Annotated in this window: 55 protein-coding genes, 7 tRNA genes, 1 rRNA gene and 1 riboswitch (1 of these 64 cut by a window edge); of the genes, 50 read left to right on the forward strand and 13 right to left on the reverse strand. The window is 49.4% G+C overall.

What is annotated here, in order from left to right:
- The 16 genes from DSM465_RS0110125 to DSM465_RS0110205 all read left to right on the forward strand — a co-directional run.
- Positions 1-61: the end of a glutathione peroxidase gene (locus DSM465_RS0110125; RefSeq protein WP_029761291.1), read on the forward strand. The gene continues 416 nt to the left of window position 1, outside the view; 61 of the gene's 477 nt are visible here — the last part of the coding sequence; the start codon falls outside the window, past its left edge; the stop codon is at positions 59-61.
- Positions 62-86: 25 nt separating this feature from the next.
- Positions 87-1,238: a conserved virulence factor C family protein gene (locus tag DSM465_RS0110130; RefSeq protein ID WP_029761292.1), complete on the forward strand. Its 1,152-nt coding sequence runs from the start codon at positions 87-89 to the stop codon at positions 1,236-1,238.
- A 45-nt stretch (positions 1,239-1,283) separates the two neighbouring features.
- Positions 1,284-1,412 carry a hypothetical protein gene (locus DSM465_RS20100; protein WP_255350171.1) on the forward strand — a complete coding sequence of 43 codons (129 nt, stop codon included), beginning with the start codon at positions 1,284-1,286 and terminating at the stop codon, positions 1,410-1,412.
- Positions 1,413-1,817: 405 nt separating this feature from the next.
- A complete protein-coding gene (locus tag DSM465_RS0110140) occupies positions 1,818-2,255 on the forward strand; it encodes a BrxA/BrxB family bacilliredoxin (protein WP_011887464.1) in 438 nt (145 codons plus the stop codon).
- A gap of 147 nt (positions 2,256-2,402) precedes the next feature.
- On the forward strand, positions 2,403-2,534 hold the full coding sequence (locus DSM465_RS18955) for a YuzL family protein (protein WP_008880175.1): 132 nt from the start codon (positions 2,403-2,405) through the stop codon (positions 2,532-2,534).
- A gap of 248 nt (positions 2,535-2,782) precedes the next feature.
- A complete protein-coding gene (locus DSM465_RS0110150) occupies positions 2,783-3,967 on the forward strand; it encodes an LL-diaminopimelate aminotransferase (protein WP_008880176.1) in 1,185 nt (394 codons plus the stop codon).
- A 15-nt stretch (positions 3,968-3,982) separates the two neighbouring features.
- Positions 3,983-4,567 carry a YpjP family protein gene (locus DSM465_RS0110155; RefSeq protein ID WP_008880177.1) on the forward strand — a complete coding sequence of 195 codons (585 nt, stop codon included), beginning with the start codon at positions 3,983-3,985 and terminating at the stop codon, positions 4,565-4,567.
- A gap of 101 nt (positions 4,568-4,668) precedes the next feature.
- On the forward strand, positions 4,669-5,373 hold the full coding sequence (locus tag DSM465_RS0110160; protein ID WP_008880178.1) for an anthrax toxin lethal factor-related metalloendopeptidase: 705 nt from the start codon (positions 4,669-4,671) through the stop codon (positions 5,371-5,373).
- Between the two features lie 76 nt (positions 5,374-5,449).
- Complete coding sequence (thyA, locus tag DSM465_RS0110165) at positions 5,450-6,244, forward strand: thymidylate synthase (RefSeq protein ID WP_011887460.1); 795 nt, start codon at positions 5,450-5,452, stop codon at positions 6,242-6,244.
- Positions 6,245-6,257: 13 nt separating this feature from the next.
- On the forward strand, positions 6,258-6,743 hold the full coding sequence (locus DSM465_RS0110170; RefSeq protein ID WP_008880180.1) for a dihydrofolate reductase: 486 nt from the start codon (positions 6,258-6,260) through the stop codon (positions 6,741-6,743).
- 174 nt (positions 6,744-6,917) lie between these two features.
- On the forward strand, positions 6,918-7,361 hold the full coding sequence (locus tag DSM465_RS0110175) for a YndM family protein (RefSeq protein ID WP_008880181.1): 444 nt from the start codon (positions 6,918-6,920) through the stop codon (positions 7,359-7,361).
- A gap of 118 nt (positions 7,362-7,479) precedes the next feature.
- Complete coding sequence (gene ilvA, locus DSM465_RS0110180) at positions 7,480-8,751, forward strand: threonine ammonia-lyase IlvA (protein WP_008880182.1); 1,272 nt, start codon at positions 7,480-7,482, stop codon at positions 8,749-8,751.
- 107 nt (positions 8,752-8,858) lie between these two features.
- Entirely contained in the window at positions 8,859-9,110 is a 252-nt protein-coding gene (locus DSM465_RS0110185) for a YpmP family protein (protein WP_008880183.1), read from the forward strand.
- 260 nt (positions 9,111-9,370) lie between these two features.
- The gene (locus tag DSM465_RS0110195) at positions 9,371-9,943 is read left to right on the forward strand and encodes an SCO family protein (RefSeq protein WP_029761293.1); all 573 of its coding nucleotides are present in this window, start codon (positions 9,371-9,373) and stop codon (positions 9,941-9,943) included.
- Between the two features lie 73 nt (positions 9,944-10,016).
- Positions 10,017-10,790 carry an SGNH/GDSL hydrolase family protein gene (locus tag DSM465_RS0110200; RefSeq protein WP_008880185.1) on the forward strand — a complete coding sequence of 258 codons (774 nt, stop codon included), beginning with the start codon at positions 10,017-10,019 and terminating at the stop codon, positions 10,788-10,790.
- Between the two features lie 37 nt (positions 10,791-10,827).
- Positions 10,828-11,400, forward strand: a complete 573-nt coding sequence (locus DSM465_RS0110205) for a YpmS family protein (RefSeq protein ID WP_008880186.1) — start codon at positions 10,828-10,830, stop codon at positions 11,398-11,400.
- Between the two features lie 142 nt (positions 11,401-11,542).
- On the opposite strand, the gene DSM465_RS0110210 is transcribed toward DSM465_RS0110205, so the two are convergent.
- Together DSM465_RS0110210 and plsY are read right to left on the reverse strand one after the other, a co-directional pair.
- Complete coding sequence (locus DSM465_RS0110210; protein ID WP_029761294.1) at positions 11,543-12,907, reverse strand: RsmF rRNA methyltransferase first C-terminal domain-containing protein; 1,365 nt, start codon at positions 12,905-12,907, stop codon at positions 11,543-11,545.
- 29 nt (positions 12,908-12,936) lie between these two features.
- Positions 12,937-13,530, reverse strand: a complete 594-nt coding sequence (gene plsY / locus DSM465_RS0110215) for a glycerol-3-phosphate 1-O-acyltransferase PlsY (RefSeq protein WP_008880188.1) — start codon at positions 13,528-13,530, stop codon at positions 12,937-12,939.
- A gap of 189 nt (positions 13,531-13,719) precedes the next feature.
- Between plsY and DSM465_RS0110220 the strand changes: the two genes are divergently transcribed.
- The gene (locus DSM465_RS0110220) at positions 13,720-14,145 is read left to right on the forward strand and encodes an OsmC family protein (RefSeq protein WP_029761295.1); all 426 of its coding nucleotides are present in this window, start codon (positions 13,720-13,722) and stop codon (positions 14,143-14,145) included.
- 88 nt (positions 14,146-14,233) lie between these two features.
- On the opposite strand, the gene DSM465_RS0110225 is transcribed toward DSM465_RS0110220, so the two are convergent.
- Both DSM465_RS0110225 and pepT read right to left on the reverse strand, forming a co-directional pair.
- On the reverse strand, positions 14,234-14,533 hold the full coding sequence (locus tag DSM465_RS0110225; RefSeq protein ID WP_152524568.1) for a hypothetical protein: 300 nt from the start codon (positions 14,531-14,533) through the stop codon (positions 14,234-14,236).
- Positions 14,534-15,071: 538 nt separating this feature from the next.
- A complete protein-coding gene (gene pepT / locus DSM465_RS0110230) occupies positions 15,072-16,307 on the reverse strand; it encodes a peptidase T (protein ID WP_029761297.1) in 1,236 nt (411 codons plus the stop codon).
- Between the two features lie 405 nt (positions 16,308-16,712).
- On the opposite strand from pepT, the gene DSM465_RS0110235 reads away from it, so the two are divergent.
- Together DSM465_RS0110235 and DSM465_RS0110240 are read left to right on the forward strand one after the other, a co-directional pair.
- A complete protein-coding gene (locus DSM465_RS0110235) occupies positions 16,713-17,924 on the forward strand; it encodes a threonine synthase (protein WP_029761298.1) in 1,212 nt (403 codons plus the stop codon).
- Positions 17,925-18,070: 146 nt separating this feature from the next.
- Positions 18,071-18,202: riboswitch (FMN riboswitch) on the forward strand.
- A gap of 152 nt (positions 18,203-18,354) precedes the next feature.
- Positions 18,355-18,939 carry an ECF transporter S component gene (locus tag DSM465_RS0110240; protein WP_008880192.1) on the forward strand — a complete coding sequence of 195 codons (585 nt, stop codon included), beginning with the start codon at positions 18,355-18,357 and terminating at the stop codon, positions 18,937-18,939.
- Between the two features lie 74 nt (positions 18,940-19,013).
- On the opposite strand, the gene DSM465_RS0110245 is transcribed toward DSM465_RS0110240, so the two are convergent.
- Positions 19,014-19,631, reverse strand: a complete 618-nt coding sequence (locus tag DSM465_RS0110245) for a sulfite oxidase-like oxidoreductase (protein ID WP_029761299.1) — start codon at positions 19,629-19,631, stop codon at positions 19,014-19,016.
- A gap of 223 nt (positions 19,632-19,854) precedes the next feature.
- Between DSM465_RS0110245 and DSM465_RS0110250 the strand changes: the two genes are divergently transcribed.
- Positions 19,855-21,525, forward strand: coding sequence for a DUF6044 family protein (locus tag DSM465_RS0110250; protein WP_029761300.1), 1,671 nt, complete (start codon positions 19,855-19,857; stop codon positions 21,523-21,525).
- Positions 21,526-21,569: 44 nt separating this feature from the next.
- Here DSM465_RS0110250 and DSM465_RS0110255 read toward each other — a convergent pair whose 3' ends face one another.
- On the reverse strand, positions 21,570-22,202 hold the full coding sequence (locus DSM465_RS0110255) for a DUF2238 domain-containing protein (protein WP_008880195.1): 633 nt from the start codon (positions 22,200-22,202) through the stop codon (positions 21,570-21,572).
- 496 nt (positions 22,203-22,698) lie between these two features.
- Here DSM465_RS0110255 and DSM465_RS19875 point away from each other — a divergent pair, with 496 nt between their 5' ends.
- From DSM465_RS19875 to DSM465_RS0110300, 9 genes are all read left to right on the forward strand, one after another.
- Positions 22,699-22,785, forward strand: coding sequence for a putative holin-like toxin (locus DSM465_RS19875; protein WP_223812931.1), 87 nt, complete (start codon positions 22,699-22,701; stop codon positions 22,783-22,785).
- 745 nt (positions 22,786-23,530) lie between these two features.
- Positions 23,531-23,647 (forward strand): 5S ribosomal RNA (rrf, locus tag DSM465_RS0110265).
- Between the two features lie 9 nt (positions 23,648-23,656).
- A tRNA-Val gene (locus tag DSM465_RS0110270) sits at positions 23,657-23,731 on the forward strand.
- A 4-nt stretch (positions 23,732-23,735) separates the two neighbouring features.
- A tRNA-Ala gene (locus tag DSM465_RS0110275) sits at positions 23,736-23,807 on the forward strand.
- Between the two features lie 8 nt (positions 23,808-23,815).
- Positions 23,816-23,898, forward strand: a tRNA-Leu gene (locus tag DSM465_RS0110280).
- Positions 23,899-23,915: 17 nt separating this feature from the next.
- Positions 23,916-24,008, forward strand: a tRNA-Ser gene (locus tag DSM465_RS0110285).
- A gap of 37 nt (positions 24,009-24,045) precedes the next feature.
- Positions 24,046-24,118 (forward strand) — tRNA-Thr (locus tag DSM465_RS0110290).
- Positions 24,119-24,129: 11 nt separating this feature from the next.
- Positions 24,130-24,211: transfer RNA gene (locus DSM465_RS0110295), tRNA-Tyr, on the forward strand.
- Positions 24,212-24,229: 18 nt separating this feature from the next.
- A tRNA-Ile gene (locus DSM465_RS0110300) sits at positions 24,230-24,303 on the forward strand.
- A 286-nt stretch (positions 24,304-24,589) separates the two neighbouring features.
- Here the strand turns inward: DSM465_RS0110300 and DSM465_RS0110305 are convergent.
- Complete coding sequence (locus DSM465_RS0110305; protein WP_029761301.1) at positions 24,590-25,438, reverse strand: MBL fold metallo-hydrolase; 849 nt, start codon at positions 25,436-25,438, stop codon at positions 24,590-24,592.
- Positions 25,439-25,604: 166 nt separating this feature from the next.
- On the opposite strand from DSM465_RS0110305, the gene DSM465_RS0110310 reads away from it, so the two are divergent.
- Together DSM465_RS0110310 and DSM465_RS0110315 are read left to right on the forward strand one after the other, a co-directional pair.
- Positions 25,605-25,904 (forward strand): phasin family protein, encoded by a 300-nt coding sequence (locus tag DSM465_RS0110310; protein ID WP_008881832.1) that lies wholly within the window; start codon positions 25,605-25,607, stop codon positions 25,902-25,904.
- Between the two features lie 51 nt (positions 25,905-25,955).
- On the forward strand, positions 25,956-27,632 hold the full coding sequence (locus tag DSM465_RS0110315) for an ABC1 kinase family protein (protein ID WP_029761302.1): 1,677 nt from the start codon (positions 25,956-25,958) through the stop codon (positions 27,630-27,632).
- A gap of 146 nt (positions 27,633-27,778) precedes the next feature.
- Here the strand turns inward: DSM465_RS0110315 and DSM465_RS19880 are convergent, their stop codons facing one another.
- Positions 27,779-28,093: a hypothetical protein gene (locus DSM465_RS19880; protein ID WP_230459224.1), complete on the reverse strand. Its 315-nt coding sequence runs from the start codon at positions 28,091-28,093 to the stop codon at positions 27,779-27,781.
- A 550-nt stretch (positions 28,094-28,643) separates the two neighbouring features.
- Here DSM465_RS19880 and DSM465_RS0110325 point away from each other — a divergent pair.
- The 3 genes from DSM465_RS0110325 to parC all read left to right on the forward strand — a co-directional run bounded on the left by DSM465_RS0110325 (position 28,644) and on the right by parC (position 33,665).
- Entirely contained in the window at positions 28,644-29,063 is a 420-nt protein-coding gene (locus tag DSM465_RS0110325) for a CoA-binding protein (RefSeq protein WP_008881835.1), read from the forward strand.
- A 159-nt stretch (positions 29,064-29,222) separates the two neighbouring features.
- Positions 29,223-31,160 carry a DNA topoisomerase IV subunit B gene (gene parE / locus DSM465_RS0110330; protein ID WP_008881836.1) on the forward strand — a complete coding sequence of 646 codons (1,938 nt, stop codon included), beginning with the start codon at positions 29,223-29,225 and terminating at the stop codon, positions 31,158-31,160.
- Between the two features lie 60 nt (positions 31,161-31,220).
- A complete protein-coding gene (gene parC, locus DSM465_RS0110335) occupies positions 31,221-33,665 on the forward strand; it encodes a DNA topoisomerase IV subunit A (RefSeq protein WP_029761303.1) in 2,445 nt (814 codons plus the stop codon).
- A 391-nt stretch (positions 33,666-34,056) separates the two neighbouring features.
- On the opposite strand, the gene DSM465_RS0110340 is transcribed toward parC, so the two are convergent.
- Entirely contained in the window at positions 34,057-34,764 is a 708-nt protein-coding gene (locus DSM465_RS0110340; protein WP_029761304.1) for a MerR family transcriptional regulator, read from the reverse strand.
- A 291-nt stretch (positions 34,765-35,055) separates the two neighbouring features.
- Here DSM465_RS0110340 and treP point away from each other — a divergent pair, with 291 nt between their 5' ends.
- The 7 genes from treP to DSM465_RS0110375 all read left to right on the forward strand — a co-directional run bounded on the left by treP (position 35,056) and on the right by DSM465_RS0110375 (position 44,424).
- Complete coding sequence (gene treP, locus DSM465_RS0110345) at positions 35,056-36,471, forward strand: PTS system trehalose-specific EIIBC component (protein WP_008881839.1); 1,416 nt, start codon at positions 35,056-35,058, stop codon at positions 36,469-36,471.
- A 110-nt stretch (positions 36,472-36,581) separates the two neighbouring features.
- On the forward strand, positions 36,582-38,273 hold the full coding sequence (gene treC / locus DSM465_RS0110350; protein ID WP_029761305.1) for an alpha,alpha-phosphotrehalase: 1,692 nt from the start codon (positions 36,582-36,584) through the stop codon (positions 38,271-38,273).
- Between the two features lie 22 nt (positions 38,274-38,295).
- Positions 38,296-39,009 carry a trehalose operon repressor gene (treR, locus tag DSM465_RS0110355; protein ID WP_011887441.1) on the forward strand — a complete coding sequence of 238 codons (714 nt, stop codon included), beginning with the start codon at positions 38,296-38,298 and terminating at the stop codon, positions 39,007-39,009.
- Between the two features lie 198 nt (positions 39,010-39,207).
- Positions 39,208-40,620 (forward strand): Na+/H+ antiporter NhaC family protein, encoded by a 1,413-nt coding sequence (locus tag DSM465_RS0110360; RefSeq protein WP_011887440.1) that lies wholly within the window; start codon positions 39,208-39,210, stop codon positions 40,618-40,620.
- 362 nt (positions 40,621-40,982) lie between these two features.
- Positions 40,983-41,438 (forward strand): acyl-CoA thioesterase, encoded by a 456-nt coding sequence (locus DSM465_RS0110365; RefSeq protein WP_008881843.1) that lies wholly within the window; start codon positions 40,983-40,985, stop codon positions 41,436-41,438.
- A gap of 117 nt (positions 41,439-41,555) precedes the next feature.
- Positions 41,556-43,055, forward strand: coding sequence for an aminotransferase class V-fold PLP-dependent enzyme (locus tag DSM465_RS0110370; protein ID WP_029761306.1), 1,500 nt, complete (start codon positions 41,556-41,558; stop codon positions 43,053-43,055).
- A gap of 175 nt (positions 43,056-43,230) precedes the next feature.
- A complete protein-coding gene (locus DSM465_RS0110375; RefSeq protein ID WP_029761307.1) occupies positions 43,231-44,424 on the forward strand; it encodes an acyl-CoA dehydrogenase family protein in 1,194 nt (397 codons plus the stop codon).
- Between the two features lie 161 nt (positions 44,425-44,585).
- On the opposite strand, the gene speE is transcribed toward DSM465_RS0110375, so the two are convergent.
- The 3 genes from speE to nsrR all read right to left on the reverse strand — a co-directional run bounded on the left by speE (position 44,586) and on the right by nsrR (position 46,650).
- Complete coding sequence (speE, locus tag DSM465_RS0110380; protein ID WP_008881848.1) at positions 44,586-45,458, reverse strand: polyamine aminopropyltransferase; 873 nt, start codon at positions 45,456-45,458, stop codon at positions 44,586-44,588.
- Between the two features lie 80 nt (positions 45,459-45,538).
- On the reverse strand, positions 45,539-45,691 hold the full coding sequence (locus DSM465_RS19605) for a hypothetical protein (protein ID WP_169817287.1): 153 nt from the start codon (positions 45,689-45,691) through the stop codon (positions 45,539-45,541).
- Between the two features lie 512 nt (positions 45,692-46,203).
- Complete coding sequence (nsrR, locus tag DSM465_RS0110395; RefSeq protein ID WP_008881851.1) at positions 46,204-46,650, reverse strand: nitric oxide-sensing transcriptional repressor NsrR; 447 nt, start codon at positions 46,648-46,650, stop codon at positions 46,204-46,206.
- Positions 46,651-46,820: 170 nt separating this feature from the next.
- On the opposite strand from nsrR, the gene hmpA reads away from it, so the two are divergent.
- The 9 genes from hmpA to DSM465_RS0110445 all read left to right on the forward strand — a co-directional run bounded on the left by hmpA (position 46,821) and on the right by DSM465_RS0110445 (position 56,160).
- Entirely contained in the window at positions 46,821-48,056 is a 1,236-nt protein-coding gene (gene hmpA, locus DSM465_RS0110400) for an NO-inducible flavohemoprotein (protein WP_029761308.1), read from the forward strand.
- A 161-nt stretch (positions 48,057-48,217) separates the two neighbouring features.
- Entirely contained in the window at positions 48,218-49,120 is a 903-nt protein-coding gene (purU, locus tag DSM465_RS0110405) for a formyltetrahydrofolate deformylase (RefSeq protein WP_029761309.1), read from the forward strand.
- 119 nt (positions 49,121-49,239) lie between these two features.
- On the forward strand, positions 49,240-49,614 hold the full coding sequence (locus DSM465_RS0110410) for a helix-turn-helix transcriptional regulator (RefSeq protein ID WP_008881855.1): 375 nt from the start codon (positions 49,240-49,242) through the stop codon (positions 49,612-49,614).
- A gap of 131 nt (positions 49,615-49,745) precedes the next feature.
- The gene (locus tag DSM465_RS0110415; protein WP_029761310.1) at positions 49,746-50,621 is read left to right on the forward strand and encodes an ATP-binding protein; all 876 of its coding nucleotides are present in this window, start codon (positions 49,746-49,748) and stop codon (positions 50,619-50,621) included.
- A gap of 10 nt (positions 50,622-50,631) precedes the next feature.
- Positions 50,632-52,542 (forward strand): vWA domain-containing protein, encoded by a 1,911-nt coding sequence (locus DSM465_RS0110420; protein ID WP_029761311.1) that lies wholly within the window; start codon positions 50,632-50,634, stop codon positions 52,540-52,542.
- A gap of 19 nt (positions 52,543-52,561) precedes the next feature.
- Positions 52,562-53,803, forward strand: coding sequence for a DHH family phosphoesterase (locus DSM465_RS0110425; RefSeq protein WP_029761312.1), 1,242 nt, complete (start codon positions 52,562-52,564; stop codon positions 53,801-53,803).
- A gap of 268 nt (positions 53,804-54,071) precedes the next feature.
- Positions 54,072-54,266, forward strand: a complete 195-nt coding sequence (locus DSM465_RS0110430) for a hypothetical protein (protein ID WP_029761313.1) — start codon at positions 54,072-54,074, stop codon at positions 54,264-54,266.
- Between the two features lie 174 nt (positions 54,267-54,440).
- Positions 54,441-54,623, forward strand: coding sequence for a hypothetical protein (locus tag DSM465_RS19885; RefSeq protein ID WP_029761314.1), 183 nt, complete (start codon positions 54,441-54,443; stop codon positions 54,621-54,623).
- Between the two features lie 631 nt (positions 54,624-55,254).
- Positions 55,255-56,160: a tyrosine-type recombinase/integrase gene (locus tag DSM465_RS0110445; protein ID WP_029761315.1), complete on the forward strand. Its 906-nt coding sequence runs from the start codon at positions 55,255-55,257 to the stop codon at positions 56,158-56,160.
- 39 nt (positions 56,161-56,199) lie between these two features.
- Here the strand turns inward: DSM465_RS0110445 and DSM465_RS0110450 are convergent, their stop codons facing one another.
- On the reverse strand, positions 56,200-57,654 hold the full coding sequence (locus DSM465_RS0110450) for a tyrosine-type recombinase/integrase (RefSeq protein WP_029761316.1): 1,455 nt from the start codon (positions 57,652-57,654) through the stop codon (positions 56,200-56,202).
- Positions 57,655-57,671: the final 17 nt, after the last annotated feature.

A 57,671-nucleotide genomic window follows, 5' to 3' on the forward strand; every position in this document is an offset into this window, starting at 1 on the left:
CCGCTTCGCTCCGCAAACGAAGCCGAGCGAGTTGAAAAAGGAAATTGAAAAATTGTTGTAGTCTTTTTGTGAAGGAGGGATGACGGTTGCGCATTAAAGCGATTGAGCCGACACCAAGTCCGAACACGATGAAAATATTACTTGATGAAGAACTGCCTTCCGGCATGCGCCATAACTACAAACCCGACAACATCGGCGAAGCACCGCCGCTCATTCAAACGTTGATGCGCATTAATGGAGTAAAAGGCATTTACCATGTCGCCGACTTTTTGGCCATTGAGCGCCATCCGAAGTACGATTGGCGCGACATATTGGCGAACGTGCGTGAAGTGTTCGGCGAAGAAGCAGACGACGGAGCCGAGGCAAAGCCGAAGGTGAATGAACATTTCGGTGAAGTGAAAGTATTTGTGCAAATGTTGTATGGTTTGCCGATGCAAGTGAAACTGATCGATGGTGAGCGCGAGCATCGCGTCGGGCTGCCGCAGCCGTTTATCGATGCGGTCATCGAAGCGCAAAAGTATGCCGACAACATTGTCCTTGAGCGCAAATGGGTGGAAAAAGGGGTGCGCTACGGCACGTTCGACGAAATTGGACGCGAAGTGGTCGATGAGCTGTCGGCTGCCTATCCGCCAGAGCGACTGGAGCGGATCGTCAACATGTTCCGCCACGGAGAGCAGGAAAAAACGGCGCAGAAGCGGCCAGGTATCAAAGTGACAAGCGAGATGCTCGACGATCCAGACTGGCGGAAACGGTACGCCGCGCTTGAGCAAATGGCGGAGCCGACCGAAGACGACATCCCCGTGTTAGCCAAAGCCCTGAAAGATGAGAAAATGGCCATTCGCCGCCTAGCGACTGCGTATCTAGGCATGATCGGCGGCAAACAGGTGCTGCCGTATTTGTATGAAGCGTTGAAAGACCCGGCGGTTGCTGTCCGTCGCACGGCCGGCGACTGTTTGTCCGACATCGGCGACCCAGAAGCGATTCCAGCGATGACGGAAGTGTTAAAAGATGAAAGCAAGCTCGTCCGCTGGCGCGCGGCTATGTTTTTGTATGAAGTCGGCGATGAATCGGCGCTCCCAGCGTTAAAAGCGGCGGAAAACGATCCGGAATTTGAGGTCAGCTTGCAAGTAAAAATGGCCATCGAACGGATCGAAGGCGGCGAAGAGGCGAAAGGCTCGGTTTGGAAACAAATGACTGAAAGCCGAAAAAAAGAAAACAAGACAGAAGAGGAAAAATAGGCGCGCGGATGGGCGCGCCTATATTCTTTGGGGCACTGAAAGCAAATGATGACGTGGCCACAGTGGAGCTGGCTGTCGGAGAGATTCAGTGATTTCCAAGACAATAGGTGTGTTGGCGTGTCAGCCGGAACAGTAATGGCCAACGACCCAACGCCGGCTAAAATGACCGGCTAGGTCCCGACGATGTTTCGCAGTTTTTCAATGTATTCCATGTACTATGCTTCTCTCGTTTTCTCTTTCCATCCGATTGCTTATTCCATTCCGATGGTGATCGGCGGCTGCAGTGGCTCTAGAAGGCGGAAAGCAACTGATGGATGTAGAAAATCTCTATTTTCCTTCTATCGGTCATTTTTATGTGTTCGACAATCAAGCTTTCTCCATTGGAGAAATGCATAGTTGCACCACATTTGCGATAGGTTTGTCGAGCCTTTAGACGAGCAAAAGCTTTATTTCGCTGTCGGCGTCGAAAAAAGAAGGATCACCGTTTTCACCATGGTTGGCGGTTGTCTTCGTTGATTTTTCTGTTCGAAGTATAGTATGCTGATAGCACAACGATGATCATATGGAGGGATGCTAGCCATGTCGATGGCGTACGAAGAATATATGCGCCAGCTCGTGCAGCCGATGCGTGATGAGCTCGTCCGCGCCGGTTTCCGCGAACTGCGCACGAGCGAGGAAGTTGAGCAGTTTATGGAACAAGCAGAAGGAACGATATTTGTCTTTGTCAACTCGGTGTGCGGCTGCGCTGCTGGATTGGCGCGCCCGGCGGCGACACAGGCAGTGTTGCGAAGCGAGAAAAAGCCGGATCATTTGGTGACCGTGTTTGCTGGCCAAGATAGAGAGGCGACGGCAAAAATGCGCGAGTACTTTGTCGGCTATGAGCCATCTTCGCCGTCGATGGCGCTCTTGAAAGGAAAGGAAGTTGTTCATTTCATTCCGCGTGAAGACATCGAGTTTCATTCGATGGAAGAGGTTATGGAAAACGTTTTAGCTGCCTTTGAAAAATATTGTGGCTGATTGAATACGGACTTTGCCATCGTGAGTTGTCCGATTGGCTAACAGCTAGGTATCACTGCTTTTTTATCTTGGGTGAGCAGGGGATGCTCAGATGAATTTACATACAATGGCACGCCGGTGGGAACGATAAAGGCGGAGGTGATCGGCGTGTCGAAACGAAAAAAAGACCGTTCGAAAACGGGTGTCAGCGCCCCGAATGTCAGAGGACAAGGGACGACGGAAACAGAGACAGGGGCGTTCGCGCTTGACTCCGCCCGCAAAAAAACGAAAATCGATTAAAAAGGAGCTCCCGGTGCGGAGCTCCTTTTCCTTTAGTCGTTGTTAGGCGTTAGCGATACAGCTGTAAATAAAATACAGCAACGTAATGAGGCTGGCCGCAAAAAAGATAGTAGTCATGTTCATTTCCCCGCCTTTCTGTCTATGTTTTCTCCTTGAACATATGGTACACTATTCATATAACCATAGTATATACCAAGAAAAACAAAAAGGAAAAGCGGTTTTTGTCTTGGCAAGGGAGAGGAAGAATAATGAAAAAAGCGAAACGGATGAATGCGTTTTCTTCGTCTATTTTTGCTGAATTGTCGGCATATTGCCAAAAGCGGCGCCATCTTCATGACGAATGGATCGACTTAAGCGTCGGCAGCCCGGATTTGCCGCCGGCGCCGTTTGTGCGTGAGGCGATTGCCCGCTACGCCGAGGAGCCGAACGCCTACGGATATACATTAAAAGGCATTCGTGAATTTCATGAAGCGGTCGCTGATTATTACCGGACGACGCACGGTGTCGTGTTGAATCCGGAGACGGAAGTGACGTATGTCATCGGGTCACAAGATGGTCTTGTCCATTTGCCGATGGTGTTTGCTGATCCGGGTGATGTCATTTTAGTGCCGGATCCTGGATATCCAGCGTATGCCACCGGCGTAGCGATGGCCGAAGCGGAGCCATACTTTATGCCCTTAAAGGAAGAAAACGGCTTTTTGCCCGATTTGCGTGCGATTCCAGAGGAGATCGCCAAACGGGCGGCGATTATGTTTCTTAACTTTCCGGGCAATCCAGTGCCCGCCCTCGCGACTGAATCGTTTTATCGTGAAGTCGTCGAGTTTGCGAAGCGGTACGACGTGCTTGTCGTCTCTGATTTTGCCTATGGTGAGCTGTATTATGATGGAAACAAACCAGTGAGCTTCCTTTCCGTTCCCGGGGCGAAAGACGTCGGGGTGGAAATGAACTCGCTGTCAAAAAGCTATAACATGGCTGGTTGTCGAATCGGCTATTTGTGCGGCAACGCTGACGTGATTCGCGAGTTTGCCGCGTTTAAATCGAATTTAGATTACGGCATTTTTTGGCCAATTCAAAAAGCAGCCGCGGAAGTGCTTCGCTATGGAGGGGACTTTTGCGCCGAAAGCCGCGCCATTTACCAATCGCGCCGCAACGCGCTTGTCAGTGGGTTGGCCGACATCGGCTGGACGGTCGACTGTCCGCCGGCTGGCATGTTCGTATGGGCGAAGATTCCCGTTGGGTTTACATCGCTCTCGTTCACAAAGGAACTCATCGACCGTGCTGGAGTCGTTGTGACGCCTGGGCATGCGTTTGGACCGAGCGGTGAAGGTTATGTGCGCATCGCTCTCGTTCAGCCGGAAGATACGTTGCGCCGTGCCGTTGAGAAACTGCGGACGAGCGGTTTGTTCGAGCGGTTGGCTGCTGACCAACGATAACGGAGGTGGGACGCGATGAAGCTACCGGCATGGCTTCGAAAAACGCTTGTTGCCGCGATTACTGTCTGCACATTTGGCCTTGTGACACCACCTGCCTCGCTTCTTGCGGCTGAGGAACCGACGGCCGATGATGTACCATCTTCCGATTGGCAACATGGCGCCGTTGGTTCTGCAGCGGAAGCGGCTTCGCTCACCCGCGCTCAATTTGTCGAACAGACGGTGGAAAAAGCGATGGCTCAGTCGCAAGAAAAGTTTGGCCGCAAAATTGCTCCCGTTATTGAGGACGAGTTTCGCGCCGTCATTTTGCCGCGCATGGAGGAAGTGATCGCCGAACTCGCCGGGCGCTATCCGGAAGAAGAGCTTCATTATTTAGCCGTATCGGAAAATCCGTCCGGTGGGCAAGGCGAACGCATTTTCCATATTTATCGCGCCGATACGGGGGAAGATGTCATTCGCTTCCATGTCCGACGTGAACATCCGCCGCAGGATGGGTATTGGTTTCAGTTTCATTACCATACGCGTGATGACGGATTTCAAGCTCACTATGAATTAGGAAAAATTTATTGGTCGAAAAATACACCACCGAACTGGCGAACGTAGCCATCTGTCGTTCTTTCCTTATTTTGCGCGTTTTTCCCCGCTTCTTCGTATGTTATCATTGATTTAGTAGAATACGAGATTGAAAGAAGCGGGGGACCATGATGAGACGGTTACTCACTAGTTTATTAGCGGCACTGCTTGCCGTTCCGCTTCTGTCGCTTTCGCCGTACCCGGCTGCGCACGGCGTGCTGCTCGAAGAAAGCGGCCTTGATGTTCAGACGATCCCGTCGCACGATGTGCTTGGCCGCATCGTCATCGTCCCGGAAACGGACTTTTCGTTCGATGAGGCAAACGAGACGATTCGAACGCTTGCCCGTATTGACCGCCGCATTTTAGAACAAGCGGCGAATCATCATATTTATATTCAATTGTTGACAAATCCCATTACCGATGAACCGATTGCTCGCCATTTGCGCGGGAAAACACCGCGCGGCTATGTGCCGGGATCCAAAACGTGGGATGAGGTGCCGGGCATAGGCGGGGCGCATTTAGTGCTTGTCCGTCTTGGCCATAGCGAAAAAGGAAAGGGGCACGGCTCGATCAACTTAGAGCTTCATGAGTTTGCCCATTCGTTAGATTACATCGTATTCGACCACATTCACGAAACAGACGAATTTCAAGCGCTTTGGAGGGAAGAAGCACCGCAGTTGTTTCCTCGCGAATACTATTTTTTAACGTATCCGGAAGAGTATTTTGCTGAGTCGTTCGCCTATTACTATGTGAGCGAAAAAACGCAGGAAACGCTGAGGATGGCGGCTCCGCGTACGTACACGTTCATCCGTCAACTGGCGGAACGAGCCTCATAAGAAGGCTCTTTTTTTTGTGATGAGGGCGGTGCTTTATGAGGTGCTTTATGATATGATAAAGCGTGAGGTGAGGACATTGCGGCAATATTTACAGTTATTAGAAGACATTTTGGAAAACGGTGTCGAAAAGGAGGATCGAACCGGTGTCGGCACGTTGTCGGTGTTCGGTCGCCAGCTCCGTTTTAACTTGCAGGACGGGTTTCCGCTCGTGACGACGAAAAAATTACATATTCGTTCGATTATTTATGAATTGCTCTGGTTTTTAAAAGGTGACACCAATGTCCGCTATTTGCAGGAGAATGGCGTGACGATTTGGGACGAATGGGCCGACGAAAACGGCGATCTAGGGCCTGTCTATGGAGCACAATGGCGGTCATGGAAAGGGGCGGACGGGAAAACGGTCGACCAAATCGCTTCGGTCGTTGAGGAGATCAAGAGAAATCCGAACTCGCGTCGACTGCTCGTGAACGCCTGGAATGTGGCGGAGTTAGACAAGATGAAGTTGCCGCCGTGCCATTATGCGTTTCAGTTTTACGTCGCTAACGGCCGGTTGTCATGCATGTGGCAGCAGCGCTCCGTCGATACATTTTTAGGGCTGCCGTTTAACATCGCCAGCTACGCGCTCTTGACGCATATGATTGCCGAGCAGTGCGGGCTGGATGTTGGTGAATTGATTTTCACCGGTGGGGATGTTCACTTGTATAAAAACCATATTGAGCAAGCTAAACTGCAGCTGACGCGCGAGCCGCGACCGCTGCCGAAGCTTGTGCTGAAACGGAAGCCGTCGTCCATTTTTGACTATGAATATGACGATTTTGAAATCGTCGGTTATGACCCTCATCCGACGATTAAAGCGCCAGTGGCGGTGTAAAGGAGAGAAGACGATGATTTCGCACATTGTGGCGATGGATGAAAACCGGGTGATCGGCAAAGATAATCAGTTGCCGTGGCATTTGCCGGCCGATTTAGCGTATTTCAAGCGGGTAACGATGGGGCATGCCATCGTGATGGGGCGCAAAACGTTTGAAGCGATCGGTCGGCCGCTCCCCGGCCGAGACAACGTCGTCGTGACACGCAATCCCCAATTTCGCCCGGAAGGCTGCCTTGTGCTCCATTCGCTTGAGGAAGTCAAGCAATGGATCGCAGCGCGTGGTGAAGAAGTGTTTATTATCGGTGGAGCTGAATTGTTTAAAGCAACAATGCCGATCGCCGATCGACTATACGTGACGAACATTTTCGCCTCATTCCCTGGCGATACGTTTTATCCACCTATTTCCGAAAAAGAGTGGAAAGTCGTTTCCTATACGCCAGGAGTAAAAGACGAAAAAAATCCGTATGAGCACGCGTTTCTCATTTACGAGCGGAAATGAGTGTGCGGAGGTCAGTTACCAAGTGAAAAATGACCGAATGAACACACCCTGAATGCTTACCAACGGAAAACAGGGCGCGTTTTGCGAAACAGCAAGGCGCGCCTTTTTTGCATAGAAGCGGGGCGAAAAAGGAACGATAACCATATAGAACATCGATGGAAATGGAGGAAGATTATGAAGCATATCGTTCCGTTTATCGTCAAGCTTGCTGCTTGGAGTGTCGTTTTATTTTCGATGTTTACGATTTTTAATGCCCCGCTTTCTTTGATCTCACTCATGACGCTCATGACGGCAATCGTTTCCTACGTCATCGGCGATTTGGTTGTTTTGCCGCGCGTCGGACACTTTGTCGCCGCCGCTTTGGATGTGCCGCTCTCCTTTTTGCTTGTATGGCCTGCCAGTTTTGCGTTGCTTTCCCCGACCGTCAATATGGCATACGCTGCCTTTTTCAGCTCACTAGCTATTGGTGCGGTTGAAGCGTTTTTCCATTTGTATATGGAAAACCATGTACTCGAAGAAGCGAGACGGGAAGAAGCGTATCGCTGGTATGATGAAGGAAGATGGGCAACGGAATTCGCTGAGGAACAGGAGTTTAAAAAAGAAGACGACCGGACGTAGCACCGGTCGTTTTCTTATGAAAGAACAGAAAACTTTTCGAAAATTCCCTTTTCTTTTTGCAAATTTGTGATATAATCTACAAATCAAAGACAACTTAGAAAAGAAAGGGAAAGAGAGCATGGCACAACAACTAAAACGGAAACAAGGGGCGGTATACGTCGAGGACATTTTGATCGCGTATCATACGCTGAAAGATGTTGTTTTCCATACACCGCTACAAAAAAACCCGCTTCTGTCCGAGCGTTACGAGTGCAATGTGTACTTGAAGCGCGAAGACTTGCAAGTTGTGCGCTCATTTAAGTTGCGCGGAGCGTACAACCGGATGAAACATTTAACTGATGAGGAGCGAAGAAACGGGGTCGTATGCGCCAGCGCCGGCAACCATGCCCAAGGAGTCGCCTATTCGTGCCGGGCACTCGGGGTGCACGGAAAAATTTATATGCCGGCGACAACACCTCGACAAAAAGTGTCGCAAGTCCAGTTGTTTGGCAAAGACAAGGTCGAGATCGTCCTTGTGGGCGACACGTTTGACGACTCGTACAGCGAAGCGGTAAAATGTGCGGAAGCGGAAGGGCGCACGTTTATCCACCCGTTTGATGACGAATACGTCATCGCCGGGCAAGGAACAATCGGTGTTGAGGTATTAAACGACTGTGATGAACCGATCGATTTTTTGTTTGCCAGCATCGGCGGCGGCGGACTGATGGCCGGGTTGGGAACATATGTAAAAAGCATCTCGCCGGCGACCAAGGTGATCGGCGTCGAACCAGGCGGCGCTCCGTCGATGAAAGCGGCGCTTGAGCAAGGGCATGTTGTGACGCTTGGGGAGATTGATAAGTTTGTTGATGGTGCCGCGGTCAAAACGGTCGGGGAAAAAACGTTTGCTCTATGCCGTGAGGTGCTCGATGATATCATTGTCGTTCCGGAAGGGAAAGTATGCACAACGATTTTAGAGCTGTACAACGAAAACGCGATTGTCGCTGAACCGGCGGGAGCGCTGCCGATCGCTGCTCTTGAGTTTTACAAAGAGCAAATTCGCGGCAAAACAGTGGTTTGCGTTGTGAGCGGCGGTAATAACGACATCGACCGGATGCAGGAAATTAAGGAGCGCTCGATGATTTATGAAGGGTTGCAACACTATTTCATCGTTAATTTCCCGCAGCGGGCCGGGGCGCTGCGCGAATTTTTAGATGAAGTGCTCGGTCCAACTGATGACATCACCCGCTTTGAATATACGAAGAAAAACAATAAAGAAAGCGGACCGGCACTCGTCGGCATCGAGCTAAAACGGCGTGAAGACTACGCACCGCTCATTGAACGGATGAAGAAAAAAGGGTTTCCGTTCCAGGAAGTAAATAAAGACCCGAACTTATTCCATTTGCTGATTTGAGCAAAAAAGCGCGAAAAAAGTCGGAAAGTTTTCGGTGTATTCCGACATACTTTTTCACCGGTTTGGTGTATAATATAAATAAATCGGTGAAAAAGAGGATTGATATTTTGCTATTCAAAAGCCTCGAGTTTAAAAACGCGTATGGGCAGAAAGTGAAGATTATCGAAATTCCTGTATTGGAGGAAGATAACACGTACCGATTTATGATCCAACTTCGCTTGGAGACGTTTATTGCCAAGGTGTATCGATCAAGAACGACCCGTTCTGTTTACTCGTTCCGAGAACACTTGAAGAAAGTGTTGAAATGGCCGATATATGAACAAATCTTTAAAGAAACCATTTTGAAACATAACGCGTAACTGTTGTTTTGCCTTGAACGGCAAAACAACTTTTTTTTGGTGGGATTTTGGTCGATTTCATTATATAATGGAAACGAGATGACGCTAAGCATAAAAGGGGACGGGCGAACATGTGCCGGTTGAGATCATCGAAACGCCCCTTGTTATTTCGATCCATACCACCTCTGGGGTGTTGGCGTTCATGTACGATATGGAAAAAGAGCCAACGGGGAGTAAAGCGAGTTTGAATGCAAAACGATGAAGAAAAGGATGAGCCATCGATGTGGAAACGGATCATGATGATCGCAGCAGTTTGTTTGCTTGCTGCATGCGGAAAAACAATTCCAGATGCAAAAAACTGGCCGGTCGCTGATTTTACGTTCGTTGATCAGTCGGGTGAGCCGTTTGGACTTCGCGATCTAAAAGGGAAGATATGGGTTGCTGACTTTGTTTTTACGAATTGTGAAACGGTTTGTCCACCAATGACCGCCAATATGGCTAAGCTGAAGAAGAAGGCGGAAGAAAAGGGACTGGATGTCGAATTTGTTTCGTTCAGTGTCGACCCGGAAGTAGACACGCCAGAAAAACTGACCGCCTATGCGAAACAGTTTACGGACGACCTAGCAAACTGGCATTTTTTGACCGGGTACAGTCAAACCGAAATTAATGAGCTGGCGCAAAAAAGCTTTAAAACGATCGTGCAAAAGCCGGCCAATGACGATCAAGTCATTCATGGCACGAACTTTTATCTAGTTGGCCCGGATGGAAATATTGTCCAAACATACAACGGTGTGCAGGACGTGCCGTACGACACGATTTTAGAGCATATCGAGATTTTGCAATCGTCGCGATAAGGCAAAAACGGCTACAACCGTTTTGCCTTCTTTTCGTCTTTTCCCCTGTTGCGTGAGAAGGCAGGTGTCAAACATGAAACGATGGGGATTAATGATAATAGTGAGTTTGTTTCTCGCCGGCTGCACCGCCTTTTCAGCCGTTGGACAGCCGGAGCAACCACAGGAAGCTGTCGTCAAACAGACAGAGGCAAAGCCGCTGCCAAAAGACATCCATCTCGTCGCCTTAGGCGACTCGTTGACCGAAGGGGTTGGGGACGGCGAAGGGAAAGGAGGGTATGTCGGCCGTCTTGTTCCGCTTCTTGCAGCAGAGGACCGAGTGCGGACCGTAACGGTGACAAATTTGGGCAAGCGCGGCCGGCGCAGTGGGGAACTCGAGCCAGTTGTTGACGCCCACCAAGGAGAGCTTAAGCGGGCGGATTTGATTTTGTTGACGATTGGCGGTAACGATGTGATGAATGTAGTCCGCTCGCATTTTTTTGATTTGTCGTACGAGCGGTTTGCGAAAGAAAGCAAGTTGTTTGCTGACCGGCTCGACCATTTGTTGATTTCACTGCGCATCGCCAATCCGGATGCGGTCATCGTGCTTGTCGGTTTATACAACCCGTTTTCAACGACGCTACCGAACATCCCGGAAATCGATGACGTCATCGCCGAATGGAACAAGGCAAGTCAGGTGGTGCTTTCCCGTTATGACCGGACGATCTTCGTTGATATTCAAGACATCTTTACTGATCGCGATGAGCTTCTTCACCGTGATGAATTTCATCCGAACGCCGCGGGGTATGAACAAATCGCCACACGCGTATATCATGCGTTAAACGAGCAAAAAGAGTGGTGGGTGAACTGATTGAAGAAAAACGGGTGAGAATAAGGAGTATGTCGTGATGAATTGGAAACGAGCGTTTTGGATATTGGCGGCCGTCAACGCCGCTATCCTCATCTTTGTGGCTGTTTGGTTGTTTCAGCCGTCTCCACAGGTTAAACGTCCGATGCGCCCACACGTGGAAGGGGCCTCGTTTACCGTGTACTCAAAAAAGGCACATTTGAACGCTGTCATTAACGATTATTTGGCGGAAAAAATGAAAGACCATCCGCTACAATACGATGTTTGGCTTGCCGATCGCGTCTATGTCTCGAGCGAAATCCCCATTTTCGGTCGCGATGTGGAGTTGGTCGTCTCGTTTATGCCGAAGGTCGTCAAGGGGGGGAATGTTGAGCTTGCGGAACCAACGATTTCACTTGACGATTGGAAGCTGCCGGTGACGTACGTGCTTCGCTATTTGCAAAAGCACGCCCCGTTGCCGGATGAAGTGGTCGTTGATCCGGATCGGGCTCGCGTCTATGTGGCGCTCGATGATATTCGATTTGGCAACGGTTATCAAGTGGCAGCGAAAAAAATCGACCTAGCTGCTGATGAAATTGTGTTTACGTTAACGATCCCAACTCGGCATCGATGACAGAAATGAGAGGCTGTTTCAAAAGGTTGTAGTCCCCTTTTGAGACAGCCTCTGTTTTTTTCAAAACGGTCTAGTCTTTGCCGTTCGTTGTAACATCGTTTCGAAAGAATCCTCTTACTTCAGGAAAAGAAAGGGGAGTCGCTCACACAAGACGCAGCCCTTTCGGGTAAAAGTTTTTTACCGTTCCTTTCACTTCTTTCCCCCAAGCGAATGGATAACCGTCGACGGTAACAAGCAACCAGCCACGGTCGCCGCCGGTCGGAAGCGTCTCTCCATGCCAATATCGGATGATCTCATGGCCTGTGCTTGGGAGATCAAGCACATGGTTCACTTCATCCGTCCGCAGCGCCAAAGCGAGGGCGTGGTTTGGCTCAAACCGCTCTTTTTTCACCTCGCCAAGATGAAGTCCGGCGCGAACCACTTTCAAACCTGACCAATCGGGGCATTGCTCCGGCAGCATGACCAAATGAGAGCCAAAAGATACGACCGTTCCGTGCCGTTCTGTCCGCAGTGTCGCTTGTTCGAATTGACGGTACAACCGAATCGCGGCTTTCGGTGCGTTCGTCTTTGCCCGCCGCCCGTTCCAAGGTGCAGTCGGTCGCTGTTTTTGCAGTTTGGCGATAAAATGACCTTCGCCTTTGACACGGTGCGGCCAAAGACGTGCGGCATGTTCAAGTTCAGCCCGGTTCGTTTTCGTCCACTCAGGCCGCCCGGGCTCTATGCCGCCGGTTTTCTCAATCGGCACCAGCCGCAAGTCGTCATACGTCTGAAGCAGCCATTCGATCGTCTGCTCGTTTTCTTCTGGAGAGAACGTGCACGTCGAGTAGACGAGAATGCCCCCTTCCTTCAGCATCGCATAGGCGCTTTGCAAAATGCGCCGCTGACGGGCCGCGCGCTCTTCTACGTACGCCTGACTCCAAAATGAAGCGGCCTCTTCCTCTTTGCGAAACATCCCTTCACCCGAGCACGGGGCATCGACTAAAATTTTGTCAAAAAAGCCAGGGAACCGCTCTGCGAGCGCTTCCGGCGTTTCGTTGACGACCACGGTGTTGGTCAAGCCGAGCCGTTCGACGTTTTCCGCGAGCGCTTTAACCCGTTTCGGGTGAATTTCGTTAGCGACAAGCAGTCCTTTGTTTTCCATCATGGCACCAAGCTGGGTCGTTTTCCCGCCCGGAGCGGCGCACAAATCAAGCACCGTCTCCCCGGGTGCGGGACGGAGCGCTTCGGCGACTGCCATTGCGCTCGGTTCTTGAATGTAGTACAGCCCGGCTGCATGGTATGGATGTTTTCCTGGCTGTTCGCTTCGGTCGTAATAAAACCCGGTTGGGCAAAATGGCACCGGGGTGAGGGAAAATGGCGCCATTTTTGCCCATGAATCCGGGCTAGTTTTCAACGGATTGACGCGCAAACCGTTCGTTTTTTCATTTTCGTAGACGGCGAAAAATTCGTCTGCTTCTTCATGAAGCAGCTTTTTCATTTTCGCGACAAATGCTTCCGGCAATCTCAAGGACAGCAAACTCCTTTCTCCATCTGTCGTTATTTACGCTTTCTTGGCCATTTCACTTTTGGCTCCGTTTTATTCAAGATGCGTCGAATATTGGCATGGTGACGATAAAAAATAAACGAAGCCAACAATACCACCGCTACCGTCAATGGAATGTCATCCGTGAAGAAGACAGTGTACACGACCGCATACAGTGCTGCGGCCATTGATGACAGGGAGACGTAGCGCGAAACGGCCAACACGACAAGAAATACGGCGATCAGTGACAAAAAGAACAGCGGAGAATAAAACAGCATCACTCCGCCTGATGTCGCCACTGCCTTGCCGCCGCGAAATTTAGCAAATATCGGGTACATATGGCCGACAACAGCGACCGCTCCAGCCAAGAGCGGGTGAACGGGAACAGAAAAAAGCATTGGCAAGCTCGCTGCCAACGTCCCTTTCAACATATCGCCCAAAATGACGATCGTTCCCGCTTTCGCTCCGAGCACGCGGAACGTGTTCGTTCCTCCGAGATTGCCACTCCCGTGCTCGCGAATGTCGATTCCGTAGCCGATTTTCCCGACAAGAAGACCAAACGGAATCGAACCGAGAAGATAAGCGATAAGTAAAATTAGTGCAGTCATCTCGTTAAACACCCTTTACTGAACAAGTTTGTACATGTTTCTATTTTATCATGCACGTGCAAAAACGCTAGACAGGAATTTTGCATTTCAAACCGGCAACCGGTAAACTGAAAAGCAGATGGAAACGAACGGCCAGGCGGCGGTTGTTCGTTCCGTAGCCAAAGCAAATAGAGAGGGGCGACGATGATGATGAAAACGACCGTTACGTGGAATGGAAACATGTCGTTCAGCGGCCAAAGCGCTTCCGGTGTGACGATCCCGATGGATGCAGCGAAGGATGTCGGTGGCAACGATTCGGGTGCCCGTCCGATGGAGCTATTGCTTCATGCGTTGGCAGGTTGCACCGGCATTGATATCATTTTGATCTTGCAGAAAATGCGGCTTGATGTCCGCTCGTTTTCAATGGAGGTGGAAGGAACGCGCGCCGATGACCACCCAAAACGATTTACCGACATACATATTCATTACGCGCTCGAAGGCGATTTGCCGGAAGAAAAAGTCATTCGCGCCATTCGGCTGTCAAAAGAAAAGTATTGTTCCGTCTCCCATTCGTTAAATGCCGCTGTTACGGCGAGCTATTCCATTAACGGTATTCGCGGAAAGGAGACCATCTAACGAAGCGCGGCTTTGCGATGTTGCTGTTTGGGCCGCTAGTGTGAACATGTCCTTGCTTATCGCACCGGCCCTTACAGTGGGGGATGAGCTACTCATTCCTGTAAGCGAGGAAAAGGTGTTTCGTCGACACGAGCGAAGCACCTTTTCTTATTCGAACGCATAGTGACGATGGATCGTTTGGATGGACATTCATTTCTTCAACGAGCCGGATCGGCAAGACGAGCTCCTCATGCGATTTACTGATGCTTCCGCCCGTTTCGTGGGCAATGAGGTCGACGGCTTTCATCGCGGTGGGTGCGCAAGTCGTCTGTCGCTTTGTGCGGGCACTTCTTTTTTTCATTTCCACCGATGTCTTTATCCATTCCTTTTGCGCTTGTTTAGTTGTCAAAACGTCACCAGCTGCTCTTTTGGCGCCAGGCGAATAGAGGCGATAAGCGTTTTCCCTTCTGCCCATTCTTTGTTTATCAAACGTCGGTTCCATTGTTCAAACGATGCGCTGCCTTCATCTTCGTCGTAAGTGCGATACTTGATCAGCGAATGGTCAGCTAAACAGGCGATAACACAAGCTTGGTTTTGATGCCGATACTTTTTGCTGACATCCAGCTGCCAAGACGGTATACCGCTTCATCTAGACGACGAATACACAGTGACAGTCAACAGCTTCCTTGCTAATGGCTTCGCTATGTTGACCGAAAGGACCACACGCCAAGTAGGTTAATTTGATTATTCTTGTCGTGTGTATTCGGAGGAGGAGTCTTTTTCGGTGCGGATTGAGGAGCAAACCACCCTGCTTTCATAACAGAACGAAAAGGGGAGGACAGATTGCTTGTAATAATGAAGAAAACGGTATCCCCAATGAGCGGGGACACCGTTTCTTTCATCATGGCGTAAAACGGCTTTTGGACGATAGGCAAACGAACCATAGATTAGGATGTTTTTTGTTCGAACAGCTTGATGATCTCCACGATCACTTCGGCGGCTTTCACCATCGTATCGACGGAAATGTATTCATAACGGCCATGGAAATTTTCACCGCCGGCAAAAATGTTCGGTGTTGGCAGCCCCATATATGACAATTGGGACCCGTCTGTGCCACCGCGGATCGGTTTCACTTTCGGTTCGATGCCCAAGTTTGTCATGGCCTCATGGGCGATGTCGACGATATGGTGCACCGGTTCAATTTTTTCGCGCATGTTGTAATATTGGTCATTGATTTCAATAGAAATCCGGTCATTGCCGTATTTTTGCGCGAGCGCGGCGGCGATGTCTTTCATTTTTGCCTTGCGTGCCTCAAATTGCTCGCGGTCAAAATCGCGGATAATGTAATACAGCTTTGTTTCCTCCACATTGCCTTGGAACGAAAGCAAATGGTAAAACCCTTCATATCCGTCCGTATGTTCAGGCGCTTCGTTTGCTGGCAGCTGTTGCTGGAACTCCAAGGCGATTTTGATCGAGTTGATCATTTTTCCTTTTGCCGTGCCCGGATGGACGTTTTTTCCTTTAATGGTGATTTTGGCTTCCGCTGCGTTAAAGCTTTCGTACTCCAATTCGCCGAGCGGTCCCCCGTCGACCGTATATGCAAATTGGGCGCCAAATTGAGCGACATCAAATTTGTGCGGCCCGCGGCCGATTTCTTCATCTGGTGTAAAGGTGACGCGCACTTTGCCGTGCTTAATTTCCGGGTGTTGAATGAGATAGTTCATCGCCGTCATAATTTCGGCGATTCCCGCTTTGTCGTCGGCGCCTAGCAGCGTCGTCCCATCCGTCGTAATGAGCGTATGTCCTTTGTAGTTGGCAAGCTCCGGGAAGTCTTTCGGCGATAGGATGATGTGCTGCTGTTCGTTTAACACGATGTCGCCACCGTCATATTGTTCAATGATCTGCGGGTTGACGTTTGTTCCGGTAAATTCCGGTGCCGTGTCGAGATGAGCCAAAAAGCCAATCGTTGGCACGTTTTTGTCCGTATTGGCCGGCAAGGTTGCCATCACATAGCCGTTTTCATCGACGGTCACTTCTTCCATGCCGATTGCTTTTAGCTCCTCGACTAACATTCTCGCTAGATCCCATTGCCCTTGGGTCGAAGGGCACGTGTTGCTTTCCGGATCGGATTGGGTGTCGACTTTGACGTATCGGGTGAAGCGTTCAATGAGTTCTTGTTTCATGAAGAGTCCCCCCTTGGTTATACACGAATTTGACAACGGATCAACCGCTCTGCCACCCATGAGGAAACGAAGGCGGTGTTTTCCATTCTATTCTATCACACGCAGTGTAAACGGTAAAAAAGAAGGAGCAGTTGTTTGCAAGAAAACTGGGAGCACGGGGAGAGGACATTCCTCGCCCATTGACGCATTTGACATAAAAAGCGGTTCGTGATCGGCACAGAATCATTTCTATCATTTTTGTAGTATTTGCGCATTTCCTACTATTATGCACAAAAGCAATGGGCTGCATACGCAAATGTGCAGTATAATGAAAAGGACGGGTGTGTCGTCAAGCCTCTACATAATAAGCTCACACCTGCTTAGCCGTCCAGTACAGACAAAGTAGACGGAAGGAGAGGACAACCGATGTCATTTAGTTACGCATCCCATCTCTACTGCTCGAAATGCGAACGTACATATGATGTCGATCACGTGCACCAGCTTTGCGAATGCGGTTCTCCACTTCTAGTCGCCTATGATTTGGAAGCGATGCGCCAAGAAGTGGCACGGGAAGCGCTCAAGGAACGTGAACCGAGCTTATGGCGGTATCATGAGCTATTGCCGGTGAAACATCCCAAACATATCGTCTCTTTAGGTGAAGGGATGACCCCGCTTGTACGAATGGCGCGCCTTGGCCGGAACATCGGGATTGATTCACTTTATATGAAAGACGAAGGGGTCATTCCAACGGGGACGTTTAAAGCTCGCGGGGCGGCGGTCGGCGTTTCCAAAGCGAAAGAATTGGGGGTCGAACAGCTTGCTATGCCGACAAACGGCAACGCAGGGGCGGCGTGGTCGCTTTATGCTTCTCGAGCCGGCATTCGTGCGACGGTGGTTATGCCGGTGGATGCACCGGAGTTGACGCGCAAGGAATGTGCCATCGCAGGGGCGGAATTGTATTTAGTCAACGGCTTGATCAGCGATGCTGGACAAATCGTGGCGAAAGCGATCCGTGAATACGGTTGGTACGATGCTTCTACATTGAAAGAACCGTATCGGATTGAAGGAAAGAAAACGATGGGACTTGAGATTGCCGAGCAGCTCTCTTGGCAGCTTCCGGATGTCATCTTGTATCCGACCGGGGGCGGCGTTGGGCTCATCGGCATTTACAAGGCAATCAAAGAACTGCAGGCGCTTGGTTGGGTAAGCGGCAAGATGCCGCGGCTTGTCGCTGTGCAAGCCGAGCATTGCGCACCGATTGTGAAGGCATGGAACGAGAAAAAGCGTGAGTCGGAATTTTGGCCGAACTCTCATACGGTGGCGTTTGGCATTAACGTGCCAAAAGCGCTTGGCGACTTTCTTGTGCTTGAGGCGGTGTATGAGACGGATGGCTGTGCGATTGCTATCGACGATGAGGCGATTTTGGCACAACAGCAGATGGTGGCAAAAGCGGAAGGGGCGTTCATTTGCCCGGAAGGAGCGGCGGCGTTTGCGGCGGCTCGCCAGCTGCGCGAAAGCGGTTGGATTCGTGACGGGGAGACCGTCGTTGTGCTAAATACTGGAACCGGATTGAAATACGCTGATATGGTCAATGTCAATCCGCCGGTACTCGAGCTGGGGGAGGAGCTGATTAGATAAAGTTGACAACTAGTCGCGGCAAGTCGACTGTGCGGGAAACGAAAGCACAGCATGTTCGGTCAACTTGTCATCAAGCTGTTAATCGTAGACAAAATGATATGAAAATTGTATACTAAATTTATCATTATCAATAATAAAAGAATATGATTCATCTTCGGGGCAGGGTGAAATTCCCGACCGGCGGTGATGGGGTGGATGCCCCTCAGCCCGCGAGCCGCAAGGCAGGATCCGGTGCGAGTCCGGAGCCGACAGTATAGTCTGGATGGGAGAAGATGAAGGTTTGCCGGCGTTTGGCGCCATGCGCCTGACGCTTAGTTGAGTTCGCCCTTTTTCTCCCTTAAGCCCTTGGGTTTAAGGGGTTTTTTATTGGCGTTCGCTCGGCAGCCTTCTTCTTGTGAGGATGGATCACGAGAAGGAGAGGAGAACAAGCATGAAATCATTCAACATCCGCACCTTTGTGGCTGTCAGTGTCTTTAGTGCTGGTGCGTACTTGCTCATGATGCTCAACTTTCCGCTTCCGCCATTTCCTAACTTTTTGCTTGTAGATTTTAGCGACATCCCGGCGCTTGTCGCCGCGCTTTTGTACGGCCCGCTTGCCGGCGTGTTTGTTGAGCTGTTGAAAAACGTGCTGAACTATTTTCTTGTCGGCAGCGCCACTGGCGTTCCAATCGGACAGATCGCCAACTTCACTGCCGGGGTGGCGTTTATTTTGCCAGTTTCCTATATTTATCGCAGAGCTGCATCAAAAAAAGGCATGCTACTTGGACTGGCGGCGGGAACAGCGACAATGGCTCTCGTCATGAGCGTGCTCAACTACTATGTCTTTTTGCCGGCATATACGCTCTTCCTTGGCGCTCCGGCGATGAGTGCGCCGGAAACAAAAGCGTTGGTCATTTCCGCTATTTTGCCGTTTAACGCGGCAAAAGGGGTGCTCATGGCTGTTGTGTTTATGCTTCTCTTTTTGCGCCTTCGCCCATGGCTGCAAAAACAAGCTGTCGCTCGCCGAGCGGCATAGCCAAACAAAAAAACGAGGGTTTCTGCTTCAAACCCTCGTTTTTTTGTTTCTACTGCTGGTTTCATCAGATTTCCTCACCAAAATCGAAACCTTGATATCGATTCGGCGAATCGCTCTTCTTTAAATGGATTTGCGGTCATTGAATAGCCGCGCTCTTCCCAATAGCCTGGCTCGTCCTCTTTCATAAAGCGGATGCCGGACGCCCATTTTGCGCCTTTCCATAAGTAAAACGTGGCTGGTGGAATGAAACGGAGCGGGTAGCCGTGCTTCGGCGAAATGTCTTGCCAATCGTGGTGTTTGTCTTTCCACCGATAGACAAACAGCGCATCGTCACCCATCAACGCTTCAAGTGGCAAGTTCGCGGAATAGCCGAACCGGTCGCCGTTTAAGTAGCCGTAAATTTTTACGTACTTCACACCCGGTTCTAGTTCAACGAAGCGCAAAAACTCGCGAAAGGCGATGCCTTCAAACGTCGTATCAAATTTCGACCATGTCGTGACACAATGCATGTCGACGGTGGAAATTGTTTTCGGCAGCGCCATCACTTCTTGATAGGAGAAGGACACCTCCTTTTTGACCTCGCCGAACAGTCGAAAATTCCATGTCGTCTCATCAAATTCGTACACGTCCCCTTCATGTAAAATCGGCCATTTTTCCGTCTCGAACTGGCCGGGAGGGAGTTGTTTTGCCATCATACGCACTCCTTTGGAAATAGAATGTTTTCTTGCATTTAATGATACGAAAGGAAAGGGAGAGGATGCAACGAGAGAAGGGAAAAAACGAAACGCGAAACAACATCGTCATCTTATCGCACGCTCTTTCATTCGCCCGCAAGAATAATTTTTTCCTTTCATGCACATCGTATCCAATAGGGCTTTTATGACCAAACCCAGAGGAGTCAGGAGCGTGATGCCGATGGATGAACAAAGAGAACGACGGTTTTTGCTTTTAGCGCTTGGCGTCATCGCCCTTTATGTGTCCCCGCTGTTTATCCTTGGTGAGAATGCGCATATTCGTGTCCACGATAATTTGGATTCCAACATCGCCTGGTATAAAGTGCTTGCTGAAAGCGGGCAAATCACCGGACCGCTTGATGCGAAAATTCCGCAAATCGCTAATGGTGAATTATCGAGAAACGCGCTCGGATCCGAGTTGACCGGCATCGTCTGGCTGCATGCCTTGTTTCCGACGATGATCGCTTATGCACTTAGCCAAACGATCACAAGAGTTGTGGCGTTTGTCGGCATGTATTTGCTTTTGAAAACCCATATTTTGCCCGAGCGGCGCTGGATGGCTGTCCGCATTGGGGTGGCGCTGGCGTTTTCCCTCACACTTTTTTGGCCGTCAGGGATGTTAAGCACGCTAGGCATGCCGCTTGCGCTCTGGGCGTTTTTGAACATTCGAAAGGGGGAGCGGTCTTGGAAAAATTACGCGGTGCTGACGCTTCTCCCGCTTTATTCAAGTTTTGTACTTGGTTTCTTTTTCTTTCTTGCCGCCATGGGCGCTCTTTGGCTTTTGGATGTACTGCGCGGAAAGGGATGGAACATCCGCTTTTTCGCTTCAATTGCCTATATGACGCTGCTTTATTTGCTTGTCGAGTACCGGCTTGTTTATTCGTTTTTATGGGAAGATGAACCGACGAGCCGGGATGAGTATTTCCATGCACGCTTGACGTTTTGGCATTGTGTCCGTTTAACATGGAAAAACTTTATTCTCGGCCATCACCACGTCATGACTGAGCATACGTTTTTCATTTTGCCGGTCTGGTTCATCGCTTTGTTCATAGTTTTCGCCAAAAGACGATGGAAAGAGGAACGGCTGTTTCTTTTCTTGTTCGGTCTTAACTTTGCGCTGTCGGCATGGTACGCCTTTTGGTTTTATAAAGGGTGGCTGCCGCTGACCGAGCGGTTTCATTTTTTGGATACGTTTAATTTCGCCCGTTTTCATTTTTTGCGTCCGCTCATCATCTATGTGCAATTTGCGCTGGCGTTGAAAATCGTGTGGCAATACAGCGGAAAGGGGAAAACGTGGGCGAAACGGTTGTTAGCGGCGCAAATGATTCTCGTGTTTTTCATTAACGAGGAAATCGTCTTCCGTTATGAACCGACGGTGAAACAATTTTATGCGGAAGAACAGTTTCAACAAATCAAACAATACATCGGGCTTCCTGTGTCCGATTACCGCGTCGTAAGCATCGGCATTCATCCGGCTATTGCTCAATACAACGGGTTTTACACGCTCGATACGTACAACAACTTTTACCCGTTGTCATACAAATACGAGTTCCGTAAAATCATTGAACGTGAACTGGCCAAAAGCAAGACGATCCGTACGTATTTTGACGAATGGGGCGGGCGTTGCTACATCTTTACGGCGGAGCTTGGCAAACGGTATATGTTTACGAAACAGTCGAAAAAGCGGCTGAAGAATTTGCAGCTGAATACAGAACAGTTGAAAAAAATGGGCGGCCGCTATATTTTCTCGGCCGTTCCGATCGATAATGCAGCTGAGAACAGGCTGACGCTTGAGCGTGTGTTTACTTCCGACGAATCAGCATGGACGATTTACTTGTATAAGGTGAATTGAAAACAGCGGCTTTTCCTGAAGGCAAAAGCCGCTGTTTTATGAGCTTAGCTGCGGTGATGATCCAATCGCGCAAGCTGCCTGTCATGCCACTTTGAGAGCAGCCATAGGGCAATCATTGTCCCGATGAGTGTACATAACATATCCCATTGTGTATCCCAAATATTTCCTTGCATCCCCAAAAAGTCCTTTGATGCCTTTCCACCTTTAAAGATGATCGAGACGAGCCATTCGATGATCTCATACAGGGCAGCGATAGCGAGCGACATGCCCGTGACGATGATGAAAAGCCACGCGCCGCGCGGCAACGGCGTTTTCCGCAGGAGGAGCTCTCTGAGAACGATAGCGAACATCCCTTTGAGGAAATGGCCAAATCGGTCGTAATGGTTGCGTTCCAAATGAAATACATCTTTGATCCAGTTAAAAAAGGGAACTTTGGAATAAATATAATGACCGCCAATAAACATGATGATCACCAATATAGCAATGATGACATATGACATCGTGGTCAACCGAAAGCGTCGGTATAGGGCGATTACAATCACAAGCCCAATCAGCGCCGGGGTGACCTCGAGCGCCCACACTGCATAGCTAGTCGGACGAATGGCCGACCAAACGAACACAGCGGCAACGACCAGCAACAACAGCCCATGAACGCGGGGTTGTTTTGCCTGTTCCACTTGTTTTCCTCCTTGGCAGAGCAAGATGAGTCTACTGTCATTATTCGGAAAATCGCCGATTTTATACGAAGCATTTTCACACGAAGAAGAACTACACCAATTTTGTACTGAAAAAATGAAAGAAAGAAGGGAGAAACCATTCACATCCACCGGTTTCGCGAGATATGGCTAGCTGACGATGAATACAGAGTCAACGATGATGAGCTCAGAAAAAATATGGAAGAATATAGGCGGGCGAAACAACGTTTTTTCGAGCTCCCGGCGAAAATAGACAAAGTTTAGTGGCTATCAAAATAGAGATGGATGTCATGATGCGCTGTTGTCAAACGGGTTGAGGATGCCACAATGCCTACAGATAGGGAAACGTTCCTAATTTTTCAACAAGCATACGAATGTATATTCGCATTTGATTGATTCGATGGTATAATGAAACATGCACAGCCATATGCAGGGTGGGCAGTGGCCACTCCCTAAACGAAAGGGGGTGGTGTTGGTGATGACGATTGCCGATGCGCTGACGCTCATGATTGCGTTTGCGTCACTCATCGTCGCGGTGATCGCCGTAGCAAAAGACAAAAAATAACCCACCCTGCTAGGCCGAGGCGAGGGTAGGTTATCATGCCCAAAGCTTGAGCCACTGCACTTCTTGCAGGGCTGTGCATGGACAGGGCATTGGTGGCCGCCAATGTCCCTGTTTTCATTTTACGCTATCTACCTTTTATTATACGCAGGTGGCCATGGCCATGGCAAGAAATGATTTGTGCATGAAAAGGGGAGAATGTACATCTATCGGCTGGATCATTTGAGTAAATAGATGTAAAAGGGGGGAAGCTACTTTGAAAAAAGCTTCTCTACTCAGGCTAATATAGCGAAATATTTTGGATAAAATTAACTGGATTATAAATATTGACTTAGAATCAGTTCATAAGTATAATAAAAATTGTCGCTTCGTTAGATGAGGGTGAAGCAAAAGAAAACAACGAAACATGGTCTTTAATAAAAAATAAACCTTGACAAAATAAATATTTTATCTATATAATAAAAACTGTCCGATTTTGAAGTTTTGGTTTTATACGAAGATTGATTTTAAGAAAAAACGCTTGACATCTGTTGGAAAAATGATATATTAGTAAACTGCTTGAGGTTTTGCTTGTGTCTACGCCTACAAGCAGGAACAGGAAAGGTCAGTTTCTCGACAAAAGGTTGCGAAAATGAAAGTTCAAGAGATAGTTTTGTTTCTTGAAAGTTGAACGGAACAAAACAAAAAAAGAATAAAAAAACTATTGACAATAAATCAAAATCATTTATAATAAATAATGTCGCCATTGCCTAGTGGTGATAGCGGAGAGGAAACACCCGTTCCCATCCCGAACACGGAAGTTAAGCTCTCCAGCGCCGATGGTAGTTGGGGCCAGCGCCCCTGCAAGAGTAGGTCGCTGCTAGGCATAGAATACGGAGTATTAGCTCAGCGGGAGAGCACCACGTTGACAGCGTGGGGGTCACTGGTTCGATCCCAGTATACTCCACCATCATGGGGCGTTAGTTCAGGGGGAGAACGCTTCGCTGGCAGCGAAGAGGTCAGGGGTTCAAATCCCCTACGCTCCATTGATTATGCGGTCGTGGCGGAATGGCAGACGCGCTAGGTTGAGGGCCTAGTGGGGGCGACCCCGTGGAGGTTCAAGTCCTCTCGACCGCATCGCTCCAAATAGTTACGGAGGAGTACCCAAGTCTGGCTGAAGGGGTCGGTTTCGAAAACCGATAGGGGTGTCACAGCCCGCGGGGGTTCGAATCCCTCCTCCTCCGCCATAAATTCATCAACAATGAGTCGCCTTCTTAATATTATGCCGACTTAGCTCAATTGGTAGAGCAACTGAATCGTAATCAGTAGGTTGCGGGTTCAAGTCCTGCAGTCGGCATTGTTAATCATGGAGGGGTAGCGAAGTGGCTAAACGCGGCGGACTGTAAATCCGCTCCCTTTGGGTTCGGCGGTTCGAATCCGTCCCCCTCCATTTTTATTTCTTATAAACGGGCCTATAGCTCAGCTGGTTAGAGCGCACGCCTGATAAGCGTGAGGTCGGTGGTTCAAGTCCACTTAGGCCCATCTCTTATGATGGACGACAAGAGTGATTCTTGTCGTCCTTTTTGCGTTGTCGAGGCATAATGTGCTCTACCATCTCCATGGAGAATCCTCTGACTTTCACATGTGAGTGCACGGTCTTCATTTTCAGCAGCAAAACGTCCCTTTAGTGTCTGCCATTTAACAACGAAAGGGTGCCCCGTTCAGACACCCTCCCCTGTTTTTTACATCATTCTGAAAGTGGTTTTAGCAGAGAAACTTCCGCTTCAAACAAAACTAGAAGCCGTTCACGGAACGATGGTCCGTTTGCCTAATGGACGTACTTTCCATAATCAGGGGTAGCGATACGGTCAAAATCACGGGCGAGTTTTGTCAACCCTTCGCGCAGCTCTTTGCCGGCGACAGGAGCACCGTGCCCGGTGATGGCGACTGACGGAAAGAGTGCGGCTAACTTGCGCACGGATTCGCGGGCGGCGGGCCAGTCGATTGTATAATAGCGTGGCGGGCCGTTAATTTCTGTTTGTTGGGTCAATACTTTATATAACGAATCTTGACGGACGGTGACGAACGCATCGCCCGCGATTAAGGCAGCGTCGCGTGAACGGAATAAGGAAATGTGTCCCGGAGTGTGCCCCGGTGTGTGTATCCAACGGAACTCTGGCAAGTGCGGGACGGTGCCGTCCTCAGGAAGCGGTTGAACACGGTCGCCTAACTGAATCGGTTCGTTTGGGAAAAACGGTGATATTTTGGCGATGAAGCCGCCTTCGACGGCAGCGTCAGGTTCAGGATAGCGAGCTTTTCCAGTCAAATAAGGAAGTTCGGCTGGGTGGGCGTAGACCGTGACATTCCAATGCTTCACAAGCTCAACAATCGCCCCCACGTGGTCAAAATGGCCGTGAGTTAAAATAATCGCTTGCGGGCGGCTGTTCTCTCCAAAACGTTGTTCCACAACGGAAATAATGTCATCAGCCGACCCCGGCATGCCAGCATCGACCAATACAAACGTGCAGTCGTCCGGCCGGCCGACAAGACAAATGTTCACGATTTGGATCGTGTGACAGTACAAATCGGGCAGCACGCTAATGCCGACACCGCTTGCTGCCGATGTCGCGGGAATGAAATGGTAGTCTTCTCCATAATGCAGCTGTTCATCAGTCATTGGGACCCCTCCTATGAATGATCGTCCAACGATAGCATGCCGCCCGATCACATGAGGTATACAAAACAGCATTCGATCCGTACGGGAAATCCGCGACCTAGCTCGACAAGGATCATCGAAAAATGGTACGATAAGGAAAAAGGATGGATAAAGGAGGATAAAACGGATGAGCATTTTGAAAAAAGGGTTGGCATTTGGACTTGGATTAGCCATTGCTAGCAAAGAACAAGTGGAAAAATTGATCGATGAGTTGGTCAAAAAAGGGGAGTTGTCGCTTGATGAATCGAAAGAAGTAATCGACCAATGGAAGCAGCAAACCGAAGAGCGGAAAGCGGAAGTGCAACGACTTGTGCGCGAGCAAATCAAACAAATGATTGACAAGCTTGATTTAGCGACGAAGGAAGACGTTCGACAGCTCGAGGAGCGAATCCGCCGCCTTGAAGAAAAGGAACAAAGCGGGCAGTAAACGGATACGGCCTGTCCGCTCGCTTTTTGCCGTTGTAAGGGAGATGGTCGGATGATCGGAAAGCGGATGCGCCATATTGGTCGATATCATGAAATTGCCGTCGCCTTGCTTCGGCACGGATTCGGGATGATCGTCGATGAACTCGGTTTTTCGTCCTTTCTTTCCTTGCCGCCGCGCGGGCGAACCGAACAAGGGAAACGGGAAGGAAAAACGGTCGGAGAACGTCTGCGCCTGGTGCTCGAGGAACTCGGTCCGACATTTATTAAGCTTGGGCAAATCGCCAGCACGCGACCGGATTTGATCCCTCGATATATCATTTGCGAATTGGAAAAGTTGCAAGATCAAGTTCCACCGTTTCCATTTCCTGAGGTCCGCCGGATTGTGGAAACAGAATTGGGAGGGCCGCTCGAGGAGCTTTTTCGATCATTTGACGAAATCCCACTAGCAGCCGCTTCGCTCGGGCAAGTACATCGGGCCGTTCTTCCTTCCGGACAAGCTGTCGTGGTGAAAATACAGCGCCCGCATATTGCAGAGCGGATTGAGACGGATTTGGATATTTTACAAGACTTAGCAGTGCTCGCGGAACGGCGCTTAGATTGGGCGGCGTCTTATCGGCTCACTGAAATCGTTGACGAATTGGCAAAGTCGCTGCGGCAGGAGCTCGATTACACCATCGAGGCGCGCCATGCGGAAACGTTTGCTAATCAATTTGCCGATGACCCGTCTGTATACGTGCCCGGCGTTTTTTGGGAGTATACGACGAAACTAGTGCTGACGATGGAATATGTGGAGGGGGTTAAGCTCGGGGAAATCGAGCGCCTGAAAGAGAGCGGTCATTCGTTAAAGACACTGGCTGAGCGCTTGACTGTCTCGATGTTAAAGCAAATGTTCGAACATGGATTCTTCCATGGCGATCCTCATCCGGGCAATGTATTCGTTCTCCCCGATGGGATGCTTGCCTTTATTGATTTCGGCTTAATGGGACGCCTCCGTCCGAATGTCAAGCATCACCTTTCCTCACTTATCATCGCTTTGATGCGGCAAAACACCGACGGGGTGTTGAACGCCATTTATGGCCTCGGGCTTGTTCCGGCTGAGGTCGATGAGGGGAAGCTGCGCGACGATATTGACGAGTTGCGCGAGAAGTATTATCGTGTTCCGCTCAGCGAGGTGAGCCTTGGCGAAGCGATCGGGGATCTTTTAACGGTGGCGTTTCGGCATGGCATTCGCATTCCGAGCGACTTGACGCTGTTAGGGAAAGCGCTGTTGACGGTTGAAGGAGTGGTGGCGACGCTTGACCCTCAATTTCGCGTAATGGACGTTGCCGAACCGTTCGGAAGAAAATTGCTGAAAGAGCGGCTTCGACTCGATCGCGTGGCAGAAACGGCGTGGAAGCGTGTGGCGGGTTATGGCGAAATGCTGCTTCGGCTGCCGGACAGTATCAAAGAACTGACGAAGGTCATGCGGCGCGGCAAACTTCAGCTTGAGATGACAGCCTCAGACCTTGAGGCGCTTTTGCGCAAACTCGATCAAATTGGCAACCGATTGTCCATCAGCCTCATCCTTCTTTCCTTGAGCATCGTCATGGCCGGCATGTTAATCGCTTCATCGCTAGGACGGCAGTCGATGCTCCTATGGAAAATTCCGATTATTGAAATTGGATTTGGTGTGGTCGCGCTCATGTTCGGGTGGTTGCTTTATTCGATCTTTCGATCAGGGAAGCTTTAGTGCAAAAAAAGGGGGTGTCCCCTTTTTCTTGTTGTGATTGAACGGTGTTTGTGGTGTCTTAGGCTTGTTGCGGCCATTTACGCATCGACTGTTGAATGCGGTTCACATTGCGTCAAAAAGTGAACGGCTCTTTTGTCATCAGGAGTTCAGGTAGCGTGATGGTTGGCCTGGATGCGAACGAGAAGGCGTGTCGCCCCATAGGTAATGAACACGATTATTAAGTCGATAAGGAAAAGATGGAACTTGCGCAACCCTCCGTGCAATTCAAGCAAACCAAGCCACTGCTCAAGCGAGGCGAGTCCGAAAGCAAATATTGCGCTTAACAATATCGTATATAAATAAAAATTTTTGTTGTGGTTCGTACAATATTGATAAAGCAACAAAAAACCGACGGGCAACACCGAGGCGGTAATGTTTAAGGCAAACGGCAAAAACGGCGTTAAAAAATAACGTGGTGACAAATACATGGCGTTTTCTAAAGCGATGTAAGTATAGGTCCATAATATGTGAATAGTGTAGCCAAAAAAAAAAAGATTTCGAAGATCCGTTTCCGGTCGACGGTGAAAAAAGCAACACTAAAGGAACGATGAGAAAAGTGAAGATCAGCCAAAACGGCCACGTTCCAACGCCGGAGTAGTCGCTCCAATACGATTGGAGTAGCCTGTGCAGCTGTTCGCGTGTTTGGTTGATTTCTTTCCAATATGCTTGATAATTCACGAACAACCCTCCCTTGTCTTTGCTTAGCATCTCACATAGTTGATCGAGATATGCGGAAAACGTCTACCTTCGGCGGCGGAAACCATGGAAAAGAGGAGGGAGCTGTTTTAGACGCCGTTATTTCGGGGAAGATAAAGGACAACTGTGTGTTGCCGGTTCGTTGGGACTACGCCTATCGTCGCGTAGGAAAGACCGATGATTTTTTCTTATTTCCCATGAGCACGGCAGGATTTTCATTTCTAGACGGCGAAACTAGTACGACGAGTAAAGGGAATGAAGGAAGGAGAGAACCCGATGTCCATTGTAAACCCAAGCCGGGACGAGATCGGCGATATTTTGCGGAAGGCGAAGCGAATTGCGGTAGTCGGTTTGTCCAACAACCCGGAGCGCGAATCATACATGGTGACGAAAGCGATGAAAGATGCCGGATACGAAATTATTCCTGTCAATCCGATGATTGATGAATGGGAAGGCATTCCGGCGGTGGACAAACTGACAGATATTCAAGGGCATGTTGATATTGTTAATGTGTTCCGCCGCTCTGAACATCTGCCGGAACTCGCCCGCGAGTTTGTGCAAATCGACGCTGACGTGTTTTGGGCTCAACTTGGCGTCGTCAACGAAGAAGCGTACCGCTTTTTAAAAGAAAAAGGCTATACGGTCATTATGGACCGCTGCATTAAAGTGGAACATGCGCTCACGAAGCGCGCGTAACGAACGAAACGACCATCTTCTCCGAGATGGTCCTTTCGTTTTTTCGGCGCATTTGTCCGATTTTGTCAGGCGTTGTCAAAAGACAATGGACAGCCGGGTATTTTATGGTACAATAAAACAGAAACAGATGTTCTTGTTTTGGCAGGAAGGGGTGGCCTTGTGGCAAAACGAACGGTATACGAATATAACGAAGATGCGATTCAAGTATTAGAAGGGCTTGAGGCGGTGAGAAAGCGGCCGGGCATGTACATCGGCAGCACTGACAGCCGCGGCCTGCATCATCTTGTCTATGAAATTGTCGACAACTCCGTTGACGAGGCATTGGCTGGATACGGAAATTACATTCTTGTTCAAATACATAAAGATAACAGTGTCACCGTTTTGGACGAAGGGCGCGGCATGCCGGTCGGAATGCATAAGCTCGGCAAACCGACGCCGGAAGTGATTTTGACTGTGCTGCATGCCGGCGGTAAGTTCGGTCAAGGCGGGTATAAAACGAGCGGTGGTTTGCACGGGGTCGGGGCATCAGTCGTCAACGCCCTATCCGAATGGCTTGTTGTCACGATTCATCGCGACGGCTTTATCTATCGGCAACGGTTTGAGAACGGCGGCAAGCCGGTGACGACGCTTGAAAACATCGGAACGACAAACAAAACGGGGACAATCATTCAATTTAAACCTGACCCGACGATTTTCAGCACAACGGTGTTCGATTATGAAACGTTAAGCGAACGGCTGCGCGAATCGGCGTTTTTGTTAAAAGGGCTGAAAATCGAACTTGTCGATGAACGGACCGGCATGCGCGAGGTGTTTCATTACGAAAACGGGATTGAAGCGTTTGTTGCCTATTTGAATGAAGAAAAAGACGTGCTCCATCCGGTCGCCTATTTTGCCGGCGAGCAAAACGGCATTGAAGTCGAGTTTGCGTTTCAATTTCATGACGGCTACTCGGAAAACGTCTTGTCGTTTGTCAACAATGTGCGCACAAAAGACGGAGGCACGCACGAAGCCGGGGCGAAAACGGCGATGACACGCGTCTTTAACGAATATGCGCGCCGTGTCGGCTTATTAAAAGAAAAGGATAAAAACCTTGAAGGAACTGATATTCGTGAAGGGATGTCAGCGATTGTCTCGGTGCGCATTCCGGAGCATTTGTTGCAGTTTGAAGGACAGACAAAAGGCAAGCTTGGGACGAGCGAGGCGCGTTCGGCTGTTGATGCGGTCGTGTCTGAACAGTTGACCTACTTTTTGCAAGAAAACCCAGATGTGAGTGCGATGCTCATTAAAAAGGCGATCCGGGCGTATCAAGCGCGTGAAGCGGCCCGCAAAGCGCGCGAGGAAGCGCGAAGCGGCAAAAAGCGGAAAGGAAAAGAGGCGCTTTTAAGCGGCAAGTTGACGCCGGCACAAGGGCGCAATCCGCAAAAAAACGAGCTGTATTTGGTCGAAGGCGACTCAGCGGGCGGCTCGGCGAAGCAAGGGCGTGACCGCCGTTTTCAGGCGGTGCTGCCGCTGCGCGGGAAAGTCATTAACACTGAAAAAGCGAAGCTTGGCGATATTTTAAAAAATGAGGAAATCAATACGATCATTCATGCCATTGGCGGCGGTGTCGGCGCTGATTTTTCGATTGAGGACATTAACTACGACAAAGTGATCATCATGACAGACGCCGACACGGACGGCGCCCATATTCAAGTGCTCCTGCTCACGTTTTTTTATCGCTATATGCGTCCGCTTATTGAAGCAGGGAAAGTATACATTGCCTTGCCACCGCTTTACAAAATCAGTAAAGGAAGCGGCAAAAAGGAAACAGTGGAGTATGCGTGGACGGATGAGCAGCTTAGGGAGATCACGAAAAAAATGGGGCGCGGCTATACGATTCAGCGCTACAAAGGGCTTGGTGAAATGAACGCCGATCAGCTGTGGGAAACGACGATGAACCCAGAGACGCGCACGTTAATTCGCGTACGCATCGAAGACGCCGCCCGCGCCGAGCGGCGGGTGACGACGCTCATGGGTGACAAAGTCGAGCCGCGCCGCAAATGGATCGAAACGCACGTCGCCTTTGGACTCGAAGAAGAGCCAGGTTGGATCGGCTGATGGCGGCTTGAGGCAAGCCGCCTTTTTGCCGCTGAAGTTCGTTGTGAAAGGAGAATGATGATGGCAGAACGATTGTTGGAATTGCCTTTAGAGGATGTGCTTGGCGACCGCTTTGGCCGCTACAGTAAATATATCATCCAAGACCGGGCGCTGCCTGATGCGCGTGACGGGTTAAAGCCGGTGCAGCGCCGTATTTTATATGCCATGTACGTCGATGGCAATACGGCCGATAAGCCGTTTCGCAAAGCGGCAAAAACAGTCGGGAACGTGATCGGCAACTTCCATCCGCATGGCGATTCGTCAGTGTATGAGGCGATGGTGCGGATGAGCCAAGACTGGAAGCTACGTAACGTGCTTATCGAAATGCACGGCAACAACGGGAGCTTGGACGGCGATCCGCCGGCGGCGATGCGTTACACGGAGGCGCGCCTGTCAGCCATCGCCGCCGAGCTGCTTCGCGACATTGACAAAGAAACGGTCGCCTTTGTGCCGAACTTTGATGATACGACGAACGAGCCGACTGTCTTGCCGGCAATGTTTCCGAACCTGCTCGTAAACGGTTCGACCGGTATTTCGGCTGGCTATGCGACGGACATTCCGCCGCATGCGCTCGGTGAAGTCATCGATGCCGTCTTATTGCGAATCGACCGGCCGAATTGCACCGTCGATGACTTGATGACGGTTCTTCCCGGTCCCGATTTTCCGACCGGCGGCATTATCCAAGGGAAGGACGGCATTCGCAAGGCGTACGAGACCGGTCGCGGAAAAATCATCATCCGCGCCAAAGCGACGATCGAGCAGGCAAAAGGCGGAAAACGGCATATCATGATTACCGAGTTGCCTTATGAAGTGAACAAAGCCAACTTAGTAAAAAAAATCGATGAGCTTCGCTTGGACAAAAAGCTGGATGGCATCGCTGATGTCCGTGACGAAACGGACCGGAACGGGCTGTCGATCGTGATTGAACTGAAAAAAGATGCGGATGCGGAAGCGATTCTCAACTATTTATACAAGAATACTGACTTGCAAGTGCCGTACAGCTTCAATATGGTGGCGATTCACGAGCGCCGGCCGAAATTGATGAGCTTGCCGGAGCTGCTTGACGCCTATATCGCTCATCGGAAAGACGTCGTCACGAACCGTTCTCATTTTGAACTGAAAAAAGCGAATGAGCGGAAACATATTGTTGATGGTTTAATTAAGGCGCTTTCCATTTTGGACGAGGTGATCGCGACGATTCGCGCCTCAAGCGACAAGCGGGACGCCAAAGACCGGCTGATTGCTAACTACGGATTTACCGAAGCGCAGGCGGAGGCGATCGTGACGCTTCAGCTGTATCGGTTGACGAATACGGACATTACGGCACTCCGTCAAGAGGCGGAAGGGCTCGACAAAACGATCGCCGAGCTGACCGCGATTCTAGCTGATGAGAAAAAGCTTCTTGCGGTCATTAAAAAAGAGTTGAAGTCGATGAAAAAGCAATACGCTGATGAACGGCGAACGGTCATTGAAGAGGAGATTGAGGAGCTGAAAGTCAACGTCGAAGCACTCATTCCAGCGGAAGATGTCATCGTGACGGTGACAAAAGAAGGATATGTGAAACGAACGAGCTACCGTTCTTACAGTGCGTCCAACGGCCAGGACATCGGGATGAAAGAGACAGACCGATTGCTCGCCCAGTTAGAGATGAACACGACGGATGTACTCTTGTTGTTCACCCGCCGGGGATATTATTTGTATTGCCCGGTGCACACGTTGCCGGACATTCGCTGGAAAGACGTTGGCCAGCATATTTCAAGCCTCATTCCGATCGAGCGCGATGATGAACTTGTTGCGGTTGTTCCGGTTTCCTCTTTTGAAACGAATGAGCAGCTTGTCTTTGTGACAAAGCATGGGATGGTAAAGCGGACGGAGCTTTCGCAGTACCAAGTGCAGCGCTATACACGCCCGCTTGTGGCAGTCAATCTAAAAGGCGATGATCAGGTGATCGCCGTCTACGCGACCGACGGCCGCGGCCTTATTTGGATGGCGACGCATGATGGCTATGCGCTCTTGTTTGCTGAAGAGGAAATCAGTTTGGTCGGCGTGCGTGCCGCCGGGGTGAAAGGCATTCAACTTAAAGAGGGCGATTTTGTTGCCGCGGTCTGCCCGATTCGTCCTGAAGAGAGCGGTTCTCTCATTGTCGTGACACAGCGCGGAGCGGTGAAAAAAATGGCTCTTAGCGAATTCGAACCGACATCGCGCGCGAGACGTGGAGTGATGATTGTGCGCGAGGTGAAATCCAACCCGCACCGAATCGTCGGAGCCGTCATGACTAATGATGGTGAAGAAATGATCGGAATGCGGACGGAAAAAGGGGTCGCCGAAACGGTCGATGTTGCTTCACTCCGCTTGACCGATCGCTACGGCACTGGTTCATTCCTCATCGATACCGACGAAGCCGGGATGGTGATCGACGTTTGGAAAGAGCCAGAGAAGTTGTTAGGAAAAGGGGAAGAGGAATGAGGGGGAAACGCCAAGAATCCGCTATCCATAAGGTGAGCCGCTGTCGGTTGAACTGAGGGCCGACGATTGGTCAAACTTGTACTAGGCGGGGATTCATTGACGGTTCGTAGCAAACTTGTAAGGGAAAACAGATGTAATAAGCAAGATCGGCATGTCAAACGAAGCCGTTCAGCTCTTGTGAATTCGAGCGAAAAAGGAGTGCATGCAAAAGGCCATCTGTCTTCAAAAGAGGGACAAGATACAGACTTGTAAAAGTGGTTCACATCAATTTGCAAGAATTGGGGCTGATCCCAAAACGTACTTTTGTTTTGGGATCAGCCCCAAGTTCGTTGATAATCATCGTGTTTCCTCCCCCTTAAAAAGGGGAGAAGCACATCCTCTACTCGTTCCTTCACCAAAACTTCCACCATTTGTTCGTCCGGGTTCGGGCGGCCACGGCGCTTGTCGCTGTTTGGCGGAAGGAAAGAACAAGTTCGCGGAACGCTTTCTCCCGCTCTAAAATGCGCTGTTCGAGCTGTTTTCGCTCTTCTTCCTGCCTTGTCTTTTCCTCGTGACAAAATGCGACGACCGTTTCCAAATGTTCATGCAGTTGCTCGGTTTTTTGTTGCCAAGCTTCTTTGTAATCATGAAGTGAGCGGCGCACTGTTTCAGCAGCTGACGTCGTTTGCTCCCCGATATCATCAAGCTTCCCTCTTACTTCATCCATCGCCTGGCGCACGACAGCGACCGTTTCCTGCTTCAGAGCGTCGACGATGTCGTCTTTCATGCGGGCAGCCAGCTGCTCGGCTATGTATGGGGCGCCATGGCGCAGCAAGCGAGGAACATCGATAATTACCCCTTCCATGACCGCAGATTCCGGGGGAGCGGACGGTTCGTTCGCTTGTTTCAATTCCGCAATGATCTCGTGCGGGCGGCGACCGTCAGCGAGCAGTGTTCGGATATGGCGGAACTGGTTGATAAGCTCTTCGGTGTAAATGCGTGCCCCTTGGGAGGTGCGAGGGATTGTAATCCATTGGGCAAATTGTTTTTCCCATTGTTTCAAGTCGCGGGCTGTGACCCCGATTTTTTTCGCTGCTTCGCGGAGTGTATATGTCTTCATGGCGTTCCCCTCATCCTTTCTTTCCACATTTATGATGGCTATGTTTTATTTTCCCACTCCACAGTTTATTTTCCTGCTGTCTGACAAAACATAACAAAAGAAGTGGAAGTTAGCAAAAAACAAACAATCTTTGTCGAATCGTGTAAATTCTTATCGAAAAAAGACGTTGACAAACTTGTATATACAAGATAGAATGAGTTCAGGATGTATATACAAGTTTTTTTTGCAACCGGTTGCTGAAAGCGATTTAACGCAATTGAAAGCGAGAGAAAGAAAAAGGAGGCATTCATAATGGGGGCATATGCACAAGCAGCTGCACAAATCGTTGAGGCCATCGGCGGCAAAGAGAACATCGTCGCCGCCACACATTGTGTGACACGGCTCCGGTTTGCGCTCAAAGACGAAGGAAAAGTGGATAAAGAAGCGCTTGAACGCATTGATGTAGTGAAAGGGTCGTTTTCGGCAAACGGCCAGTTTCAAGTTGTCATCGGTCAAGGGCTCGTTGATAAAGTGTATAACGAACTCGTTGAGTTGACTGGCATTGGCCGGGCGACGAAACAGGAAATTAAAGATGCGGCGGAAGCGAAGCTCAATCCGCTGCAACGCGCCATTAAGACGCTCGCTGACATTTTTATCCCGATTTTGCCGGCGATCGTCACAGCTGGTCTGTTAATGGGAATTAATAACGTTTTGACCGGTCCAGACATTTTTTATGAGGGGAAATCGTTTGTCGATGTGCATCAAGAATGGGCAGATTTGGCGAATATGATCAACTTGATCGCCAATACGGCGTTTGTCTTCCTGCCGGGGTTGATCGGTTGGTCGGCGGTGACAAAATTCGGAGGCAGTCCGCTGTTGGGGATTGTTCTTGGCTTGATGCTCGTCCACCCGGATTTGCTGAATGCTTGGGGCTGGGGAGCAGCAAAACAAGAAGGAGAAATCCCAGTTTGGAACTTATTCGGGTTTGATGTGCAAAAAGTCGGCTATCAAGGGCAAGTGCTGCCTGTGTTAGTTGCTTCGTACGTATTGGCGAAGATCGAGCTGTTTTTGCGCAACCGCATTCCGGATGCGTTTCAACTGTTGCTTGTCGCACCGCTTGCCTTGCTCGTGACAGGTTTCTTGGCGTTTATCGCCATCGGACCGATCACGTTCGCGATCGGGAACGCGATTACGAACTTGTTTGTCGGAATTTTTGACAACGTTCCAGCCATTGGTGGTTTGCTGTATGGAGCGCTGTATGCGCCGCTTGTCGTTACCGGGATGCACCATACGTTCTTGCCGGTTGATTTGCAGCTGATTGCTAGCACGGGCGGCACGTTCTTATGGCCGATTTTAGTCATGTCGAATATCGCTCAAGGCTCTGCGGCATTAGCGATGATGTTTGTCGCAAAAGACGAAAAGCTGCGCGGCTTGTCGTTCACTTCAGCGGTTTCGGCCTATCTCGGCATTACCGAGCCGGCGATGTTCGGGGTCAACTTGCGCTTCCGATTCCCGTTTATTGCAGCGATGACAGGGGCAGCGATTGCCGGCATGTTTATCACACTCAATAAAGTCCTTGCTCCATCGATCGGCGTCGGCGGTCTGCCGGGCTTCTTGTCGATCGTGCCACAGAAATGGGTCCCGTTCTTTATCGGGATGGCGATTGCCATTGTAGTGCCGTTTGTGCTGACATTTGTTTTCGGCAAAGTGCGCAAAGTGGCACGCTAATGGTTCACATTTATTGAGGTAATGATGCATTCGCTGACATACCATTGGCTGCCAACGCCAATGGTATGTTTTTCATTCATTGTCGAAGTCAACAAACGAGGTGAAGAAACGTGTCAACAACACCGTGGTGGAAAAAGGCGGTTGTTTATCAAATTTATCCGAAGAGTTTCCGTGATACGAATGGGGATGGTATCGGCGATTTGCCGGGCATCATCGAAAAGCTCGATTACTTGAAAGAACTGGGCGTCGATGTCATTTGGCTGACGCCAATTTACGCTTCGCCGCAGCGCGATAACGGCTACGACATTAGCGATTATTTCGCCATTCATCACGAGTACGGAACAATGGATGATTTTGACCGGTTGCTTGAGGAAGTGCATGCGCGCGGCATGAAGCTTGTCATGGATATGGTCGTCAACCATACGTCGACTGACCATGAATGGTTCAAGCAAGCGAGCACATCGAAAACGAACCCGTACCGTCATTTTTACATTTGGCGCGACCCGAAGGCGGACGGTAGCGCTCCGAACAACTGGCAGTCGAAATTCGGCGGTTCGGCGTGGGAATACGATGAACAAACCGGGCAATATTATTTGCATTTGTTCGATGTGACACAAGCCGACTTGAACTGGGAAAACGAAGAGCTGCGCCGCCGCATTTATGACATGATGCATTTTTGGCTGAAAAAAGGGGTCGACGGCTTCCGATTGGATGTCATCAACTTGTTGTCCAAAGACCAACATTTCCCAGACGATGACGGCTCGATTCCACCGGGGGATGGGCGCCGCTTCTATACGGATGGGCCGCGCATCCATGAATTTTTACAAGAAATGAACCGGGAAGTGTTTTCGAAATATGACGTCATGACAGTGGGAGAAATGTCGTCGACGACGATCGATCATTGCATCCGTTACACGAATCCGGAAAATAACGAGCTGAACATGACGTTTAATTTCCATCACTTGAAAGTCGATTACCCAAACGGGGAAAAATGGGCCGTCGCTCCGTTTGATTTTCTCGCTTTAAAACGCATTTTGTCGGAGTGGCAAGTGCGAATGCACGAAGGCGGAGGATGGAATGCGCTCTTTTGGTGCAACCACGACCAACCGCGCATCGTGTCGCGCTACGGTGATGATGGGGAGTATTGGAAAGAATCAGCGAAGATGCTGGCGACGACGATTCATCTCATGCAAGGGACGCCATACATTTATCAGGGCGAAGAAATCGGCATGACCGACCCGAAATTCAACGATATTGGCGACTATCGCGACGTGGAGTCGCTCAATATGTACCGGATCTTGCAAGAGCAAGGCAAAAGTGAGCAAGAAGTACTCGAGATTTTGCGGCGGAAATCGCGCGACAATTCGCGCACGCCGATGCAATGGGACGACAGCTTGCACGCTGGGTTTACATCCGGGACGCCGTGGATTCGCGTTGCCGATAATTATCGGCACATTAACGTGAAGCAGGCACTGGCCGATCGTGATTCGATTTTTTATCACTATAAGCGGCTCATTGAGCTGCGCAAGCAGTATGACATTATTACGACTGGCCGTTATGAGCTGCTCCTTGCCGATGATCCGCATCTCTTCGCCTATATGCGTCATGGTGATGGGGAAAAGCTGCTTGTCGTCAACAACTTTTACCCGGTGGAAACGACGTTTACGCTGCCGGAAGAAGCAGGAGCGAATGACTATACGGGTGAATTGTTGATCGCCAATTATCCGGACGCACCGGCCGATTTCCGTCGTATGGCGCTACGTCCGTACGAATCGGTTGTTTATCTTCTGCGCCGTCCATGATACAATACAGACGGTGATGATGATGCATGAAAACAAATATTTAGCTATTTATCACGATCTTGCTTCCCGCATCCGCGACGGGGAATGGAAGGCGTACGATAAGTTGCCGTCAGAAAATGAGCTGGCTGTTCGGTACAAGACATCGCGCGAGACGATCCGTAAGGCGCTCAATTTATTGTCCGAACACGGGTATATTCAAAAAATGAAAGGAAAAGGGTCGATCGTGCTTGATGTTGGTAGATACGCCTTTCCCGTCTCCGGGTTGGTCAGCTTTAAAGAACTGGCGCAAACGATGAAACAGCCGGTGCGGACGATCGTCCATGAACTGGAACTGATCAAACCGGATGCTGAGCTTAAACAGCAACTGCGTGCAACAAGCAAAGATGATGTGTGGAAAGTCGTGCGTGTCCGTGAAATTGACGGGGAGCGGATTATTTTAGATAAAGACTTTTTCTTAAAAAAGAACGTCCCGCTGTTGACAAAAGAGATTTGTGAAGACTCGATTTATGAATACTTAGAAACCAAACTGCATTTGCCGATCAGCTTTGCGAAAAAAGAAATGTCCGTCGATGAGGCAACCGAGGAAGACCGTCGCTATTTGGATCTCAATGGCGATGACCGCGTCGTCGTCGTTAGAAACTACGTCTATTTAAACGACGCCACCTTGTTCCAATACACGGAATCGCGGCACCGACTTGACAAGTTCCGGTTTGTCGATTTCGCGCGTCGGAAATGACAGAGCCCGACCGTGTGTGATTAGATTAGGCGGTGACGGATACGTTTTGATGCCACGCTGCGTCTTACGACGCGGCGTTTTTTTATTGTTTGTTTTGATAAAAAATAAAACTATGTTCTAAATAATCAATTAAAATCATAAACAATCACAGTTATGGCTATCCTTGTTAACAGCGGCATCAGAAAGGGGGACGCCGACGTGGAAGGAACATGGTGGTCGCTATTGCCTTTTCTTCTCATCATTCCACTTGCTATTTGGCTGAAAGAAATTTTGCCTGGGTTGGTGGTCGGCCTGCTCGTAGGGGCGCTCTGTCTGGAACAGTCGGTCATTGGTGCTATCGAGCGGGCTGTTTCCGCCATTCTTCGTTCTCTCAGCGATCTTGAACATATAAAAATCGCTGCGTTTCTCTATTTGTTCGGTTCGCTTGTCGGCATGATGCAAATTACCGGCGGGGTCAAAGGATTCGTCGAGAGGCTTTCCGGGCGCATCCACACGAAGCGTGGACTACTTTTATTTGTTTGGCTGACGGTGCCAGTGACGTTTTTCATGCCGATGTTCCGCATTATGCTGCTTGGTCCAGTGATGAAAGCCGTGCTTCGCCAGTTTCGCATCGACCGCCGCCGCATGGCGTACATCATCGATGTTTCGACCGAGCCGATCATCGTGCTTTTGCCGGCAGCGACGGCGTTTGTCGGTTTTATGACTTCGGTCGTGGCGGCAGCGCTGGCACAAAACGATATTGGTGAATCGGCATATGATATCTTTTTGCGTAGCTTGCCGTACAACTTGTTTGCCATCATCGCTCTTATTGTCGGGTTGTTGACGACGATGTTGAACATTCGGATTGGTAAACCGCGGGCGAAAAAAGGGGAAGGGGAAACGAATGAATTGCACGGTCTCGGGCTGCGCAAAGAACTGGCACTGATCGCCGGAGAGCCGCTTCATCTCTTCGTGCCGTTAGCGTTGTTGCTTGGATTGACGTTTGCCTTTTTTGTCTATGACGGACGGCAACGCGGGGCAAGTGATTGGCTTGAGGCGTTTTCCGAAGCCGATGCGACATGGGCGATGTTGCTGGCACTGTTTGTGACGATTCTTTTGTCGATGGTGTTTTATTTGTGGCGCAGGCAGTCGCTCTCGGAGCTGATTTATCATTTTTTTGCCGGAGGCAACGAGCTCATGGCGCCGATCGGCATGTTGATTCTCGTTTGGGCTGTATCGGCGGTGGCGGGTGAGCTCGGATTTACCACTTACGTGGCATCGACGTTCGGCACGTGGATTCCGGGGCCGTTCGTGCCGGCGGCGGTGTTTTTAGCCGGTTCGTTTCTGTCTTATTTTATCGGATCGTCATGGGGGACATGGGGCATTTTTATGCCGCTTGGCGTCACACTTGCCCATGCGACCGGAGCGCCGCTTGAGATGACGGTCGGCGCCGTGTTTGCAAGTGGAACGTTCGGGGCATTCGCTTCGCCGCTTGGCGATACAACGATTACGACCGCAGCAATTATGGATATGGATTTAATGGGCTATGCCAAATACAAACTGCGCATCTCTCTTATTTGCGCTGGTTTATCGCTTGCCGGATACGTATTTTTGCCACTTTGGGCCGGTTAGGAGGAGCAGGTTCCGGCCCATTCTTTTCTAATATTTATAACATAAAACCATGTTCTAAATAATCAATAAAAACAAAACAGTTGCATTCCATAAGCAAGTCAAGCTATGATAAAAACAACATACTGACTAGTCGGTAACCGAGCGTTAGGGCTTGATTTCACGAAAAAAGGAGTGTCAAATGGTGTGATGAACACTCCACACGAACTCATTCGTTAGGAATCCTCCTAATGCCTTTGGTTGCCCATAGATGCTTCTACTGTTCCCAGAAGCAGCTTCGCCGCCCTTGATCAGCTCCTGTCAAAGGTGTGAAAAGGACGACCTCAAGGACAACGGGGACAAAAAAGAAGGGGAGAGGGAGAACGATGAAAACACATACGATTACAGTTAACCCGCGTTTTTGCGAAACCGATGCGCTTGGACATTTGAGCAATATTAGCTATTTCATTTATTTGGAAGAAGCACGCACTCGTTTATTCGATGAATTGAGCTACGGGGGACAAACTGGTGATTGGCACTTTATTTTGGCGTCCGCGAAATGCGATTTTGTCAACCAAGGGTTTTTTGGCCGGCGACTTCGCGTGGAGACGAACGTTTCCCGCATCGGCCATAAAAGCTTTCAATGCATTCACCGCATCATCGAAGACGAGACGAATAAACTCATTGCCATCGGAGAAGCAGCGGTCGTTTACTTCAATTTCCATACACAAGCGAGTGAGCCGCTGCCTGATGACTTGCGGGCGTTGCTCGCGCAATACCTCGTCTCCGATGCCGAGGAGGCCGTTCGTCCCTTCGGTGCAAAAAACAATGACAACGTTTGAATTGTGTCATCCGCCAACAAGGCGGTTTTTTTTGTCTTCATTCGTTTTCTCTGGACCAAACTGCCCAATGGCCACATATGGTATGAGTAGGGTGACTCAGAAAAGGGAGGAACGATCATGACAATTCGCGCGACGATCGGGAGCGCAACATATACATGTCGCGGCGAGCTTGAGACACACTTCCAGCCGTTTCGCGACGGAACAATCGGCCGGTTTCACCCATTTTCTACACCATTTGGTGAACAGCGGCTCATTTACGCCGATTGGACAGCAAGCGGGCGGTTATACCGACCGATTGAAGAAAAAATGGTGCACGAGCTCGGCCCGTTTGTCGGCAACACGCATACGGAGTCGAATGTGACCGGAACGAAAATGACGCTTGCGTATCAATATGCGAAAGAAATTATCAAACAGCACGTTCACGCAGGGAGAGGCGATGTGTTGATCATGCAAGGAGCCGGCATGACGAGCGCTGTCAACAAACTGCAGCGCCTGCTTGGCTTGCGTGTGCCAGAACAATGGAAATCGCGCCTGGCGCTTACTAATGACGAACGACCGGTCGTTTTTGTCACGCATATGGAGCACCATTCGAATTTATTATCATGGGCCGAAACGATCGCTGAGGTCGTAACGGTTCGTCCGACCGCTAGCGGCGAGGTGGACCTTGACCATTTACGCGAATTGCTTGAACGCTACCGCCATCGGCCGCAAAAAATCGGTGCATTCACTGCCTGCTCGAACGTCACCGGCCTAGAGACGCCATACCATGAACTAGCTAAACTTATGCATGAATACGGCGGGCTTTGTTTCGTTGATTTTGCCGCTTCCGCTCCGTACGTCCGCATTGATATGCATCCGGATGATCCAATGAAAAAGCTTGATGCGATTTATTTTTCTCCGCATAAGTTTCTTGGCGGGCCGGGGAGTGCTGGCGTGCTCGTGTTTGACGGACGCCTTTACCGCCAGCATGCGCCGGATCATCCGGGCGGTGGGACGGTGTATTGGACCGATCCATGGGGGCATTATGAGTACGTAGAGGCGATTGAAGAACGGGAAGACGGGGGCACACCGCCGTTTTGGCAAACGATTAAAGCAGCGCTCGCCATTCAACTGAAAGAACAGATGAATATTGCGAAGATGCGCGCTCGGGAAAAAGAGCTCGTTTCGCTTCTCCTGCCGGCGCTGCAGAAAATCCCCGGCGTTCATGTGCTAGAAGGGCATCGAAGTGATCGGCTTGGTATTGTTTCGTTTGTAATCGAAGGACTTCATTATAATCTTGTCGTCAAACTGCTAAACGACCGCTTTGGCATTCAGGCGCGCGGCGGCTGCTCATGCGCCGGGCCGTACGGACATTACTTGCTTGGCATTGACAAAGAACAGTCGGCTGCCTTGCTTGAGGAAGTCAAAAGCGGCAACGCCCTCGCCAAACCAGGATGGGTACGTTTATCGCTCCATCCGACGATGACAAACGAAGAAGTGTACACGATTATTCATGCTGTCCGTCAAATTGCACGTGATGGCTGCCGCTGGCAAGACGAATACGAATATGACGAAGCAAAAAACGAGTTTGTTCACCGTGGCGATGATCGGTATATTCGGTCTTTTTTTCTCTTTTAATCTTCGTTTTGGTTATCTTTGCTGTCCTAGTCGTCTGAAGACCAAGACGGCTATTTTTTATCTCCCCGAATTCAGGATGACATGGGCATCGGTGGGCGTTTAAGCGTTTTTGTTTTCACCCTTCATCAAAACCGGTACAATGAAATCATCTTAACAACAAAAGAAGGGGAGAGCGATGAACGAATTGTATCATTTGCTCGTGCGAAACGAGCGGGAACGGGAACTGTATGAACAAGCTCGGCACCTCGCTGAGCGTTTTGCGGCGCGGGCGGCAGATTATGACGAACGGGCGGAGTTCCCGTTTGCTGATTTTGCTGACTTAAAAGAAGCCGGATTTCTTTCGCTCACGGTTCCCACCGAATACGGTGGCCACGGGGCGTCGCTTTATGAATTGGTACTTGTGCAAGAAATGCTCGCTCAAGGCAGCGGCGCCACCGCCTTGTCGTTCGGATGGCACGCGAGCATTCTGATGCGTCTGTTTTTACTCCGCCGCTGGCCGGAATCGACGCTCGCCCGCTTGGCCGAAGAAGTTGTCAAACGCCATGCGCTCATTAACAGCGCCCACTCCGAACGGGCAACCGGCAGCCCAGCGCGCGGCGGAAAACCTGAAACAAAAGCCGCCCTCCGCAATGGCCGCTTTATGCTCTGCGGGCGCAAATCGTTTGCCTCGTTGGCCCCGGCGTTAGATTACGTATTGATTTCCGCCACCATCGAAGACAGCGGCGAAGTCGGTGAATTTCTCATCCCAATGTCCGCTACGGGCATGCGCATTGAGCCGACATGGAACACGCTCGGTATGCGGGCGACGCGTAGCGACGACCTCATCCTTGATGGTGTTGAAGTCGAGAAGGATGCGCTTGTGGAAATCCTCGGGAAGTCGAATGAAACCGCTCCAGCACAAGGATGGTTGTTGCACGTTCCGGCTTGCTACTTAGGCATCGCCATTGCGGCTCGCAATGAAGCGATCCGCTTCGCGCAGACGTATCAGCCGAACACATTGTCCCATCCGATCGCTTCAACGCCAGAAGTGCAGCGAAAGATCGCCGAAATGGAATGGCGGCTTGCCCACGCGCGCCATTTTCTGTACGCGATCGCTGACTTATGGGATCGCTATCCGGATAAACGAGCCGAGATGAAAGAGGAGCTGGCGGCCGCGAAGCTAGTTGCCACAAATACAGCACTCGAGGTCGTCGATATGGCGATGCGCATCGTCGGCGGGCAAAGCTTGTTTGCTGACAATCCGCTCGGCCGCTATTACCGCGACATCCGCGCCGGGCTGCATAACCCCCCCGCTGATGACTTGACGCTCGCATGGCTGGCTAAACGAGCACTATCTCACCACCCGCTAGGCGGCTCAAGCAACCAATAAAAGAGCTTTCTCTAAGAGGAGGCATCAGATGCGGGTAACACAAAAAGGGAGGATTCAAAGAGCCGGCTAAACACCTATATAGAACAGCAAAATCATTTAACGTGTATATAAAAAAGAGGGTGTCTCGTTGTTTTTTTGAGACACCCTTCTTTTTGGCACCATTACTCCTCCAGGGCCGAACGCAAAAATTCCGGCAAGGAGAAACATTGGCGGAAAACGGCATCATTGACGTATTTCGTATCGTTTGGAATCGTCGTCTGTGCCGGGAAATCTAGCGGCCGTTTCGAGCCGATCGTAAAGCTCCACATTCCGCCCGGGTATGTCGGCACGACCGCCGTATACACGAGCACATGCGGGAACAATTCACGAATGTTGCGGTATGTGCGCTTTAAAATATCTAGGTGGAAAATCGGCGACTGGCTTTGGCACACCATCAGCCCATCCTCTTTTAACGCGCGGTGCACGTTCGCATAAAACTCCGACGAAAACAGCGCTTCGGCTGGGCCGACTGGGTCGGATGAGTCGATCATAATGACGTCGTACACGCCTTCTTTTCCTTGTACAAACGCGACGCCGTCATCATAAATAAACTTCACGCGCGGATCAGACAAGTTGCCGGAGACGGCCGGTAAATGTTCTTTGCATGCATGGACGACCTTTTCATCGATTTCGACCATCTCGATCGTCTCTAAACGGTCATACTTGGCCGCTTCACGAGCCGCTCCACAGTCGCCACCGCCGATGATAAGCGCCTGTTTTGCCTCTGGATGAAGCTGCAGCGGCACGTGTGTAATCATTTCGTTATAAATATGGCCATCAATCGAAGTCGTTTGCACGACGCCGTCAAGAACAAGCATGCGTCCAAAATCGTACGAATCCAAAATCATAACATGCTGGTAATCGGACGGCTCGGCAAAGATTACTTCTTTGATGCGATAGCTGATTTTTAAATTGTCGCGGTCATCTTCGGTGAGCCAAAGCTCCCCATTGTCCAAATGCACATATGGTGGCAAAGCGTTTCCTTGGTGTTTCATTGTTACCTCCTTAGTCTTGCAGATTTTCTCACACCTTTCTAATCTTAATATATTATGCGAAATGTGGCAAACAAAGGGGATTATCGGCCGGTATCGGATGTGTTCATCCCACCGCCCATGTTCGATGACTGATTTCGTTTTTCCGGCTGCTCCTCGTTATGGCCGCCGCAGCTGGTGCAAAGGCTGAGCAATAACGTGCAAATGATAGCAAGCGGCATCCATCGTTTTCGCATCTTTCCCTTCTCCTTTCGTGTTCATCATCCACTAAAGCGCCAAGCGTGACCGCTATCTGGATAAGACCGCTTCTATTGTTCGTCGCAAAGTATAGATGACGCATATCATTTCCTGCTGGCACTAAACCCGGACCCATCGGTTTGTTACCTAGGATGCAGGGCATAGCCAGGAGCGGGAATGGACATCCCCTGTATGGGAGACCTGGCTTTGTTTTTTGTGCCTGCTAAGCAGCAGGCGGACTGTTTTTGCCTCCGTATAGACGCGGGAAAGAATCACTTTCGCATGGAGCGGTCGGCCAATAATCGGATAACAAACGATAAACATCTCGGCACATAAAAAACATCGTCTGCGACCGCTCAGCGAAGCTAAAAAGCACTGTCTGCAAGGCCACCATCGTGCGATCTATGGGTATGACAATCACTTCTCCGTCCCGTACGGCGATGCTATGCTTGCTTATAGTGTGCCTGTCAACAGGCAAAATAAAACTCCCCGGCATTCAGCCGGAGAGTGTTTATCCATCGCGCTGCTCCTTAAGCAAAGCACGAAGCGATGTGCGATTTTCCAGCAAATCGGCAAGCGTATACGTATCCAGAACACGCAAAAACGCCTCTAACGCCTCGCGAAGCACGAAACGGAGCCGGCACGCAGGCGTGAGGATGCATTCATTGCCGTGGGAAGCGAAGCATTCGACAAGCGACAAATTGTCTTCTGTCTCGCGAACGACCGCGCCAACGATGATTTCCTCAGGTCGTTTCGCCAAGCGAATTCCACCGTTGCGTCCACGGATCGTTTCGATGTAGCCAAGCTTGCCGAGCTCATGGACAATTTTGCTTAAATGATGCTCAGACAGCGAAAATATAGTGGAAATTTCCTTAATGTTGGTTTTTTCTCCTTCATCAAGCGTCCCTAAAAACAAGAGGACACGCAAAGCGTATTCGGTATAGCTTGTTAACTGCATATCCATTCACAACCTTTTAAACATGGTCGATTCCAATTGTATCACATCCGCTTCATATGGGGAATTGTGAACAATTTGTTAAAGATGTATTTGAAATATTGCTTTTCATTATCGCTCATGGTTGAATAAAAGATGTATTTTAAATACATGTTTTGTGAGGGGATGGAACAATGGCTACGAGCACAACTTTACACCCAAAAACGATCGAAATTGTCAAATCAACAGTGCCGGTATTGGAGAAGCATGGAGAACAGATTACAAAACGGTTTTATGAGCTCATGTTTTCCAATCATCCAGAGTTGCTGAACGTGTTTAACCATGCCCACCAAAAACAAGGGCGGCAGCCACGTGCTTTGGCTGCAGCAGTATACGCAGCGGCGCGCTATATCGATCAGCTCGATGCCATCTTGCCGGTCGTACGGCAAATCGGCCATAAACACCGGAGTTTAGGCATCAAACCGGAACAATATCCGATCGTCGGAAAGCATTTGCTGCTGGCGATCAAAGACGTCCTTGGCGATGCCGCCACTGACGAAGTGATTGCCGCGTGGGCGGAAGCGTATGAAGTCATTGCTGACGTGTTCATTCAAGTCGAGCAGGAGCTCTACGATGAAGCAGCGGCCAAACGCGGCGGCTGGCGTGATTTTCGTCGCTTTGTCGTCGCCAAAAAAGTGAAAGAAAGCGACGTCATCACCTCGTTTTATCTCAAATCGGAAGACGGCGAAGCCATTAGCGACTATTTACCAGGCCAATACGTCAGCGTAAAAATGTCAATTCCAGGCGAAACGTACACGCACATCCGGCAGTACAGCTTATCGGATGCACCAGGAAAAGGGTATTACCGTATCAGCGTCAAACGGGAAGCAGCGACGGCTGACAAACCGGCAGGCATTGTTTCAAATTACTTGCATGATCATATCCAAGAAGGGGATGTGCTTGAATTAAGCGCCCCAGCCGGTGACTTTACGCTTGATTTGGCAAAAGAAACGCCGGTCGTCTTCATTAGCGGTGGCGTTGGCATCACTCCGCTTTTGAGCATGGCAAATACGTTGGCCATTCGGCAACCTAACCGCCCGGTTACGTTCCTGCAAGCTGCTCTCAATGGCCGCGTACAGGCGTTTGACCAAGAGTTGCAGACCTTAGCTAAAAATCCAGTATTTTCTTATCACATTTGTTACGAGTCGCCGTCAGATGAAGATCGAAAACACCCGCACTTCAGCAAAGAAGGGCGGATCGATTTGGAATGGATGCAAACGGTCATTCCGTCCAAAGACGCTGACTTTTACTTCTGTGGCCCTGTTCCGTTCATGAAAACGGTCTATCGCGCCCTGAAGCAATGGGGCGTGCCTGAGGAACGCATCCATTACGAATTTTTCGGTCCAGCCGGCGATTTAACAAAAGACTAATCAATGGCCGCTTATCAAAAAGGCATCTCCCAGATAGGGAGGTGCCTTTTGTTATAGAGAACATCCGCGCTTCCCTGTTGGCAAGTCCGCCAATTTTTTGTATGATGGAAACTAAATATCGCAAGAAACTAAATCATCGCAAGAAAAGGGAGAGAGAACGGATGACTACATTTCGCCAACATCGCTGGCAATCGTTTTTGCAAGGCTACGAGCAGCGGGCTCGGTTGCTGATTTCCTGCCCGGACCGCCCCGGCATCGTTGCGGCGGTGACTTCGTTTCTTTATGAACAGGGGGCCAATATTGTCGAATCAAGCCAATACTCGACCGATCCGGAAGGCGGGACGTTTTTCCTCCGCTTGGAGTTTGATTGCCCGAACATCGCGGGTCGGAAGGAAGAGATCGAAACGGCGTTTGCCCCCATTGCCGAGGAATTTAGCATGACTTGGCAGCTTCGACTGCATAATGAAATTCGACGGATCGCGATTTTCGTCTCAAAGGCTGAACATTGTTTGCTTGAGCTGCTCTGGCAATGGCAAGCGGGGGAACTGATCGCCGATATCGCCCTTGTCATCAGCAATCATCCCGATTTGCGCGATGTGGTCGAGCCGCTCGGGATTCCGTATGTGCACATTCCGGTGACGAAAGAAACGAAAGCGGACGCGGAGGCTGAACAAATCCGCCTGCTTCACGACTATCGGATCGATACGATTGTGCTCGCCCGCTACATGCAAATTTTATCGCCGGCATTTGTCGCTGAATTTCCAGGGCGAATCATCAACATTCATCATTCGTTCTTGCCGGCGTTTATCGGCGCACGGCCGTATGAGCGGGCCTATGAGCGCGGCGTCAAGCTGATCGGCGCCACATCCCATTATGTCACCGATGATTTGGACGAAGGACCGATCATTGAACAAGACGTTGCTCGTGTTGACCATCGCCATCATCCCGACGATTTAAAACGGATCGGCCGCTTGATCGAAAAGACGGTGCTCGCTCGGGCGCTGAGATGGCATTTGGAAGACCGAGTCATCATTCATGGCAACAAAACCATCGTTTTTTATTGAACGTAGGCGGGAGAGGATTTTTCCTTTCCCGCATGGTATAATGAAAAGAAAACGGAATCAAACAGCCCTTTGCTCTCGGTTAGGCGAATGGAACATCAGGGAAAGGAGGAAAAAGATCGATGGGAGAGAAACGGACGCCAAGCGGTTTTCTGTTAAAACAACGTGCGTTTTTAAAATTGTATTTGATCACGTTAACGGAGCAGGAGCGGCTGTACGGACTGAAGTTGCTCGATGTATTGCGCCAAGAGTTTAAACCGCTCGGCTATCGTCCGAACCATTCAGAAGTGTACAAGGCGCTTCACGATTTAATCGAAGACGGCATTTTAAAGCAAGTGAAACAGAAAAAAGAAGGGATGAAGTACCAGGAAGTCGTGTATTATCGGTTTGCCGAGGGTGGGCAAGAAAAAGCGAAGCTGTATAAACGTCAGCTGAAAGCAGAGCTTGACCGGTGCGCGGCGCTCATTCGCAAAGCCATCGAGGACAACTACAGCTAGGGGCGCCCTTGTTTTTTCTTTTTATCCTATTTACATAATATAATTATGGTTTATTTATTTTGTTTTGCGTCCTGACGGGCGATTTAGTAGAATGAGAGGGGAATATGGCAACAGAGAGGAAGGCACACCAAATGAGGACATGGCCCTTAGTTGTAACAAAAGAAATGGAAAAGCGAAAAGAGCAGTTCCGCCACGATCCGGATCAGGCGTTGATCGGAGCCGGCGGGTATACGGCCGAAGATGAGGCAATCATCCATGATGCGGCAGTCGCGCTTGCGCTTGGGAAAAATGTGCTCTTAAAAGGCCCAACCGGGTCGGGCAAAACGCGGCTTGCTGAAACATTGTCCGAACTGTTTGGGCAGCCGATGCATAGCATCAACTGCTCCGTCGACCTAGACGCCGAAGCGCTGCTCGGGTTTAAGACGATCGTGCACCGCGGCGGTCAGGCAGTCATCGATTACGTTCCTGGCCCGGTCATTCAGGCGATGACAAAAGGTCATTTATTGTATATTGATGAAATCAACATGGCTAAACCAGAAACACTTCCGATTTTAAACAGCGTGCTTGATTACCGACGGCGGCTCACCAACCCGCTCACTGGAGAGGTTGTGCAGGCGAAGTCGACGTTTGGCGTCATTGCGGCCATCAATGAAGGCTATATCGGCACTGTGCCGCTCAATGAAGCATTAAAAAACCGTTTTGTCGTCATCGATGTGCCGTACGTGCAAGGAGCGACGTTAAAATCGGTGCTATTGGCGCAAACTACATTAACGGATGAGGCGTTGATCGACCGTTTCGTTTCTCTATCAGCAGATTTGCTGACACAAGTGAGAAACGGGCAAGTCGCTGAAGAAGCCGCCTCGGTGCGTGCGTTGCTCGATGCATGTGATTTGGCGGCGTATATGCCGCCGTTGCGCGCGATTGAACGAAGCATTGTCGATAAGCTAGACGACGAACGCGAACGCGCTGCTGTGCGCAACATTGCTGAAACATGGTTTGACGAGTAGGAGGCGGCGCATGGAACGGTTTATGATGTTCAACGACCGGCCAATTGATTCGTTTTTGGTCATGCAGCTTTCCGATCTCGCTCAAACGCTTGCCCGCGACCGTCGTTGGACGGTGGAGTTTGCCGCCCATTCCGGCGTGCATCTGGCTAAGCAGACGATATATGTGAGTCAATTTTGGGATGTGTATCCACTCCTAGAGAAAGAGCAGGCGATGAAAAGCGATGTGGTCTTGCGGATGATCGGCACACATCGGCATACCGATATAGCTGTTGTCCGCACCTTCCGGCAAACAGCGGAGGCACAGCCGCTCTCTAAACTGTTAAAACAGTTGTTCTCCTTCGCTGAGGATCTCCGTTTGGAAACGATATGTGAGCGGGAGCGGCCAGGACTGAAACGATGGTTTCGCGCGCGCCGTCGTCTGTACCGCCAGTATTTCGCCCAGCAATGGCAGGCGAACCGGACGCGGGGAGCCCTCACTGATCAGTTTTTGGCGGCCATGTACTTGCGGCTGACCACCGATTCGCCGCTTGACGACGTCCCGCTCGCTCCGATGGCAGATGAAGCGGGACAAGCGCGCCTCGAGGCGCTATGGCCGCAGTTTTTTGACGTCTCATCGACAGCGGAAACAGCCCGTTGGACGCTGGCGATTGTAGAGCTGGTGGGAGACGTGCTGTCTAATGACATGGTAAACAACTACACATCGCTGCCGATCGTTGACGACGATGAAGATGAACGGAAGACGACGCTTCAAGATCTCAAGCGAACGGATCCGTTGGAAAATCGTGATACCTCGAATGATTCCACAAACAGTGAAGTACATCGGCAAGTGTTGTCGACCTGGCACCGGGAAACGAGCCGAACGGGCGGGAATGTTCTTCGGTTTGAGCTTGAACGCGGCACCCGCACCGGGATGCTTGGCGACGGGGCGCGGCCGGGAGAAGACGGCGATCAGGCGCTCGCCATCGTCCAAGGAACGTCGCGGCCGACGAACCGAAATGAATATGGACCCGAAGCGCAAGCCTCCTTTGACGATCATCCACCCGCCGGAAGCGGTGCCTTGTATGGTGAAGCGAACCGTCAAGCTGAGCTTGTGCTTCTTCCTTCACCACCGCCAAGCCCGATCCATCTCCAGCAATACCGAACTAAGCAGACGACGGTAGCCCCGTACCGGAAACGGCTTGTGCGGGTGATGGAGCAATGGCTTGAGCATCAACGCAGCGCTTGGCGCACCAACTTGCCCGCCGGGAGGCTGCGTAAACAGTTGATACCGTTTTTCACCGATGAGCGGCCGCGTTTGTTTTACAAAAAAGGCGAGCCGGCGCGGCGGTTTGATGCAGTGTTTGGGTTATTGGTTGACTGTTCCGCTTCCATGCATGACAAAATAGAAGAGACGAAAACCGGTCTTGTTCTTTGTCATGAGGCACTGAAAACGTTGCGGGTGCCGCATGCCATTGTTGGATTTTGGGAAGATGCGAACGAGGCGACCGCCTCTCGACAACCAAACTATATGCAAATAGCTGTGTCATTTCGTCAGTCATTGGAGCCATCAAGCGGCCCGGCGATCATGCAGCTTGAGCCGCGCGAAGACAATCGCGATGGACTGGCCATTCGTTGGATGACAGAGCAGCTCCTCCGTCGCTCGGAAACGCAAAAAGTGTTGCTTGTTTTCTCCGATGGCGAGCCGGCTGCTTATGGCTATGAACAAAACGGCATCATTGATACGCATGAAGCGGTTGCCGAAGCGCGCCGCCACGGCATCGAAGTTGTCAATCTCTTTTTAGGACGTGGGGCGGATGACGAATCGACGCGGCGGACGATCGAAAACATTTACGGCCGTTTTCGCGTCTTTGTGCCACATGTCAGCGAACTGACGGACCGGCTGATTCCGCTTTTGAAAACGTGGTTGCAAAAAAGCTTGTAATAAAAAAGGATGGGAAGCGATGATTAAATTATTTACCGACAGCGATTTAGACGGCATCGGCTGCGGACTGCTTGCGAAGCTGGCGTTTACGGAAGTCAACATTTCGTTTTGCTCCTATCGGAATCTAGATGAGCGAGTCACCCAGTTTCTGCAAAGCGAAGAAGCAGACAACGCCATGCTGTTTATCACCGACTTGGCCGTCGGCAAAGACGTCGAAGAACAGCTCGCCGAACGGGCCAAGCGCGGCGGTCACGTGCAAGTCATCGATCACCACGTGACGGCACTTCATTTCAATGACTATCCGTGGGGCTGGGTCGTGCCGACTGATGATGACGGCAAAAAAACGTCCGCGACCTCGCTCTTTTACGACTATCTCGTCCGTGAAGGGAAACTAGCACCAAGCGACTCATTAGCAACGTTCGTCGAGCTCGTCCGCCAATACGATACATGGGAATGGGAAGAAAACGGGAATCTGCAAGCAAAACGACTTAATGATTTATTGACAATTTTAGGGCTCGACGGCTTTTGGGATACAATGAGCGAGCGACTTGCCTCCGGCGAACCGTTCGCCTTGACCGAAACGGAAGAGCTGATTTTGGATATGGAAGAAAAGAAAATTCAGCGCTACATCCGACAAAAACAAAAGCAGCTCGTCCAACGCTCGCTCGGTGATTATTGCATCGGCGTTGTATTTGCTGAGCGGCATTTGTCGGAACTCGGCAACGCCTTATCGAAACGATACCCTCATCTCGACTTGATTGCCATGGTCAATATGGGAACGAAACATATCGGCTTTCGCACCATTCACGACGACGTCAATGTTGCTGAGTTCGCTAAACAGTTTGGCGGCGGCGGCCATCCGAAAGCGTCCGGCTGTTTTGTTGATGACACGACGTTCCCACTCTTTGTCGTCGAGACGTTCCCGCTATTGCCGGTTTACGGCGATGCGGAACAAAATCAGCTGAACCAACGGGACGAAGCCGAAGGAACGTTTTGGACGAATCATCATGGCCAATGGTGGCTGAGCCGACGGACGGAACAAGGATGGACCTTGTATGCCGATGGGGGAGAGACTCGCACATTCCCTGAAGAAACGATAGGTGAACGTTGGTTGAAGCGGCAGTTTGCTGCAGGGCTCGCCCACGATGCCACTGTGCTAGAATTTTTAAGCGCACGGCTCGGGCGGGACAAAGATACCATTCAAGCCGACTACCCAGCAGCCGTCAAGCAATATAAGCAACAAACCGGCATCGAACGTTGATGCCGGTTTTTATATGCTTGAAAGAGAAGACAATTTCCTCACCCTGTTTAGAAGATTGGATGAAAAGCAGCTATTTCTCCAAAATTGTCTGTTCTTGCATGTGGAAGAGGCTTTGGCTTTATAAGGGGGGCAAGAACCTAGCTGTAGATTGCATTGCTTACTAGATCATCGGTTTTTTTGTTAAAGAAAATGTTAACGTAATTGTAACAGTTTTTGTGTTTAGGAAAAACAGTCTTTGATATAATAAGTACATAGGGAGGTGAAGAAGATGAAACAGTATGTCTTTTCCTTTCACACAGAGCAAGAAAAGGCGTCTGCATGGGAAGAAGCCATCTTAGCGTCCGGAATGATGGAAGCCTTTTCAAAAGCCCAACGGCTTCTTATGAAATATAAACAGGAAAAAGGCGTGCCGATTCGCATTCGATATAAAGGTGTCCGCTATCGTTATACTGATATTGCGTAACGTTGAGAGTCAAAATAAAGAAAGGATGGAAACATGCTTTCCTTGCGACAATCGACACGCAACGGGTAACGTGCAGTGTTTCTTGAGTCATTCGAGAACACTGCACGTTTTTATTGTACTCGTATGCATGAAGCAGCATGATAGTCGCATTCTTGTCGATTCCAAAACAAGATCGTGGCGATTGTGTTCGTCCTGCTGAACCGGCTAACCGGCTATCCTCGCAAACATCTCATCATCTTTCGGGCAATGAGTGACGACGATATGCGAACCATTTATCAGGGACCAGACGAAACAGAAACACGAGCTGAAGCGAAAGCGGAGGACGTCGTTGCTCGCAAAGCGGCACACGCTGTCTAAGCGCCCCTTATCTCATCCCGTTGCACCGTAAGATAGGGGAGGGATGAACTTTACTCCGGCTGGTTATCCTGCATAATCAAGCAATATGACTGATCCGTTTTAACTGGCATCGCTTTCAACTCAGCAAGGGGATATATCGAAATAAACACGCCAACGGTCAAACGATCCGGAAGACGCGGCGGATAAAATAAAATCGTTCTGGTACCAATCATAAGCGACACAAAAGCCGAATCGACGACTCTTAATTTTCCAGCCTAACGCTGCTTGTCCAACAAATACGGACAAGCTCTCATCGTCATCCCAGATTTGTTTGCCATCACGCACATGCACAAAGATAATTGGTTCATGTCAGAAGACCATTTTTTTGTTTCTGTCTCACTATCATGAGATTACTTATTATTGAGACAGTCACCCCAATAACTTCTTATAATTTATATTATGTCAACTTGATAATTTCCGCCTAAATTGAGGGTTTCTTCCCTCAAGTACCCATAAAATCAATTATCCGGAACTTGTTAACCTAAGTTCCTCATAATTTTTTGTGTCTACGAATTATCATTTTTTAAACGAATTATCATTATTTTTTTATCGATTATCATCGGTCGTTGATTATCAATTGGAGGTGTTTTTTATGTTGTTTCGACAAGCCATTGATGAATTTGTGTTGTACTTGCAAATTGAAAAAAACTATTCACTTAACACCGTTGATGGTTATGCTTATGATTTGAGATGTTTCGAGAACTTCTTAATTCAACACGGTTATTCAGTACAACTTAATGACATTACAAAAACGCATGTTCGTCGCTTCATCCAGCATCAGATTACAAAAGAAAATGTTAAACCTAGAACGGTCTATCGGAGAATTTCTTGCTTGAAATCGTTCAGTAAATACTGCGTCAAAGAAAATCTAATCGACAGCGATTTTATGATCGGAATTGATACTCCTAAAACGGATAGCAAATTACCGACTTATATGTCTTTGTCTGAACTACGAAAACTGTTTCATTTTTTAGAGCAAGACAATAGCCGAATGGCGATGAGAAACCATCTTCTATTTAAACTGTTAGCCACTACGGGTATGCGAAGATCTGAAATTGTTGAACTAACTTGGGAACAAATTGATTTATCGAACAACACGATACGCATATATGGGAAAGGAAAAAAAGAGCGCTTACTCCCCCTTCATCCTATGGTTGTTCCTTTAATTAAAAGTTATATGGGAAGTTTAGAGGAATATCAGCTCCATCCTTCCCAACCGGTATTTTTAAATAAAAACGGCAAAAAACTAAATCCGCGTGGTTTACATAAGATATTTAAAGAAATCTTACAAAAAGCAGGTCTGCCACCTCAACGGTTCTCACTCCATCATTTGCGGCATACGTTTGCTACCTTGTTGATACAAGAAAATAAAGAAAATGTTGATTTGCGTACCGTACAAGAACTACTCGGCCATGAAAGCTTAGTCACGACGCAAGTATACACGCATGTTGATTTTGAGCAAAAGAAAAAAGCGATTGAAACATTTAACATATTTTGAGACCTGCCTAGTACGGAAATAACTACCCTAGCCGGGTAGTTATTTCATGTGAATATGAGTTGGCGGATACAAAGGCACTGGATGCGTGAGGTCGTATGACATTGAGTGCATTCCATGAGTTTGCTGATAAGGCATTGGAGCATGTGGAAAATACCCTTGCTGCGCCATAGTAATCTGATTATAAAGTTCTGGTGCTTGAAATGTAAAATAATCAGAATGATTATTCCCTGATTCTTTAAGTATTTTTTGCTGTAATACCGCAAATGCATACTTTATAAGATGTTCTTTAAACAGATTGATGTAATTTTTGTTTTTCAATTGATTCGAGTAAACTTTAGGAACTTCATCAAAAATTTCTTCTAAATCTAGCGTGATATTATAATTAGATTCAAGTTCCATAGCGGTTTCAAAAAGAGTTTCGATTATTACTTGGGCCGCTCGAATTTCTTTAATATACTTTGCATCACTTAAAATATAATGCTGCAGAGCGCCAAGCTCATATTTAGAGTGTCCAAGCAAAAAGCGTATAGCATCATCTGAGACCCCCATTTCATGAAACAAGGTAGAAAGAGTGTATCGTAATCCGTGCGGTGTGAAATACTTCTCTGTTTTACGGATTATTTTGTTTCTTCTTCCCTTCTCTTTTGCATTATTATGATTTTCATTATTCTCTGGTTGTTCATATTCTACTTTCACCCATCCCAAATGTTCACATACTTTATCGATTATATAATTCATCTGCTTGTTAATGAGCGGCTTTCCTCTCAAGCCGTATAACAATGCATCATTTGGTTCCATGTGTTCTATATATTGGGTGAGTAATTTCATGAGCTTAGGTGGTAATGGAATAAAGAAGTCTTTGTTTTTGCTGTTTGGCGAATTGTCAGTGTGTTTATCCCCTTCCTCTAGATATTGGTCAAGAAGTTTATCTTCTTTTACTCGATCTTTTTTGGGATCGAACTCATAAACTAGACCGTTCATAGTAGTAGAGACTGAACGAACGGTTAGTTTTTCGAGCGATGTGACTCTGAGAGCAGTAAACATATCTATTAGGGTTGGAACTAATACATTAACACCTCTTTCTTGCAACTCAAACGCAGCTTTGTAAACTTGGTATAATTCGGTAATATTTAATGCTCTCGAATGATGTTTTTGTTTATTAGAATCTGTGATTTTTAATGCTGCGAATGGATTTCCGTTAATAACTCCGAGCCGGTTATAATGCGTAAACATAGATTGCATCGTTGCCTGATGTTGTTTTATCGTTCTCGGACTATAGCCTTGTTTTCGTTGATCATTTTCCCATATCTTCACAAATTCATAATCGATATTCTCAAGCACTGGATTTAACCCTTGGTTTAACATATATTCTGACATGTAAATTACATTTTTACGGTAGGTACGTCTAGTGTTTTTTGACCAAAACTGGCTTTTTTCATATTCATTAAAAGCCTCAATTAAAGTAGATTTAGCTGAAATATTTGTCTTGCTCATGATCTATTACCTCCGTA

It is taken from the genome of Geobacillus thermodenitrificans subsp. thermodenitrificans DSM 465 (assembly GCF_000496575.1).
Taxonomy (GTDB): domain Bacteria; phylum Bacillota; class Bacilli; order Bacillales; family Anoxybacillaceae; genus Geobacillus; species Geobacillus thermodenitrificans.

Coding starts and splice junctions, on each gene's coding strand:
- DSM465_RS0110450 (WP_029761316.1), bottom strand. CDS start 57,654: ATGAGCAAGACAAATATTTCAGCTAAATCTACTTTAATTGAGGCTTTT.
- DSM465_RS0110410 (WP_008881855.1), top strand. CDS start 49,240: ATGGGAGAGAAACGGACGCCAAGCGGTTTTCTGTTAAAACAACGTGCG.
- DSM465_RS19875 (WP_223812931.1), top strand. CDS start 22,699: ATGACGATTGCCGATGCGCTGACGCTCATGATTGCGTTTGCGTCACTC.
- DSM465_RS0110170 (WP_008880180.1), top strand. CDS start 6,258: ATGATTTCGCACATTGTGGCGATGGATGAAAACCGGGTGATCGGCAAA.
- DSM465_RS0110425 (WP_029761312.1), top strand. CDS start 52,562: ATGATTAAATTATTTACCGACAGCGATTTAGACGGCATCGGCTGCGGA.
- DSM465_RS0110430 (WP_029761313.1), top strand. CDS start 54,072: ATGAAACAGTATGTCTTTTCCTTTCACACAGAGCAAGAAAAGGCGTCT.
- DSM465_RS20100 (WP_255350171.1), top strand. CDS start 1,284: ATGATGACGTGGCCACAGTGGAGCTGGCTGTCGGAGAGATTCAGTGAT.
- DSM465_RS0110160 (WP_008880178.1), top strand. CDS start 4,669: ATGAGACGGTTACTCACTAGTTTATTAGCGGCACTGCTTGCCGTTCCG.
- DSM465_RS0110140 (WP_011887464.1), top strand. CDS start 1,818: ATGTCGATGGCGTACGAAGAATATATGCGCCAGCTCGTGCAGCCGATG.
- DSM465_RS0110200 (WP_008880185.1), top strand. CDS start 10,017: ATGAAACGATGGGGATTAATGATAATAGTGAGTTTGTTTCTCGCCGGC.
- DSM465_RS0110310 (WP_008881832.1), top strand. CDS start 25,605: ATGAGCATTTTGAAAAAAGGGTTGGCATTTGGACTTGGATTAGCCATT.
- DSM465_RS0110370 (WP_029761306.1), top strand. CDS start 41,556: ATGACAATTCGCGCGACGATCGGGAGCGCAACATATACATGTCGCGGC.
- DSM465_RS0110420 (WP_029761311.1), top strand. CDS start 50,632: ATGGAACGGTTTATGATGTTCAACGACCGGCCAATTGATTCGTTTTTG.
- DSM465_RS19605 (WP_169817287.1), bottom strand. CDS start 45,691: ATGCGAAAACGATGGATGCCGCTTGCTATCATTTGCACGTTATTGCTC.
- DSM465_RS0110155 (WP_008880177.1), top strand. CDS start 3,983: ATGAAGCTACCGGCATGGCTTCGAAAAACGCTTGTTGCCGCGATTACT.
- DSM465_RS0110445 (WP_029761315.1), top strand. CDS start 55,255: ATGTTGTTTCGACAAGCCATTGATGAATTTGTGTTGTACTTGCAAATT.
- plsY (WP_008880188.1), bottom strand. CDS start 13,530: ATGACTGCACTAATTTTACTTATCGCTTATCTTCTCGGTTCGATTCCG.
- treR (WP_011887441.1), top strand. CDS start 38,296: ATGCATGAAAACAAATATTTAGCTATTTATCACGATCTTGCTTCCCGC.
- DSM465_RS0110195 (WP_029761293.1), top strand. CDS start 9,371: ATGTGGAAACGGATCATGATGATCGCAGCAGTTTGTTTGCTTGCTGCA.
- DSM465_RS0110175 (WP_008880181.1), top strand. CDS start 6,918: ATGAAGCATATCGTTCCGTTTATCGTCAAGCTTGCTGCTTGGAGTGTC.
- DSM465_RS0110235 (WP_029761298.1), top strand. CDS start 16,713: ATGTCATTTAGTTACGCATCCCATCTCTACTGCTCGAAATGCGAACGT.
- DSM465_RS0110205 (WP_008880186.1), top strand. CDS start 10,828: ATGAATTGGAAACGAGCGTTTTGGATATTGGCGGCCGTCAACGCCGCT.
- DSM465_RS0110375 (WP_029761307.1), top strand. CDS start 43,231: ATGAACGAATTGTATCATTTGCTCGTGCGAAACGAGCGGGAACGGGAA.
- ilvA (WP_008880182.1), top strand. CDS start 7,480: ATGGCACAACAACTAAAACGGAAACAAGGGGCGGTATACGTCGAGGAC.
- DSM465_RS0110365 (WP_008881843.1), top strand. CDS start 40,983: ATGAAAACACATACGATTACAGTTAACCCGCGTTTTTGCGAAACCGAT.
- DSM465_RS0110220 (WP_029761295.1), top strand. CDS start 13,720: ATGAAAACGACCGTTACGTGGAATGGAAACATGTCGTTCAGCGGCCAA.
- nsrR (WP_008881851.1), bottom strand. CDS start 46,650: ATGCAGTTAACAAGCTATACCGAATACGCTTTGCGTGTCCTCTTGTTT.
- DSM465_RS0110250 (WP_029761300.1), top strand. CDS start 19,855: ATGGATGAACAAAGAGAACGACGGTTTTTGCTTTTAGCGCTTGGCGTC.
- treP (WP_008881839.1), top strand. CDS start 35,056: ATGGGGGCATATGCACAAGCAGCTGCACAAATCGTTGAGGCCATCGGC.
- DSM465_RS0110315 (WP_029761302.1), top strand. CDS start 25,956: ATGATCGGAAAGCGGATGCGCCATATTGGTCGATATCATGAAATTGCC.
- DSM465_RS0110325 (WP_008881835.1), top strand. CDS start 28,644: ATGTCCATTGTAAACCCAAGCCGGGACGAGATCGGCGATATTTTGCGG.
- DSM465_RS0110150 (WP_008880176.1), top strand. CDS start 2,783: ATGAAAAAAGCGAAACGGATGAATGCGTTTTCTTCGTCTATTTTTGCT.
- DSM465_RS0110415 (WP_029761310.1), top strand. CDS start 49,746: ATGAGGACATGGCCCTTAGTTGTAACAAAAGAAATGGAAAAGCGAAAA.
- pepT (WP_029761297.1), bottom strand. CDS start 16,307: ATGAAACAAGAACTCATTGAACGCTTCACCCGATACGTCAAAGTCGAC.
- parC (WP_029761303.1), top strand. CDS start 31,221: ATGGCAGAACGATTGTTGGAATTGCCTTTAGAGGATGTGCTTGGCGAC.
- hmpA (WP_029761308.1), top strand. CDS start 46,821: ATGGCTACGAGCACAACTTTACACCCAAAAACGATCGAAATTGTCAAA.
- DSM465_RS0110340 (WP_029761304.1), bottom strand. CDS start 34,764: ATGAAGACATATACACTCCGCGAAGCAGCGAAAAAAATCGGGGTCACA.
- purU (WP_029761309.1), top strand. CDS start 48,218: ATGACTACATTTCGCCAACATCGCTGGCAATCGTTTTTGCAAGGCTAC.
- DSM465_RS0110240 (WP_008880192.1), top strand. CDS start 18,355: ATGAAATCATTCAACATCCGCACCTTTGTGGCTGTCAGTGTCTTTAGT.
- speE (WP_008881848.1), bottom strand. CDS start 45,458: ATGAAACACCAAGGAAACGCTTTGCCACCATATGTGCATTTGGACAAT.
- DSM465_RS0110245 (WP_029761299.1), bottom strand. CDS start 19,631: ATGGCAAAACAACTCCCTCCCGGCCAGTTCGAGACGGAAAAATGGCCG.
- DSM465_RS0110305 (WP_029761301.1), bottom strand. CDS start 25,438: ATGACTGATGAACAGCTGCATTATGGAGAAGACTACCATTTCATTCCC.